General features: G+C 62.7%; 48 protein-coding genes (1 of these 48 running past the window's edge). 26 read left to right on the top strand and 22 right to left on the bottom strand.

The features are described 5' to 3' along the window. Positions 1–257 precede the first annotated feature (257 nt). Complete coding sequence (locus AC50X5_RS15010) at positions 258–983, top strand: hemerythrin domain-containing protein (RefSeq protein ID WP_494976871.1); 726 nt, start codon at positions 258–260, stop codon at positions 981–983. 228 nt (positions 984–1,211) lie between these two features. Here AC50X5_RS15010 and AC50X5_RS15005 read toward each other — a convergent pair whose 3' ends face one another. Further along, positions 1,212–1,421 carry a DUF4177 domain-containing protein gene (locus AC50X5_RS15005; RefSeq protein ID WP_494976870.1) on the bottom strand — a complete coding sequence of 70 codons (210 nt, stop codon included), beginning with the start codon at positions 1,419–1,421 and terminating at the stop codon, positions 1,212–1,214. Between the two features lie 198 nt (positions 1,422–1,619). Here AC50X5_RS15005 and AC50X5_RS15000 point away from each other — a divergent pair, with 198 nt between their 5' ends. From AC50X5_RS15000 to AC50X5_RS14975, 6 genes are all read left to right on the top strand, one after another. Further along, positions 1,620–3,224 (top strand): sugar ABC transporter ATP-binding protein, encoded by a 1,605-nt coding sequence (locus AC50X5_RS15000; protein WP_494976869.1) that lies wholly within the window; start codon positions 1,620–1,622, stop codon positions 3,222–3,224. After that, entirely contained in the window at positions 3,221–4,258 is a 1,038-nt protein-coding gene (locus AC50X5_RS14995; RefSeq protein WP_494976868.1) for an ABC transporter permease, read from the top strand. Before AC50X5_RS15000 ends, AC50X5_RS14995 begins: the two co-directional genes overlap by 4 nt. Then, positions 4,255–5,367: an ABC transporter permease gene (locus AC50X5_RS14990; protein ID WP_494976867.1), complete on the top strand. Its 1,113-nt coding sequence runs from the start codon at positions 4,255–4,257 to the stop codon at positions 5,365–5,367. Before AC50X5_RS14995 ends, AC50X5_RS14990 begins: the two co-directional genes overlap by 4 nt. Next, entirely contained in the window at positions 5,367–6,590 is a 1,224-nt protein-coding gene (locus tag AC50X5_RS14985; protein ID WP_494976866.1) for a substrate-binding domain-containing protein, read from the top strand. The genes AC50X5_RS14990 and AC50X5_RS14985 overlap by 1 nt, the downstream gene beginning before the upstream one ends. A gap of 33 nt (positions 6,591–6,623) precedes the next feature. After that, positions 6,624–7,472, top strand: a complete 849-nt coding sequence (locus AC50X5_RS14980; RefSeq protein ID WP_494976865.1) for a sugar phosphate isomerase/epimerase family protein — start codon at positions 6,624–6,626, stop codon at positions 7,470–7,472. 81 nt (positions 7,473–7,553) lie between these two features. After that, entirely contained in the window at positions 7,554–7,712 is a 159-nt protein-coding gene (locus AC50X5_RS14975) for a hypothetical protein (protein WP_494976864.1), read from the top strand. Between the two features lie 48 nt (positions 7,713–7,760). Here the strand turns inward: AC50X5_RS14975 and AC50X5_RS14970 are convergent, their stop codons facing one another. Both AC50X5_RS14970 and AC50X5_RS14965 read right to left on the bottom strand, forming a co-directional pair. Next, positions 7,761–10,292: a DUF4268 domain-containing protein gene (locus AC50X5_RS14970; RefSeq protein WP_494976863.1), complete on the bottom strand. Its 2,532-nt coding sequence runs from the start codon at positions 10,290–10,292 to the stop codon at positions 7,761–7,763. A 329-nt stretch (positions 10,293–10,621) separates the two neighbouring features. After that, positions 10,622–10,996, bottom strand: coding sequence for a VOC family protein (locus AC50X5_RS14965; protein ID WP_494976862.1), 375 nt, complete (start codon positions 10,994–10,996; stop codon positions 10,622–10,624). Between the two features lie 38 nt (positions 10,997–11,034). Between AC50X5_RS14965 and AC50X5_RS14960 the strand changes: the two genes are divergently transcribed. Then, complete coding sequence (locus AC50X5_RS14960) at positions 11,035–11,478, top strand: alanine:cation symporter family protein (protein ID WP_494976861.1); 444 nt, start codon at positions 11,035–11,037, stop codon at positions 11,476–11,478. 294 nt (positions 11,479–11,772) lie between these two features. On the opposite strand, the gene AC50X5_RS14955 is transcribed toward AC50X5_RS14960, so the two are convergent. The 5 genes from AC50X5_RS14955 to AC50X5_RS14935 all read right to left on the bottom strand — a co-directional run bounded on the left by AC50X5_RS14955 (position 11,773) and on the right by AC50X5_RS14935 (position 18,442). Continuing rightward, positions 11,773–13,059: a hypothetical protein gene (locus AC50X5_RS14955; RefSeq protein WP_494976860.1), complete on the bottom strand. Its 1,287-nt coding sequence runs from the start codon at positions 13,057–13,059 to the stop codon at positions 11,773–11,775. A 758-nt stretch (positions 13,060–13,817) separates the two neighbouring features. Continuing rightward, on the bottom strand, positions 13,818–15,023 hold the full coding sequence (locus AC50X5_RS14950; RefSeq protein WP_494976859.1) for an AAA family ATPase: 1,206 nt from the start codon (positions 15,021–15,023) through the stop codon (positions 13,818–13,820). Further along, positions 15,024–15,767: a hypothetical protein gene (locus AC50X5_RS14945; RefSeq protein ID WP_494976858.1), complete on the bottom strand. Its 744-nt coding sequence runs from the start codon at positions 15,765–15,767 to the stop codon at positions 15,024–15,026. Then, positions 15,721–17,046 (bottom strand): DNA adenine methylase, encoded by a 1,326-nt coding sequence (locus tag AC50X5_RS14940; RefSeq protein WP_494976857.1) that lies wholly within the window; start codon positions 17,044–17,046, stop codon positions 15,721–15,723. Before AC50X5_RS14940 ends, AC50X5_RS14945 begins: the two co-directional genes overlap by 47 nt. After that, the gene (locus AC50X5_RS14935) at positions 17,036–18,442 is read right to left on the bottom strand and encodes a DNA adenine methylase (RefSeq protein ID WP_494976856.1); all 1,407 of its coding nucleotides are present in this window, start codon (positions 18,440–18,442) and stop codon (positions 17,036–17,038) included. Before AC50X5_RS14935 ends, AC50X5_RS14940 begins: the two co-directional genes overlap by 11 nt. A 452-nt stretch (positions 18,443–18,894) precedes the next feature. Between AC50X5_RS14935 and AC50X5_RS14930 the strand changes: the two genes are divergently transcribed. Beyond that, positions 18,895–19,020: a hypothetical protein gene (locus AC50X5_RS14930; protein ID WP_494976855.1), complete on the top strand. Its 126-nt coding sequence runs from the start codon at positions 18,895–18,897 to the stop codon at positions 19,018–19,020. A gap of 1,077 nt (positions 19,021–20,097) precedes the next feature. Here AC50X5_RS14930 and AC50X5_RS14925 read toward each other — a convergent pair. The 6 genes from AC50X5_RS14925 to AC50X5_RS14900 all read right to left on the bottom strand — a co-directional run bounded on the left by AC50X5_RS14925 (position 20,098) and on the right by AC50X5_RS14900 (position 28,511). Continuing rightward, entirely contained in the window at positions 20,098–22,203 is a 2,106-nt protein-coding gene (locus tag AC50X5_RS14925) for a hypothetical protein (RefSeq protein ID WP_494976854.1), read from the bottom strand. 605 nt (positions 22,204–22,808) lie between these two features. Then, positions 22,809–23,477: a nitrilase-related carbon-nitrogen hydrolase gene (locus AC50X5_RS14920; RefSeq protein ID WP_494976853.1), complete on the bottom strand. Its 669-nt coding sequence runs from the start codon at positions 23,475–23,477 to the stop codon at positions 22,809–22,811. Positions 23,478–23,496: 19 nt separating this feature from the next. Then, positions 23,497–23,757 (bottom strand): hypothetical protein, encoded by a 261-nt coding sequence (locus AC50X5_RS14915; RefSeq protein ID WP_494976852.1) that lies wholly within the window; start codon positions 23,755–23,757, stop codon positions 23,497–23,499. 46 nt (positions 23,758–23,803) lie between these two features. Beyond that, positions 23,804–24,772 (bottom strand): NAD-dependent epimerase/dehydratase family protein, encoded by a 969-nt coding sequence (locus tag AC50X5_RS14910; RefSeq protein WP_494976851.1) that lies wholly within the window; start codon positions 24,770–24,772, stop codon positions 23,804–23,806. Further along, on the bottom strand, positions 24,769–27,495 hold the full coding sequence (locus AC50X5_RS14905) for an alpha/beta fold hydrolase (RefSeq protein ID WP_494976850.1): 2,727 nt from the start codon (positions 27,493–27,495) through the stop codon (positions 24,769–24,771). Before AC50X5_RS14905 ends, AC50X5_RS14910 begins: the two co-directional genes overlap by 4 nt. Next, positions 27,489–28,511, bottom strand: coding sequence for a 3-oxoacyl-ACP synthase III (locus AC50X5_RS14900; protein WP_494976849.1), 1,023 nt, complete (start codon positions 28,509–28,511; stop codon positions 27,489–27,491). Before AC50X5_RS14900 ends, AC50X5_RS14905 begins: the two co-directional genes overlap by 7 nt. Before the next feature lie 202 nt (positions 28,512–28,713). On the opposite strand from AC50X5_RS14900, the gene AC50X5_RS14895 reads away from it, so the two are divergent. Both AC50X5_RS14895 and AC50X5_RS14890 read left to right on the top strand, forming a co-directional pair. Next, on the top strand, positions 28,714–29,781 hold the full coding sequence (locus AC50X5_RS14895) for a glycerophosphodiester phosphodiesterase family protein (RefSeq protein WP_494976848.1): 1,068 nt from the start codon (positions 28,714–28,716) through the stop codon (positions 29,779–29,781). Between the two features lie 102 nt (positions 29,782–29,883). Then, positions 29,884–30,852, top strand: a complete 969-nt coding sequence (locus tag AC50X5_RS14890; protein WP_494976847.1) for a lipid kinase — start codon at positions 29,884–29,886, stop codon at positions 30,850–30,852. A gap of 231 nt (positions 30,853–31,083) precedes the next feature. On the opposite strand, the gene AC50X5_RS14885 is transcribed toward AC50X5_RS14890, so the two are convergent. After that, positions 31,084–31,296 carry a hypothetical protein gene (locus AC50X5_RS14885; RefSeq protein WP_494976846.1) on the bottom strand — a complete coding sequence of 71 codons (213 nt, stop codon included), beginning with the start codon at positions 31,294–31,296 and terminating at the stop codon, positions 31,084–31,086. Positions 31,297–31,549: 253 nt separating this feature from the next. Here AC50X5_RS14885 and AC50X5_RS14880 point away from each other — a divergent pair, with 253 nt between their 5' ends. The 8 genes from AC50X5_RS14880 to AC50X5_RS14845 are packed head-to-tail and all read left to right on the top strand — an operon-like array spanning position 31,550 to position 38,278. Beyond that, a complete protein-coding gene (locus AC50X5_RS14880; RefSeq protein WP_494976845.1) occupies positions 31,550–32,395 on the top strand; it encodes a tripartite tricarboxylate transporter substrate binding protein in 846 nt (281 codons plus the stop codon). A gap of 11 nt (positions 32,396–32,406) precedes the next feature. Further along, positions 32,407–32,928, top strand: a complete 522-nt coding sequence (locus tag AC50X5_RS14875; protein ID WP_494976844.1) for a tripartite tricarboxylate transporter TctB family protein — start codon at positions 32,407–32,409, stop codon at positions 32,926–32,928. Next, positions 32,925–34,430: a tripartite tricarboxylate transporter permease gene (locus tag AC50X5_RS14870; protein WP_494976843.1), complete on the top strand. Its 1,506-nt coding sequence runs from the start codon at positions 32,925–32,927 to the stop codon at positions 34,428–34,430. The genes AC50X5_RS14875 and AC50X5_RS14870 overlap by 4 nt, the downstream gene beginning before the upstream one ends. Next, positions 34,402–35,313, top strand: a complete 912-nt coding sequence (locus AC50X5_RS14865; RefSeq protein ID WP_494976842.1) for a sugar kinase — start codon at positions 34,402–34,404, stop codon at positions 35,311–35,313. The genes AC50X5_RS14870 and AC50X5_RS14865 overlap by 29 nt, the downstream gene beginning before the upstream one ends. Positions 35,314–35,320: 7 nt before the next feature. Continuing rightward, on the top strand, positions 35,321–36,064 hold the full coding sequence (locus AC50X5_RS14860; RefSeq protein ID WP_494976841.1) for an IclR family transcriptional regulator: 744 nt from the start codon (positions 35,321–35,323) through the stop codon (positions 36,062–36,064). After that, entirely contained in the window at positions 36,052–36,678 is a 627-nt protein-coding gene (locus AC50X5_RS14855) for a bifunctional 4-hydroxy-2-oxoglutarate aldolase/2-dehydro-3-deoxy-phosphogluconate aldolase (RefSeq protein ID WP_494976840.1), read from the top strand. Before AC50X5_RS14860 ends, AC50X5_RS14855 begins: the two co-directional genes overlap by 13 nt. A gap of 55 nt (positions 36,679–36,733) precedes the next feature. After that, positions 36,734–37,783, top strand: a complete 1,050-nt coding sequence (gene mgrA / locus AC50X5_RS14850; RefSeq protein ID WP_494976839.1) for an L-glyceraldehyde 3-phosphate reductase — start codon at positions 36,734–36,736, stop codon at positions 37,781–37,783. Next, the gene (locus AC50X5_RS14845; RefSeq protein ID WP_494976838.1) at positions 37,784–38,278 is read left to right on the top strand and encodes a heme-degrading domain-containing protein; all 495 of its coding nucleotides are present in this window, start codon (positions 37,784–37,786) and stop codon (positions 38,276–38,278) included. It begins immediately after the preceding gene. A 126-nt stretch (positions 38,279–38,404) separates the two neighbouring features. On the opposite strand, the gene AC50X5_RS14840 is transcribed toward AC50X5_RS14845, so the two are convergent. From AC50X5_RS14840 to AC50X5_RS14815, 6 genes are all read right to left on the bottom strand, one after another. Further along, positions 38,405–38,665, bottom strand: a complete 261-nt coding sequence (locus AC50X5_RS14840; protein WP_494976837.1) for a hypothetical protein — start codon at positions 38,663–38,665, stop codon at positions 38,405–38,407. A gap of 264 nt (positions 38,666–38,929) precedes the next feature. Next, on the bottom strand, positions 38,930–40,054 hold the full coding sequence (locus AC50X5_RS14835; protein ID WP_494976836.1) for an NAD(P)/FAD-dependent oxidoreductase: 1,125 nt from the start codon (positions 40,052–40,054) through the stop codon (positions 38,930–38,932). A 46-nt stretch (positions 40,055–40,100) separates the two neighbouring features. Continuing rightward, positions 40,101–41,144, bottom strand: a complete 1,044-nt coding sequence (locus AC50X5_RS14830) for a Gfo/Idh/MocA family protein (RefSeq protein ID WP_494976835.1) — start codon at positions 41,142–41,144, stop codon at positions 40,101–40,103. Further along, complete coding sequence (locus tag AC50X5_RS14825; protein ID WP_494976834.1) at positions 41,144–41,953, bottom strand: amino acid ABC transporter ATP-binding protein; 810 nt, start codon at positions 41,951–41,953, stop codon at positions 41,144–41,146. Before AC50X5_RS14825 ends, AC50X5_RS14830 begins: the two co-directional genes overlap by 1 nt. Continuing rightward, positions 41,950–42,738 carry an amino acid ABC transporter permease gene (locus AC50X5_RS14820; RefSeq protein ID WP_494976833.1) on the bottom strand — a complete coding sequence of 263 codons (789 nt, stop codon included), beginning with the start codon at positions 42,736–42,738 and terminating at the stop codon, positions 41,950–41,952. The genes AC50X5_RS14825 and AC50X5_RS14820 overlap by 4 nt, the downstream gene beginning before the upstream one ends. 89 nt (positions 42,739–42,827) lie before the next feature. Next, the gene (locus AC50X5_RS14815; RefSeq protein ID WP_494976832.1) at positions 42,828–43,691 is read right to left on the bottom strand and encodes an ABC transporter substrate-binding protein; all 864 of its coding nucleotides are present in this window, start codon (positions 43,689–43,691) and stop codon (positions 42,828–42,830) included. Between the two features lie 184 nt (positions 43,692–43,875). Between AC50X5_RS14815 and AC50X5_RS14810 the strand changes: the two genes are divergently transcribed. Together AC50X5_RS14810 and AC50X5_RS14805 are read left to right on the top strand one after the other, a co-directional pair. After that, on the top strand, positions 43,876–44,946 hold the full coding sequence (locus AC50X5_RS14810; RefSeq protein WP_494976831.1) for a LacI family DNA-binding transcriptional regulator: 1,071 nt from the start codon (positions 43,876–43,878) through the stop codon (positions 44,944–44,946). A 63-nt stretch (positions 44,947–45,009) separates the two neighbouring features. After that, positions 45,010–45,762: an ArsR/SmtB family transcription factor gene (locus tag AC50X5_RS14805; RefSeq protein ID WP_494976830.1), complete on the top strand. Its 753-nt coding sequence runs from the start codon at positions 45,010–45,012 to the stop codon at positions 45,760–45,762. A gap of 36 nt (positions 45,763–45,798) precedes the next feature. On the opposite strand, the gene AC50X5_RS14800 is transcribed toward AC50X5_RS14805, so the two are convergent. Continuing rightward, on the bottom strand, positions 45,799–46,416 hold the full coding sequence (locus AC50X5_RS14800) for a hypothetical protein (RefSeq protein ID WP_494976829.1): 618 nt from the start codon (positions 46,414–46,416) through the stop codon (positions 45,799–45,801). 572 nt (positions 46,417–46,988) lie between these two features. On the opposite strand from AC50X5_RS14800, the gene AC50X5_RS14795 reads away from it, so the two are divergent. The 5 genes from AC50X5_RS14795 to AC50X5_RS14775 all read left to right on the top strand — a co-directional run. Next, a complete protein-coding gene (locus tag AC50X5_RS14795) occupies positions 46,989–47,300 on the top strand; it encodes a hypothetical protein (RefSeq protein ID WP_494976828.1) in 312 nt (103 codons plus the stop codon). A 67-nt stretch (positions 47,301–47,367) separates the two neighbouring features. Next, positions 47,368–48,978 (top strand): serine hydrolase domain-containing protein, encoded by a 1,611-nt coding sequence (locus AC50X5_RS14790; protein WP_494976827.1) that lies wholly within the window; start codon positions 47,368–47,370, stop codon positions 48,976–48,978. A 57-nt stretch (positions 48,979–49,035) separates the two neighbouring features. Beyond that, entirely contained in the window at positions 49,036–49,851 is an 816-nt protein-coding gene (locus AC50X5_RS14785; RefSeq protein ID WP_494976826.1) for an alpha/beta fold hydrolase, read from the top strand. A 38-nt stretch (positions 49,852–49,889) separates the two neighbouring features. Continuing rightward, positions 49,890–50,318, top strand: a complete 429-nt coding sequence (locus tag AC50X5_RS14780) for a VOC family protein (RefSeq protein WP_494976825.1) — start codon at positions 49,890–49,892, stop codon at positions 50,316–50,318. Positions 50,319–50,381: 63 nt separating this feature from the next. Beyond that, a protein-coding gene (locus AC50X5_RS14775) for a bile acid:sodium symporter family protein (protein WP_494976824.1) crosses the window boundary here: on the top strand, positions 50,382–50,893 show its 5' portion. 493 nt of this gene lie beyond the right edge of the window; 512 of the gene's 1,005 nt are visible here — the first part of the coding sequence; its start codon is at positions 50,382–50,384; the stop codon falls past the right edge of the window.

Genomic DNA, 50,893 nt, shown 5'->3' with positions numbered 1-50,893 from the left:
TCCCCCCCAAACCCCCGAACCACACCGCAGGTCGGGGTTTCCTCTCCCCCCCCCCCCCCCCCCACCGCTGTTGCGTTAAGGCGCGATAAGTGGCAGCCGACGACGGCGCGGCGGCCGGCTCTTCCACTGTCCGACCCGCCGCTGTTGTCCAATCAGCCGTGGCTGGCCAACCGGCCATTGTGCGGCATGAGGGCCAGGGATACGATGCTGCCGGGGGTAGGTCCTGGTCTCGCATGTCGACCGTTAGGGGCAATTCAATGACTGATTTCTTCACGATGCAGCCCGGCGAGACCGCAGCGCCTTTGCCCCCGGGACCCGTTCTGTGTGCGGGAACGGCTGGCATGAGGCGCATCCACCGGTTTTTCCTGTGGGCGTACGACGAGGCGCCGGGGCTGGTGCGTTCCGCCGCGCCTGGCGACACCGCCCGCGCCGCGTACGTCGGTGAAGTGTTGGGCAACTTCGACAAGACGCTCCACTTACACCACGAGGGCGAGGACCAGACTATGTACCCGCAGCTCGCTGAGCGGGCGCCGGCGTGTGCGTTGCACGTAGCTCAGATGCTTGAGCAGCACCGGCAGGTGACGAACCGGCTGGAGAGCATCGAGCCGGTCCGCCTTCGCTGGATGGAGACGGCAGACGCAGAAGTTGGCCGGGAACTCGCTGAACGCTACGAGGACCTGAAGGCTGTCCTGAACGTTCACCTGCGCCGCGAAGTCACCGAGGTGATGCCCGTCGTGGACAGGGTGCTGACCGAGAAGGAATTGCAGGCGGGCGCAAAGCACGGGATCGATCAGCTCGACAAGAAGTTCCTGATCGGCTACCTCGGGATGGTGCTGGCTTCAAATCCGCTCCAGGACCAGAAGGAGATGTTCAAGGAGATTCCTCCGCCGGTCCGCCTTGGCTACCGGCTCGTGGGCCGCAGGATGTTTCGGAAACAGTACGCGACACTCTTCCCGGGGCGCGAGGTTCCCGAAACCCTCTAGCGTGGGCGCCGCCGGGCCAATCGCTGGCCGGAACGGGAGTCAACGGCAAAGTGCGGGACCTCCGTTCGGCTGTAAACGACTCTCCCGTGTGCGTCCGCCGGTTGACGGGGCAGCATCGGGTTCGCCTTTCCGCGGTCAGCAGCAGTTCACGGTCTTACAGAGTCTCGTGGTCTGCCAACTCGCGTCTTCGTATATCTTGCGTGCCTCAACATTGGTTTCGCGGTGCGATTAGGCGAGGCTCTCGAACACCAGCGTTGCCTGGATGCGGTCACCGCCGCCGATCATTCCCTTGCTCCCGCTGCTCGCGGTGGTGATGGTGTGGAGCCGATACCCCTTCGCGGCCTGATCGTTGATCGTCTTCTCCAGGGAGGTCAGGTTGCCCGAACCGGTACCCCACAATTTCTCTTTAAGAATCACTTGCAGGACGACATAGCGCATAACACGGCTTCCTTCCATCGCTGGTCGATTGGGAGCAATGCTAGTTGACGCGCCGCGCTCCTCCGGTGCGTTGGCGACGGCGCGCCGGGACGCCGTGCATGGCCGCAGCTCCCGGTCCAAACAGCCTTGGTGGTAAGCAATCGCTTATCCCTTGACGGGACAGAACCCGCCCTGTAACAGTTAGGCGTGGGCGAACCGATGGAGAACCACCCAGGGAATGGCGCGGCGTCAATCCCCGGTGGGCCCCCTCAAGGTTCCGCGGCCCCAACGCCACTCCTGGAAGTCCGAGGACTGACCAAGAGTTTCTTCGGGATTCCCGTGCTGGAAGACGCCGACCTTACCCTTCACCGGGGCCAGGTTCACGGACTCGTCGGGGAAAACGGCGCCGGAAAGTCCACCCTGATGAAAGTGCTTGCAGGGGTCTACCAGCCGGACGCGGGAACGGTGCTTTTGGATGGCCGGGAAGCCAGTTTCAGCCATCCCACGAAGGCCCACGAAGCCGGGCTGTCGTCGGTATTCCAGGAGTTCAATCTCCTTCCCGACCGGACGGTGGCGGAGAACATCTACTTGGGGCGGGAGCCCCGCCGCGGAGTCCTGGTGAACAAGGCGCTGATGAACGCGAAGACGGCGGAGCTGCTGCAGTCGCTCGGGATCACCGCCATCCGGCCCACCGCGCAGGTGCGGAGCCTGACCGTAGCTGAGCAGCAGGTAGTGGAGATCGCTAAGGCGGTCAGCTATGACGCCCGGATCGTCTCCATGGACGAGCCCACCGCCGCGCTGGCCGGCGCCGAAGTTGAACTCCTCTACCAAATCGTGTCCCGCCTTCAGGAACGCGGAACGGCCATCCTCTACGTCTCCCACCGGCTTCGGGAGCTCTTCGATCTGTGCGACGTCATCACCGTCCTGAAGGACGGCCGCGTGGTCAGCACCGGCCCCGCCTCAGAACTCGACGATACACAGCTGGTCCGGCTGATGGTGGGCCGGCCTATGTCAGCCTTCTTCCCGGACAAGCTGCCCCGGACAGACACCGACGCCGACGGCAAAAGCGCTGAAGGTGCCGACGTCCCCACTAAACCGATCCTCGAACTGCAGGGTGCCGGAAACGGACAACTGGACGGGATCAGCTTCAGCGTTCAGGCGGGTGAGATTGTGGGGCTGGCCGGCCTCCAAGGCTCCGGCCGGACCGAACTGCTTCACGCCATTTTCGGCGCCGCCCCCTTTAACCGCGGCACCATGAAGGTGGAGGGCCGGGAACTTCTGCCCAAGTCACCCCGGGAGGGCGTCCGGGCGCGCATGGCCCTCATCACCGAAGACCGCAAGGCTGAGGGCCTAAGCCTGAACCAGTCCATCGTAAACAACGCGCTGAGCGTCATCAGATCAGTTTTCCCGCGCCGCACAAGAGCGGTTAAAACCGAAGTCCCCGGCGTGTTCTCCTCCCTGGAGGTCGTAGCCCGGGACTTGGATCAGGAAGTGCAGTATCTCTCCGGCGGGAACCAGCAGAAGGTGGTCCTTGCCAAGTGGCTGGCCATCCGCCCCCGTCTGGTCCTGCTGGATGAACCTACCCGCGGGATAGATGTGGGTGCCAAAGTGGCCGTATACCGGTTGATGCGGAAGCTGGCGGCCGAAGGCAAAGCCATTCTGATGGTCTCCAGCGAATTGCCGGAGGTCATCGGCATGTCCGACCGGATCCTGGTCATGCGCGACGGACGCCTCGCCGGTGAGCTTCCGGCCGGAACGTCCGAAGAAGCCGTACTGCAGCTGGGAACGGGCGCCAGAACCGCCTCGGGAGGAGGAGAGACATGAAACAGCGTGGCAGCTTCATCGATCGCCTGTCCTCCACACAGATCGTCTACCTGGTGGCGCTGCTGACGCTGATCGTTGGCGCTGTGCTCATCAGCACCATTGGGCGGAATTTCTTCAGCCAGGGCAATATCTCCAGCATCCTGACCGGAACAAGCGTCCTGGGTTTCATCGCAATCGGACAGACGCTGGTCATCCTGGCCGGCAGCCTTGATCTCTCGGTTCCCTACGTCACCAGCCTGGCCAGCCTTATTGCCGCCGGGGTGATGGCCAACAACCCGAACAACGTCCTGCCTGGCGTCCTGCTCACGTTAGGCGCAGCGGCGGTCATCGGCCTGGCGAACGGTCTGATCGTGGCCCGCCTTAATGTGCACGGGTTCATCGCCACGCTGGGCATGGGCCTGATCATCAGCGGCTACCTCGCCACTAATTTTAAGGGCAGCTTCGGCCAAACACCCCTCTCGTTCCGGCTGATCGGGGCGACTGGCCTGGGGCCTGTTCCCATCTCGACCATCATCATGCTGGCCTGCGCGGGCCTGGCCATGCTGCTGCTCCACCGCACCCGCATGGGCCACCACCTTTACGCCGTCGGCGGTGACATTTCCGTGGCCCGGACCTCAGGAATCCGCGTCGACTTGCCGGTCATCACGGCCCATGTGATCTGTTCGGTGCTGGCAGGAATGGCGGGGCTGCTCCTGGCAAGCCGGCTGGGCGTTGGCAGCCCTACGGTAGGGTCCCAGGGCGGCTACGATCTGCTCTCCATCGCCGCAGTCGTCCTCGGCGGCACCCTGCTGGCCGGCGGCAAAGGGACCATTACCGGCACCCTCGGCGGCGTCCTCATCTTCGCCATGCTGGACAACATCATGTCCGTCATGCAGATCAACCCCTTCCTCAAGGACGTGGTCAGGGGCGTGGTGATTGTGGTCGCCGTCGCCGTGTATGCCCGCCGTCGAATCGTCAGCAGGCCGGAGCGGTTCAGCTCGAAAGGTTCCGCGGAAACTCCTGCCGCACAGGCTGCACCCCCGGAGGGGCCATGAGCACGGTACTGCCCACCGGGCGCAGCGCAGTCCTGCGGCAGAACCGCGCCAGCCGTTCGCAGCGGCTCCTCCGGGCTGCGCGCACCCCCGGCGGCGCCGTTTTCATCCTGTTGATCAGCCTTTTGGCGGCCATCATTGTGCTGAACCCCTCCTTTGGGGAACCTGGCTCCCTCATCCGGTTCATCGGCAGGACGGCGCCGATCGCGGTTGCCGCCGTCGGCCAGTACTTCGTCATTGTCAGCGGCGAGTTCGACTTGTCGATGGGATCGGTGGTGACCATGCAGGTCATCGCTGCCGGCAACCTCATCGGGCAGGATGATTCCCGGGTGGTTCCGGTCCTGATCCTGATGTTTGTGCTCGGTGCCTTCATCGGGCTCGTGAACGGACTGATCACAACGCTGCTGAAGGTGCCCAGCTTCATTGTGACGCTGGGCATGATGCTGGCCTTGCTCGGACTGGTCCTGTACTGGACCGGCGGCGCCGCCCAAGGAAACCCGGCGGACAGCTTCCGCCAGATAGGGCGCGGCGGGATCCAGGACGTCCCGGTCCTGGGCATCATTCCCTACCCTGTTCTCATCCTGGCGGGGATAGCCACCCTGGCGGTCGTCCTGATGCGCCGCCCCTACGGCCGCACCCTCATCGCCGTCGGTGACAATCCACGGGCTGCAGAGCTGGCCGGCTCCCGCGTCTGGTGGGTGCGGACGCGGGCGTTCATCCTCTCGTCGCTGTCGGCCACCGTCGCCGGCATCCTGCTCGTGGGCTACGCCGGAGTGCATCCATCGGTGGGGCGGGGTTACGAGTTCACGGCGATCACCGCCGTCGTCCTCGGTGGCGTAGTGCTTGGAGGCGGACGCGGCTGGGTCCTGTCCGCGGCGGCAGGCGCGTTCGCACTCGAGGCGCTGTTCACCCTCCTGAACTTCATGGGTGTCCAGGCAACCTGGCGGGACACGGTCCAGGGGGCAATCATCATCATCGCTGTGGCAGCAGCATCCAAGTCTTGGCAGCGGAAACGCAAGGGAGCCACTTCGGCTGCCCATGACGAACGGCACCGGCTAAGCGCAGCACCCATGCCCCACGAGGGCACCGAACAAGAAGGAGATCGAGCCTGATGCGAAATCACTCTATTCGCGCCATCGCACTTGGGGCAGCAGTGCCGCTGTTAGTGCTGACCGCCTGTACCACCACGGATCCGTCGGTTACCGAAACGACGGCACCGGCTGACGGGTCACCGGCGCAAACCAGTCCGGCGAGCCAGGAATGGTTCGACCAGGCCCTCTATGACACGCAGTTTGAGCAACGTACGGCCACCTTTGAAGGGGACGCGGAGCAGCCCTACCTGCAATACATAGCCGGCGACATGACGGACACCGCAGAGTTCGCCTCACCCGGGGCGAAAAAGGTCTGCTTCGCCAATGCCTCCATCTCCAACCCGTGGCGCCAGACCGGCTGGATCACCATGAACCAGCAGCTCAAGGTCCTGCAGGACTCGGGGGTCATTTCCGAGATGGAAACCCGGGATGCCAAGGACAACGACAACACGCAGATCGCGGATATTGACTACTTCATCGGCGAGGGAAACTGCGATGCGTTCGTCATCTCGCCCAACTCCACAGCTGCCCTGACTCAAGCCGTGGAACGTGCCTGCGAGACGGGCAAGCCTGTGGTGGTGTTTGACCGCGGCGTGGAAACCGACTGCGCCACGACGTTCATCCACCCGATCGGCGGCTTCGCTTGGGGCATAGACACGGCCACGTTCCTTACCGACAGGCTGAGCTCCGGCGACAAGGTGGTGGCCCTGCGCATCCTTCCCGGCGTGGACGTGCTGGAACACCGCTGGGCGGCGGCAAAGAAGATCTTTGAGGAGAAGGGAATCGAGGCCAAGGACTACTTCACCGGAGCGGACCCCACCGAGATCAAGAAAATCATCTCCGATGAACTGGCCACCGGTGACGTCCAGGGCGTCTGGATGGACGCCGGAGACGGTGCGGTGGCTGCCCTCGAGGCTTTCGAGGATGCCGGCAAGGACCTGCCGGTGATGACGGGCGAGGATGAGATGAGCTTCCTGACCAAGTGGAAGGAAACCGGAATCGATGCCATGGCTCCCGTCTACTCCAACTTCCAGTGGCGGACCCCGCTGCTGGCACTGGAAAAGATCTTCAAGGGTGAGGAGATCCCGGCCGAATGGGTGCTCCCGCAGGAGCCCATCCTCGCGGACGAACTGGACGACTGGCTGCAGCGCAATGAAGGGATGCCCGGGGGTCACTACGCCAAGTTCGGCGGAGAAGACCTCCCCGGCTACCCGGATGTCTGGCAAAGCCGGCAAATGCCCTGACGGTACCCTGCGGGCGGCATTGAAGGGAGCAGCGTGAAGCGTCTCATCGGGATCAGCACGTGGGTCTGGGACTCTCCGTTGACCGACGCCAACCTGGGCGGACAACTGGAGAGGATCGCCGCGCTGGGGTTTGACGCCGTCGAACTGCCGCTGGAAAACGTTGGCGACTTCACGCCCGCCGCGGTGCGCGATTCTCTGGAGTCCACGGGGCTTACCCCGTTTCTTGTCGGTGCCATGGCACCGGGCCGGGACCTCGTGGCCGCGGCCCCGGCCGCCGTGGAAAGGACGCAGGCCTACCTTATGGCCTGCGTCACCATGGCCGGCAGCATCGGTTCGCCCACTGTTTGCGGTCCTTTCTACGCCCAGACCGGCCGGGTCTGGCGGATGTCGGCCGAGCAACGGTGGGAGGCCTACGCCGAGCTGCGCCAGAATCTGCAGCCGGTGGCGGCCCGGGCCCAGGAAGCGGGTGTGGTCCTGGGCATCGAACCGCTGAACCGGTACGAGACGTCCCTGATTAACACGGTAGAGCAGGCTCTGGAGGCGCTGGAGCCGTTGCTGGGCAACGGCGTCGGGCTGGCTCTGGACAGCTACCACCTTCACATTGAGGAGCGTTCGCTGGCCGCCGCGGTCCGGGCGGCCGGCGAACACGTGGTTCACGTGCAGGTTTCCGGGAACGACCGCGGCGCCCCGGGCGGGGACCAGACCGACTGGGAGGGCTTCCTGCAGGCCCTGGACGAGGTGGGTTACAGCGGCCCGTTGAACATCGAAAGTTTCACTGCGGATAATGCCGCGATTGCCGTTGCGGCCTCAATCTGGCGGCCGCTGGCCCCGAGCCAGGACGAGTTGGCTGCCAGAGGCCTGGCTTTCCTGCGCGGCGTATAGCCGGGCTGCGGCGGGAGTACCTCGAAGCGCTGCGGCTGTGCCTCCAGGTGGCAATCCTTAATCGCCGTCGCCTACGGCTGCGTGAACACGGCCACGGACGCCTGGGCGATGGGTGTCACTGGCGTGGGCTTCATGGCCTGGCTGAACATCATCGGCATCCTGATCCCTCAGATGCCCGCGTTCAAGGCGCTCAAGGACTCCGAGCGGGAGCAGAAGCTATTCACCCAGCCTATTGGGTGAGCGGCGACCAGCCGCTGAGAGCGTACGCCAGCCTACGTGCTGGCAACGTCAAAGATACTTCGGCAAAACCCGTGCGAACGCATCACCCATGCTCACGAGCCACTCGACCAGATCCTGCGCCTCGGCCTCATCCAAGAAATTACCTGCCCGGCTAATTACGAGCTTGGATGCTTTGTTGTTGGGCATAGCCTCCCATTCCAAGCCAAAGCCGAGATCGGCTTCAATGGCCTCGCGCTGAGCCAGCATTTTCGAAAAAAGGTTCTTGTCATCGGTAATCCAGAAGAGTGCGGTAACGAGTTTCTTCTGGGTGGTGGCCTGCAGTGAGATATTTCCCCGAGGATCTCCAATACTGACGTCATACCAATACCGGGCGGCCGGGTTGCGCCACGCCCGAATGCTCGTTGCATTGGCTAAGCCGTAAGCTTGTACCCGTTGGAAGAAGACAAGCTGGGCGTCCTTCAGTGACACCTTACGGCCCGCATTGGCTTGGAGCCGGACGTTGTTACGGCGGGCAGCTATAGCCTCATCATCGACGTCGAGGCCAGCGGCCTCTGCTAGTTCTTCGGCACCGATGAACTGCTCGGGGTCCGCGCGCCCATCCACACCGAACCTAAGCCCTTCCTCCTCAAGAACTGCCTGCAGGTCATCATTGCGGCCCGGTTCGATCCAGCGGAAACCAGGCGAGATCGTGCCGCCGCTCTGCAAGACCCGCCACGCATTCGCCAACGGGTACTTAGCTATCATGGCAGCCAATGGCTGGGCCCATGTGCCTGCCACGATGGCGACGTCCCCGTATGATGTCCAGCGCCCCGAGGGGATTTCAGCGAGGATGGCAGCAACTTGGCTTCGGAGTGCGGACGGCTCGTCACCTGCAGCTGTGAGGCTTTCGTCAGGACCCGGCCACAACTCAATGATCTTCTCTGCCAGTTCAGTGCTGCGGGCATTGATCTCGGCCGCGCCCCAGGCGGCATGGGCCGCAATCGCGTAATTCATCGATACACCGCTCTTTGCTAGCAGCTCGCGCTTCTCGGCGAAGGGCTTGTTGCTAAGCTCGCTGTTGTATCCGCTAAGCGTGAGATTTCCGAGGGTGTGCACAACGCGCTCATGTTCGTAGTCGATATCAGCGTCGGGGCTGAAACCCTCTGCGAACGCATCACGTACCGGCTCATTCATCGTTTGAGGCAGGACATGCTCTATGGTCAGGTGCTTTGGGTCCAGGCCGATAATTTCCTTCGGACGGTAGGCCTCTTCAAGCCACTGAAGGATGAGCTTTTTCTGCGTTCCACGGCCCTGCCAGTAAAAGGCAACCGTCTGAGCGGCCTCGCGGACCTGCTGGTCAGTAGCGAAGTATTTACGTCCACGCGACAAGTAATCCCGAAGTGCGACGTCGATTCGCGCCCCATCACTAATGGCACCTACGGCTTGAAGCAGCGTCCTGTTCAGGTTGGCGGTGGCACGCCCGATCACCATCCGCCGTACGAAGTAGGACTCCAAATATTTCAGGGCGCGCACGGCCTCGTCGTCAGCAGCGGTGCCGGCAGCACGTCGGGCGAGGATTTGCATCACCACTGGATATGCGGTCGTCGAGCCCCAGTCCCTGATTCTGCGAAGACGGTGGCTTATCTCGGAATGCTTCTCCTCCGTAGGCTTTAGAATCGTCGCGAGTACGTCGCCTAGTCTGGCGATACGAATCACTTCAGCCTCGACCTCGTCGACCGTTTTGAGCCTTTCCAGCCGGCGCTGCTGTCCGACGTAAGTGTCGGACTGCTTCGCTCGTTCATCGCGCTGCGCAAGGTCCAGCCAGAACAACAACTCAAGATTCTCCGAATTGAGTTTCTGCTCCAGCGGAAGCCAGATGTTGTTATAGACAGTCTCAGCTCGCTCCCCGAGCCGCATGAACAAATAGTTCTTGAGTAGATCGCTTTGTGTCAGGCGAAGGCCAGTGTTGTTCAGTGACTCAAAAATGCGGTGAGCATTGTCCGAAGGTTCGGCCGTAACGACGACGAGCGCCAGTCCGCGTACGACGGCGGCCTCGAGAAGCTCCAAATCGTGTGGGTCATCAGGGTCGCCGGAAGCTGCGATCTTCGCCCGGAAGAATCGATACGCTGCTCCGATGGTGTCTTCGCCGCCGGCATGCGCGGCACGATTAAGCACCGCCATGTAAGCGGGGCGATCTGCCTGGGTCGGCATGATCTTGAGCGGTTTACCATTGTCGTAGATGTTGATTAGGTACTGAGCATCGATACCGCTGGCCCGATCAGGTTCCCCCGTTTCATGCAAGTGGTCCCGGAGAGCTGCCAGTAGAAGTGTCAGTGTGGTCAGTCGCTGCTGGCCGTCCACGACCAGAAACTTGTTTATTCCGATGGCACCGAAGTCAGGGCTGGTGGCCAAAACAAGTGAGCCAATGAAATGCGAGGCCTTCGGGTCATCACCAAGGGACCGCTCCAACTCCACGACATCCGACCACAACTGGTCGAGTTGCTTTTTCCCCCACGAGTACACACGTTGGTACAAAGGAATTTGGTACTGCTTTTTGCCTTCTAGAACGCCAGCCAGCGTCCCGTTCTCCGCCCGAACCAAAAGTGCCTCCCTAGGCTTTGTGCCATTGGAATGAGACTACCGGGAGAGCCGGCAGATTCCTCAGTGCCGAACACGATCAGTCGAGAACAGTGGCAACCAAAGGCGCCAGCACAGTCGACCATTTTCAGTAATCGCTAGATGCCTAGGCGGACGGCTTTTCGACTGAGCCGCTCCCCTCATTAGGTGGTCCCAAGGTCGGGCTGCCTCTCGCAAGGCTCAGCGCCCTTCGCTACCAGCTGACCATGCGGGGTGGGCAGCTCTTTTCCGCCAAGGTAGAGGCATCCGGCTCTTCCCGGAAGCCCGCGGACGGGTGTCGGCACCTCCTCGGATCAGTGCCCGAGCCGCTTGCGCAGGAGGCAGAACTCGTTGCCTTCGGGATCGGCAAGGACGTGCCACTGCTCGTTGCCGGTTTGCCCGACGTCCGCCGGACTGGCTCCCAGGGCAAGCAAGCGTTCCAGCTCGGCGTCCTGGTCCCGGTCCACGGGGTTAACGTCGATGTGCAGGGGAAGCCGTCCGCTCCGAGGGTTGGTGCTGGGGCTCAGGTTGGTTGGCTGCAGGCCGCCGAACCCGGTACCGGGCGGGCCGATCTCAATCGCACCGTCCTCCCGGTCGAGCTCAACATAGCCGAGGACGCCGCACCAAAACCGGGCGAGCAGCTCAGGGTCGGCGCAATTGAGAACCAGTTCGCTGATACGGGAAACCATGAGACCCAGCGTACGAAGAGCGGACGGAGTCCAGAGCTTTGCTGCTGTTTGTGCTCGGCCACCGGGTTCCTGATCCTCTCCACCCCGGCGCCTACCGCGTCTTCTCCGGAGGTACCGAGGACGGCGGAATCCTGGTGGAGGGCGGCCTGCTCTCGGCCACGGCCGTCGTGGGCCCGCAGTACGTGCAGACCGGGTTCGACTCCGTCTTCCCCGGCTTCGGCGCCTCATTCATCGCAATCACGCTGATCTTCTTCTGCCTGACCACGGTCATCGCCTACTACTACATGGCCGAAACCAACCTGCGCTTCCTGGTGGGCACCTCGTCCAAGAAGCTGATCCCCGGAATCGGCGCCAGCGTGGGCCGCGTGACCACCATGGCCCTGCAGGTGGCGATCCTCACCGCCGTCGCCCACGGCTGCGTCAACACCGCCGACGACGCCTGGGCCATAGGCGACATTGGCGTGGCCTCATGGCCTGGCTGAACATCATCGGCATCCTTATCCAGCATAAGTCCGCCCTGAAAGCGCTCGCGGACTTCGAGCGGCACAGAAGCTGGGCCTGGACCCGGTCTTCGACCCCAAGCCCCGGGCATCACCGGGGCCACCTTTTGAGAGGCCTAAAGATGGCTGATCGCGAGAAGGAATCCGCGCGGACCGGAACATTAGAAGAAACAGGTGCCAATCCAGCGCCAGCCTATGAGGTGAGCTGGCAGTAGCGCGCTGACTGCTCTTTCCAGCGGGATAGGAGCAACCCTCCCCCGTGATCCTGGCTTAGTCCTATTTGGTCTGAAGAAGCACCAAAGCGTCAGCAAGTTTTTTGTATAGTTGCCCCTCGCCCAGCATGTCCCGCCAAGCGGAGCGCCACACTGCCTTACTCAAAGAGCTTTTGTGGGCTGCCGGATTGCGGTACTCCATGTTCACCCGTCGCAAAGGGTCGATTAAAGCAGCCCAAGCACTGGCGTCCAACCCCAACTCTTCAATTCGTCTATTTAGAGCTTGAGCGAAAGCATCACCCTTTCCCTGCAACCCCACCTCCAGTGCGCTAACAACCTGGCCAAACGTGTAGTTGTCCCGCAGCCCTGTTGTTGTGGTTTTTACGGGAACAACAATCGCATCGTGAAGAAGTGCCTCTAGCCCAGCGCAGAGACCAACAACAGCCGCTGAGAAGTCACCGTCCGACGCCATAGTGAACCCTACGTGTTCCGACGTCGCTAACATGACTTGTATATCCTCGCTCAGCGCCTCCCAGTATGAATCACCTAGGATCATCTCCATGCGGTCTCTTGAAGACTTGAGGCTCATACCCAAAACTGCTGAAAATTGCTTCAGCTCGCTAATACGCGCTCGTATGACCTGTTCTTCGGCGTCCGTAGTACTTTCCATCTCGCTTGACGTTTCACACGGCGGGTCAGTGATACCGAGCAGCCCCAGCAGGAGATCTACAACCGGGCGGAGCGCCAGGTTGCTTGCGTCCGTAGCCGCCGGATTGAGTGCTACAGCCATGAGTGCACCATCCTCATCACCTAAACCGTAGTGATAGACAGGTTGCGCGGACGTTAAAGTAGTGTAATTGAGAATCACACCTCGCGGGTTCCTGCTCAGCCCGTAATTATCAAAGTAGCCCAGCAATTTGTACAGCTCTTCTGTGGGCGCTCCAATTCGTTGCCTGAGCTTTGGATCTATGATCAACAATTGCTCAGTACCGTCTGCGAGCACGGACCTGGCCGTGATGTCGGGAATGCCGCCAAGCGCAATTCTGCCCTCGCCCTTTAATTTTGGACGTGTCCAGCGTGGTCTGTGGACTCCGTTGGTTATTAGTTGAAGAGACTGCTGGAATCTCAATTCCAACAATCCTGCTGGGCGCCGCCAAGAGTAAGTAGCCCCGCCTGCTCTCCAACCCTGTCGCACTGCGGGAGGATGCAGTGTGAGCCGCTCGGCGACCGCTGATGCTAGGAAACTCAAGCTCCAAAGTTCAAATAGCGTGGTATCGAAAGCATCCCCGTAGAACGACCAGTCGATGTCACCGACCTCCGCGACGGGCTGGCCACTCAGAATCTCCCCCACCCACACAGTTAAGTCCTTGTAGGGGCCTGGGTTACCGACGTGTCCTGCTGCTACCCGCCTTCGAACTAGCGCGTTGAGGCGGGATAGGGCATTGAACCGAAGCGTTTCTTGGGCAGCGATCTTGCAGGCGGCGAATGTCGGCGTGCGTAGGTTGCGCCTCAGCAGACTTGCTGCACCTCTAGCCTCGCGATGCTCGGGACCTCCCTTAGGGAAGATGTCAAGCAGTTCCGACGACGTCAACTCACGCAGTATCAGGAGGCCCGCCGCATAAGCCAGAGTGTTCTCCGGGGTTTCGAGACCTCGGTTGATGTCGATGACGGGGTATGTTGGCGGACTAGATATGCGGGAGACCTGACGGCTGTATCTAAGGACGTCCAACCGTCCAGCGATTCGCCCCACACTCTCAGACTTCACTGTGGAGTAACGAAAGTTGGGTCGCCGGCTAATCCTGTCCAGCAGAAGCGTCAGCTTTCGACTGGCAGCAATAGCGGTTCGGAGGCGGAGCGCTGCCAACAAGATGCTTGTCTCGGTGCCGAGTTCCTCAGAGCGGGTCACCGCGCTACGGTCTTCGAGGCCGGATACTTCCCCTGCGGAAAAGTAGACCCCGACGAGCGGTAGTGCGGCTGCTATGGCAGCATGTCGCCCCTCCGCAGAAAGCTTCCCTCCTTCGGCTTTGGCTTTGAGCTGAGAAGCATCGTGGTCGCTATGACCGGAAAGGAGATTAGCATCTTCCGCCCCCGATGCCGCCTCACCCTCTGTCATATGGTCGAACGGGTATCACGCAGGTGGCTTACTGCGCTGGAACTTGTGCCGAAGTTATTGTCCTTTAGCCAACTTCCAAGTGAAGCCAGTTGCTCGTCGTCAAGAGTCCCCGCCTGAGGTATCACTCTGTCCGCCAGTGCTTCATCCAACATGACGCTTGCAGTTCTGGAGGATTCGTTTCCCTCAACCAAGAGCGCCAGTAGCAGCGATCTCCATACATCTGTGACTTGCGCCGTGCCCAGTGGCCAACGAACGTCGCCCAGGGGGTCTCTTACAAAATGGATCAAGGATTCGATGGCGGAGCTGGCGGCCTGGAGTTGCGGCTCTCGTGCGGCGATGGAATTCGCTAGGACCTCCTGAAGATCCTCGAACTGAGCCTTCACCCAACCCTCACTCTGTTCACGACAGGACTGATTTTCAAGGCTTATGTCCTCGCCACGAAGGGGCACCCCGACGTACACGAACTGAAAACGTCTAGTCAACCCTTGGCTTATAGTGTTCACAAAGGAAGTGTCAACATCGTTCATAGTGGCCAGAATACGGTAGCGGGCAGGCACCCAAATCTTGTTCCCGTGGCCAAGCTCAAACCACAGTTCCAGGGGCGTCGTTTGCAGATGCGAGGGAGACGTAGAGGACAGGACTGTATAAAGAGGCCCCACCGCTTTATCGATATCTGCACGATTAATTTCGTCGATCAACAGCCAAAGCGCCTGCGTCGGTTGGTCACTTGATCCGTCGTCCCCTGAAGTTTGCGCGGTGTCTCTCACGTATTCTGCACACCGCAAGACCGTGGAGCTGACAGCACCAAGGGTGGGCATGAGGGCGGACGTCTCCGTGGGCCTCAGACCACCCAGAACGTCATAAGTGCTCCACTCGGCAGTGGCAGTAGTGATCTCTAGCTGCGCTCGAAAGGCCTCCGCCAAAATGCGAGCGAAGGTGGTTTTCCCAGTGCCAGGGGGGCCCTGCAACACGAGATGGCCAGCCAATAACCCAATTACCGATCTCTTTACGAGAAGATCCGCATCCGGAAATACGAGCTTCACTTTTTCGACCCGCTCATGGACACTGGCGACGATTTTTTGTACGTCTTTGACGTCCAAGGCGACGCCCGCTACGTCTTGTGTCCAACGATAGTCCGCAGGCGGCTGGTAGCCCACTGCGGCGGCCAATTTGACGCCGTTTCCAGACAACTCTACTGTCACTTAAATCCCCCATGCTGAAAGTGTCGATGCAAACCTGGTCGGTTTCTGTCTGCTGATTCTGTAGGCTTCCATCGCCTTCATGAAATTTTTGCGTCCTCCTGGTCGGTTACCTGACACTCGCTTGATGAATTTGTCCAGGAGTACCGGAGAATCAGATTCCGCAGCCCACCCTTGCCATTGTTCCAAGGTACCCAAACCGTTTCCCAATGCACGAAGTACGACGTAAGGGTTGTACCCCCGCTCGTCCGCGCCGTTCAGGTAAGACGGAAGGTACATGTCCCAAACTTGTCCAGAGAACCAGTATTCGGCGGGTTTCAGCTCCACCAAGTCGCACCAGAAGCCGTACTGCGACACGTATCGCGTCACGTGGGTTGAAAGCGCAGCGGTGATTAAGACTCCGGATCGAATCACCTCGTGACTCGGATATGCCTCCGCGTCGTCGCTTGCCACTCCGAGGTCTAACCACCCCTGCAACACCAGTTCACCCAGTTGTGTTAGTCGAACATCTTCGCCGATGCGCTTTACCAGTTCCATGCCTTGCAAGTCCGTCACGGCTTGCCTCCGATCGGAAACGCTCAGGGGCTCGCTACCCGCGATCTGGCGCAACCAGGGTGCTGTCCGCCCGCAGTTCCTTGCCGACGTGGCGAACGAATCTAAAGGCGAGAGTTGAGAAACGCGCGCACCGGATGCCACTTCCTCAAGCCACAGAGTGAAACCATTCATTAGCGCGTTGCGTGGATTCATGAGGCTCGGTCCTCCTAAGTTTGGCTGTTAAGATCAACTCGTTTACGGATCTCGCCTTGAACCCGCCGTAACTGGCATAGTTCAATCTCGGAACGCTCTTCACTGCCAAGCTCGACGGCTCGAATATGTCTTCGCTCAGCAGTTGTTCAAGCAACGTCTGACCGATATCGTTCGGCCCGGAGTCGAATTTGCTCCAGTGGTTAGCGCCATTGAAGTAGCTGATCATGACGGTCTCGCAGCGCGCGCGGCTAATCATCGTGCGGAGATCGTCTATGAACTTGGATGGTTTGCAGAAACTCGAAGTGAAGTCGTCATCAGGATTTTGTCCACGCACATACGCCAAGTTGTCGAAGTATTCGTCCAGATCATCGATGTCGGCGTACCGGCATATGACGTTCGGCAAGAAGTAATAGGCGGTGTACTGGCGGAAGTTATAGGGGGGATCCAAATACAGGAGGGAATGATTCCCTACCGACTTGATGTATTCCAAGGAGTCTTGCTCCTTCCCGGCGGCGTGCCCTCCGACACCAACCACTAAATCGTCAAGAGCCGGGGCGGCAAGTCTCAGCTCATTCAGTGCCCGTGAATCCCACTTATCCCTCGGAAAATCATGGTAAGTGCCTTGAGTATTAGACACTTTCTCAACCGCACGGATCAGAGTAGAGAGCAGCAGAGCGTAGGTGTGGTTGTCCACAAGTTCCGATCGTTTCCACAAACGGAGCTGGTTAACCACAAGGTCAATGCGGCGAGCATTCGCTGGTGAAAAAAACCGACGTTTGCCGACTGTTCCTCGCGTACTTATGAACGAGGATCGACTCCCCTCTTCGCAGTACGCATCGAAAAAATCCTGCCGCCTGTAGCTCTGGGGAAGGTCCTCGTACGTGATGTGTTGCAAGTGTTGCTGGAGGGCTACAAAACCCTCATACCTGAGTCGCCATTCGGGGTTTAGCAGAAACGCGTACCCCTCTCTACCGACAAGCTCTGATGTTATTGCCTTCGCCTCTTGCAACCTAGCGTCTACCGACGCCATTGGGAGCGCGTCGTAAAGATGAACAACAGGCGGTTCAGAGGGCAGCAAATACGCTTCAGCAATGACAGAAGAGAACAGGTTGATGTCGTTGGCACTGACGCGATATCCGGCCCTCTTGAGCCCCATGGAGACGGCTAAGCTGCCAGAGAAGATGTCCACCACGTGGTCTCCGGGTTGGCAGTATTCAGAAATAGTGTGAAGAAGCGGGGTCATTATGGATTGTTTGTTACCCAAATATCTAGCAAGCATTGACGTCTCCTACGATCACGTACTCAGGGTCGTCGCGGCCAGCAACCTCCGCCGAGGAATGGTTGAACTGTTTATATTTAACGTTGACTCGCTCCACGCTGACATTAGGCGCACCGTACGACTCACGAACAAGCTCAACGAGCCAATCCATGCTTACAGTCCTGGCGTTACCGGTGGTCCCTGATGAATTGCCCGAGTAGCTAAGAACCAGGCGTGCCCCGGCGGAAGCCGACGTGCTAACTAAGTGAGCGAAGGAAGCAGGTGCCTGGACTCTAGAGCAGAATGAAGACTTGAATCGGGCTTCGGGGTAAAGCCCTGCGGTCACAGCGCCGTTCACGAGTTGAAGCTTGGGTGGGACCGCCGATATGAGAGTTTCCAAAAGGTGGTAGAAGCGGGAGTACTGCTGTGCTGTGTAGGGCGGGTCCGCATACACAGTCCGAACGTCACGCTGGCGAAGTCCATCTACGGTAGCTTCGTCAGTCGCCATAACGAGTGCCCGGTGCCCCTCTCCGCTCGGGCGTGAGCTTGCTACGACATTAGCGAAGGCAGATTCAAAAGCTGAATCTACATCCACGCCTCGATCCGCAAGCACTCGGCGAGAGTGGAAGGAGAGATCTTTTCCGGCCCGTATCTGGTGGGGCTGCGCGAAGTGTTTGCCTGCCGAGAACACCGCCTTGGAAGCAGCCGTACAAAGGGCAGTCAGCGCAACGTGCGTTACCCATGGGCTAATTTGCTCCGTGAGGGAAAGCTCGTTGATTGCTGCGCGAATTGATTCCAGTCTCAGCGATTGCCGGAGGCCAAAGTACGTCCCGGCGTACGTCGCTGAGAGTAAACCAGTGCATGACACGATCCGATGCTCTGCTGCCCGTTCTACGTCGGTGAACGAATCTGCCAGATCTGACGGTACGCTGCCATCGAGCAGGCCAGTCCGCCACCGCTGGGGAAGCGACCGGTCGGCTTCAAGAAGTGCAATGCCGTTTCCGGAATTGAGGTGCTGTTCCTCCAGTTCCAAAAACGGCCGCCAGCCGAGGGGAAAGTGATCGAGTTGGGACAGACTGAGGATGAGACGCAACTGTGCATCTTCACGTTCGTCGCTGCATCTGTCGATACCCAGGGAAGCCTTCGCGAACGTAACACTGCTGGTCAGCATGTCGGACGCAAACACAGGGTTCCCCGCACCAGCAACAGCTTGAGCAACAACCGAGGAACCAGTGAAGGCGTCCCAGACCACTCCTGTGTCTTGTCCCGCGAGACCGATAACCTCCTGCAACAGAGGCAGAATTCTCATCTTACTGCCGAGGTACTGCACCGGACGGTTGACGGTCTTGCTGCTGATGACTGGCTTCTCGTTGCGAGTTTCGATGAGCCCCAAAACCGGACTTGTTTTCTGCGCCATTTAATTCCTATCTAAGTGCCAGTTGACTATATCCGTCCCGGCAAAATACTTCGCTTCGCCTCTATCCATGATGACTGGGACGGCTGACATTCAGCAGAGGGCCGCTAACACCAGGCTGCGCCATATATGCCTCAGGAGCAGCAAACTAGCGGGAACCCTACCGTCGAAGTCCCGTTTCAGGCCCGCGGTGAGAACGCTTTGACGGCGTGGGTGTTTCAGAGATCACTTTCAATGCGACCACCCCGACCAACACTGGCACGTCACGCCTCCGTGCAGGGGATCACGACTCCGCACGCTTCTGAAATCTTTGGTGGAACCGCTAACCCGTGCTCACGAGTCGCCCAGCGCTCGCCTAACAGTGCTTTCTACTCCAAGTCATCGACAATGCTCATGCATAGTTGTCCTACTGTGACCTGAGGTATCGGTAAATCGTGGCAGGGCCGACCCATTTCTTGAGCAATAGCACCCACCGGCACCCGTTGGGATCGGCGTTGATTGATGAGAAGCGCCTCCGCATCGTTGATACCCCTAAGCTTTCCGCCGATTCGACCTCGGGCGCGGGCAGCCGCTGGGCCTAACCACTTCTGCAAAGTACGGCGCAATCTCCGCATCGTTGTTTAGCAACTCACAGAGCATGTTGGCGCTGAGCAGTTCGTATAGGCCCTCTGGCAGCTGCTCAACTGCCCCTCCCCCGATGAAAAAGTTACTCACTGAGCCCGGCTATGTGTTGTCAAGCCCGAAGGCCAACGGCAACAAGCATGGACGAGGGTGACTCGCATTCTGTTCGCTCGAGCATAAGGTCCAGTTTGCTGTCTGCTGACTTACCCAGGGGCTAACACTGATGCTTCCGGTCGGTTCAGGACTCTGCACTACTGCTTCTTGAGAATTTGGACGACGGGGGCCTTGCGCCGAAGCTTTAGCCATGGCCGCCGCGACTCCTCGGACTTGGAGTTTTCAAGCTCCCGTCTTAGCGCCTCCTCGTAAAAGGCTAGCGAGTAGCTGATTGGGCATATTTGCGCTGCCCAGACATTACTTGTCCTGTTAGGTACAACCCAGTAATGAGTAGAACTGAGCCGATGAGCACAGAGAGAGGCACAGCCGGACCCTTGTCATCCTGGACAGATAGCAATGCGACCAATGGCAGTGAGACCGTAAGGGCTGCGAACTAGAGACCAGCCATTGGTCCAAGGCCGCCGCCTGAAAGGAGCGATGCCTCATGACGAAGCGTCCGCAGGACCTCGAACCGCTCCGCCGACGTATGGCATAGGAACGCCTCTATATCCTTTAATTCAACAGCGTTGCTCTTGTCGGGCTTGCCCTTACGACTTTTCATGGAATAAGCGTACCCGTCGCCATAACCTAACGTAGACATACTCCTACTCCAGAACCTCGAGGTCTAGGGCTCGATTGCCGCCGTACTATTATGTCTATATTCAAGTGACATGGCTCCCGCGGGACGGATGACTGGGGTAGTTTTTCAGGACCTCATTTCAGAAAAAATTCCCTCATGAAGTTTTAAACTTTTTGCTCTCCTGGGTTTGCGCAGCTTAGTAGAATAACAGAGACTTTTGGCAATCAGGATAACCTCGGCGGACGGCTCCGGATGGACTTTACCGCAATAGAAACTTCCGCAGCGAACGAACTACGAATTCCTGCTAGACATCAGTATATACCTGAATTTCTAGGTTTCTTGAGTACTTATCAGCATCACGGAGCGTGTTGATAACCTCCAAATCAGTAGGATTCCATGCGCTCAGGTTCGTCGACAGAATCAACTTATCAGCACGAAATCTCTTAGCCGCCAACAGCTTCTTTTGGGCCACTCGCCGCCGATTGGAAGAATTCGAATCAAGCATCGCATTTGTTTTGGCTTCCACAACGACAACCTGGTCATCAACTATCGCAAGCAAATCTATTTCAACTTCGGGTCGACTCGTCCCCGCAGGAATAAGTTCAATTTCACTAAGATCCATGTAGGTTCCCGCATCAGTCTGAAGTCTGGCAGCTGTTCGAAGGCATAGGTCACCGTTTTGGTCCCATAGGCTTCGCATCGATGCATGAAGGTCATAGAACCAAGGGGGCCCATCCTGTGAACCACGCCATCTTGCTGATTCAAAAATATTGCTGGCGCTACAGCGAGGACAACTGTAGGTTGTCCCCGCATCGGCCAATGGAACGAAAGAAACGTGTGGACAATCGCTGCAATCGAGTACAAAGCCTCGCCTCATCAGGCCTGCAACACACAATTTGTCGACTAGGCCCACCAAAGCGGCCTCATCCAGAACAAGCCTCTTCATCGCCGGCCACATCAAGTAAGGTTCTCCACTGAGTACAACGCCATCTTGCTCCGGAAATTGCTTCGCAGAAGTCACATCTCGGCGCACAGTTCTATAAGACTCGAGTAGCGGACGGCCTGGTCCGGTCGCCAGCTTACGAAGATGATCCCTGCCCCCGGCCCGGCTCGCTATGAGGTTGGCTGTCCTCCCTGCAGCAGAAGGCTGCACCTGGAGGTTGGCAGAAGATACTCGCGCTTCAGCCCATTCCAACAGCGACGGCACCCTCAGTATTGGCTTCACGACACGGTCCCGGAAGAGTGCTCCTGCCACTACGAAACCCATAGTCTGCGCCTGCCATGACAAGCCGGACCGACTGCGGCGAGGAAGATCCCAGATCTGTGCTCTGCCAGAAATGGTAAACAATCCCGGGCTAACGCCAACCCCAGGTGGAATGGGCCGGTTAATTTCCGAATCCACTATCCAGCGGGCATTCGAAAGTTGCAGGACGTCGGGAGGCAACGGGGTCGTCAGTGGATGCTCGGCGACAATTTGTCCTGACTCCATAAGTCTGGTCGGGACAACATGCTCGACGTTGATGCATTCGTCCACATACAAGTCTGTGCTGCCTTCGCGCTTGGCTGGAGGTCCCGTACCGAGCGTAAAGTCGGGTCGCAGGGGCCGGGCCGTTCCGTTAATATCTACTCGGACGTTACCCAAGGGGTTGCGCTGCAGCGCACCAGCAGCGGCCTCGAGTTGTTCAGCGGATAAGGAAATTGAAGTGCAGCTAGTCTTGCCGCCTGCCCTGCCTATGTCACCGAGGTGCCTCCACAAGGAATACTTCGTTAATCGCTCTCCCTGCAAATGCTCGAGCAATTGCGGTGTAAACCATAAGGCAAAGCCATACACTCTCTGGCTTAGGTAGAAAAGGCAAAAGTCGTTAGCGGTGTCACCTATGACAATCGGTCCTTTATACCGGGAGTAGCCCCGATTCATGCGGACCAGAGTCGGGGATTCAGCGTTCCAGCCGGAAGCAATGGGGCCGGACGTCCCAGGAACAAGAAAGTTATTGCTGCCTGCCTTGCCTAAAACTAGGTCCAAGAGCTCACTAACGCTGGGCTCCGGCCTAAACACTCCATCCGAAGCCTCCGGCGCTATCATCCCCTTGATTGCGCCTACGGCCAATGACAAGTCGGACTTCCACTGTGCCTGGCCGACCAAGATCCGCTTCTCAGCGGAGGCCAAGGCCAAAACTTGCGAATAATCTGTTGCCGCGATGTCGAGCTCAAGAAAGCTTTGGCTTGCTAGCCCCAATGGTTCATCAACTGTGACTAAGTGTCGGAACACGGCTAGCTTGTCCGCAAGCGTGTCGGCCACACGCGCTGAAGTCGGATCTTCAAAAGTTTGACCGGATTCGTCAAAGTCGCTCATCATCGACTGCAGCTTGTCTCCGGATAGCTCCACGTTGTTTTCGTCAACAAAGGACATAGCACCGGGAAATAACCGTAGAAGATCTGCGAGAGGATACTGCGGAGCAACGATGTGATCGGGATCAAAGTCCCGCAGCGCACTCCATATTTCGGAACAAATTTCTCCATCGTCATCATGTGGAATCAGGACATAGCCCTCCGAGCCCCATAGGGGCGTGATACCACACAATATATGGCGGACGGTTTCTCGCCAGTTGCTTGTCGATCGAAACACAAGAGCCACTCGAGGGCCCCGTAGGGACAAGCTGATCTTCTCATGCACGAGCTCTCCGCGCGTTACCATCTCATCCTCTCTCAATAATCTTCAAGCATCGCTAACAATATCCGTCTTGCGCCCTACCCATTTTGGCAACACTCCGGTTCACCAAAAAACGACCGGACGGCTTCGGTTCTGTACGTTCTCGATGTTTGTAACATCGATATCAAAATCTGAAACGTAGACTGCTGCTTTACGAATTTGAAAGGTCTTGTTTTCGCACAAGGATCACTTAGACTACAGCCGCCGCTGCCGCAACATCGGGAACGACTCCCGCACCCGGTCCACCGTCTTCAGTGGCACGTCCACCGTCCGCACCCCGGCCCCCAGCCCGAGGTCAGCTTCCACTACCCCATCGGGTCCACCAGCACGCTCCGCCCCACGGACACGGGCGGCGCCTGGCATATCCCTGCCACGTACACGCTGTTCTCAATCGCCCGCGCCGCATTCAGTGCCGGCCACTGTTCCGTCTTGTGCTCCCCCGGCACCCAGGAGGAGCAGACCAGCAGGACCTGCGCTCCGGCGTCGGTCAGTGACCTGGCCAGCTCCGGGAACCGCAGGTCGTAGCAGGTCATCAGCCCGAACCGCACTCCCCCGTACTCGAACACCACCGGGTCCGTGGACGGGCCCGGCTTGATGAACCTGGACTCCCCAAAGCCCTGCGCGTCAAAAAGGTGGATCTTCCGGTAAAAAGCCAGCCGGCCGCCGTCGGGCCCGTAAGCCACCAGCGTGTTGTACGCCCTGCCCGGCTCGTCCGGGGTCTCCACCACGCCCGTCACCAGCGCGATGCGGTGGCGGCGGATAATGGCGGCGGGCTCCCGGCAGACGGGTCCGTCCAGCGGCACGGCCACCGCAAGGAAGGTCGCATCCACCTTCGTCTTCTCGTAGAGGGCGTGCTCCGGAAAGGCGACCAGCGCGACGCCGCCGCGCGCTGCCTCGGCGGCGAAGCGGTCAATCGCGGTGAGGTTGGCTTGAATGTCGGCGCCCGACTCCAGCTGCCCCAGCGCAATCCTCACAAAAATTCCTTCCCTCGGCCTAACGGCTACCCACAAACAAACGGGTTCTGGCAGCTGCCTCGACCGTCGCCTTCGCCGCGGCCGTCATCTCGGGTGGCGAGGCCTTGAAGCCGCGGGTGATCAGGGCCAGGACCAGCGCTTCCAGCCAGCCAGGACACCCCCAGCGTAATGGCGTTGCTGTCCAGCCGGGAGAGCAGGTAGCGCAGATGTTGGCGCCGATCACCGGCACCACCACGTAGGACAGCGGGTTCAGCTGCTGCCCCGCCCGGCGCTGGTGCACATGGAGGGAACCTAACGGTCAGGACCGGAAAGACCCGCACTGCCGTCTAAGAACGGTAGTGCTCACCCAGCCTCGCCAGTCCCTCATCGATCGAAACAGCCGGGGCCCAGTCGAGGAGCTCCCGGGTTTCGCGCTGATCGAACCAGTGGGCCGTGGAGAGCTGCTCGGCAAGGAAGCGGGTCATCGGCGGCTCCTCCCGTCGCCCGGCCAGAATCCACAGTTTCTCCACCACTGCTCCCGCCGCCCGAGCGACCGCACCGGGCACGGACCACGTCGGTGCGGGGACGCATCCCGCAGCGCAGATGCCCGCCAGCAACTCGCCCACCGGCCGCGGCTCGCCGTTGCTTACCACCAGGGCCTTGCCATGTACGTGGTCCATGCGGTGCAGCGCAGCGACGATGGCTGCAGCGGCATTGTCCACGTAGGTGGTGTCGATCAGGGCCGCACCGGCGTCAAGCAGCGGCAGGCGGCCGCGTCCGGCGCGGGCCAGGACCCGCTCCACCAGTTGGGTATCTCCCGGGCCCCACACAATATGGGGACGCACCGCTGCAACCCGGAAGTCCGGACCGTCCGTTGTCAATGCCAACAGCTCCGCCTCGGCCTTGGTGCGTGAATAATCGCCGTGGGCGCGCTTCGGGTCCGCCGGCTCCGCGCCGAGCCCGGCGATGGCGGCGCCGGAATTGGCCACGGACGGCGAGGACACAAACACCATGTCCCGCACCCCGGCCACCCGGGCACAACGCAGCAGGCGGCGGGTCCCTTCGACATTTACCTCGTCGAACTCGGCCGCGCGGCCCGTGAAGGAAACCTTCGCGGCGAGGTGGATGACTCCTTCGGCGCCGTCGACTGCTGCCCGCAGCGCATCTTCGTCAGTGACGGACCCGCGGACGTCCGTGGCGCCGTCGACCCCTGAGGGACGGCGCTGGAAGGTGGTGACGTCATGGCCCTGGCGCACCAGCAGCCGGGCCACCTCTCCCCCAAGCAGGCCGCTGGCACCGGTGACGAGGACCCTCATGGCTTACCCGGCCTGCCGCCGGCCAGTACCCCCGCAGCCCAACGGGCCAGCCGCGTCCTGTCGATCTTGGCGTTGTGCCGGATGTCCATGGGCTGGGCGGGAACAACGAGCACAGCAGAAACCTGGACCCCTGCATCGAGGGCCGCCGCTCGGACACGTCCGGCAAGCTGCGGCTCGGCAGGACCGGCCTTCCGGGCGGGAGGAACGGTTTCGACGACGGCGACCACGGCCTGGGTGCCTGCCGGTCCGACGCCGGTGATCGCGGCCAGCCCGACGATGTCCAGGCGTTCGATGGCCTGTTCGGCGCCGACCGGCGTCACCACAGCACCGGGAGCCGTGACCACATGCGCGAGGCGTCCTTCCAGCCAGAGCCGGCCGGCGGCGTCGAAGTGCCCCACGTCGCCGGTGCGGTGCCAGCCGGGCACGCTCGAGCTCTCCCGTTGGGTCAGCCAGAGCCTGGAATACGCTTCCTTGACGTGCGGGGCGCTGACCAGGATCTCGCCCGTCAGGCCGGGCTCGGTCACCGGTTCCGTTCCGGGTGCGGTGCCGTCGGCCGCCAGCGGGATGACGGCCACCCGGGCGCCGTGCACCGGCCACCCCACGCACACGCCGTTGCCCGCTCCCGCCACGGCGCCGGGAGTCTCAGTGCCCGCGGCAGCGTCGGCGTCGGCGGCCTGGATCTGCTCGAGGCTGATATTGGTGACCGGCAGCGCCTCGGTCATCCCGTACGGGGTATGCAGCGAGGCCTGGGGCAACAACCGCTGCACCTCGGCCAGCAGCGGCTCGGGAACGGGCGCACCGGCAGACAGCAGCACCTCAACACGCCCCAAGGCTTCCTGCCCCGCGGCGCTCAGCCCGTCCCGGGTGGCAAGAACATTGCGCAGCGCGGCCGGCGAGGCGAAAACCACCGTGGCGTCAATCGCCGCGGCGGCGTCAGCCAGTGCGCTGGCCGTCAGGGTGCGGGGCGCGGTGACGTCCATGGCCGGCGTCACCGACACCGCCCCAAGCGCCGGTCCCAGCAGGGCAAACGGGGCGAAGCCCGCCACCAGCCGGGCACCGGAACGGATTCCGAAGGTGGCCGCCACCGTGTCCCGCATCGCCGCCAGCTGCCGGTGCGTGTACAGCACGCCCTTGGCGGGGCCGGTGGAACCGGAGGTGAAGAGCACGGCGGCCGGGGCATCCGGACCGATGCTCTCCCCGGGCTGCGATGCATCGGGGCCGGCACCGGAACGCCCCAGGGCGTCGAGGGAATGTTCGACGCCGAGCACCCGACGGCGGGCGGCCGGAAGGTCCCGCACGCTGATCCGCCGTCCCGGCCAGCCGAGCACCGAGGCGGCCGCGAGCGCCTTGTCGATACCGATGAGAAAATCCGGGGTTGCGCCTTTCACGGCGCGGCTAAGGCCTTTGGTTCCCAGTCCGGCGTCGGCCACCACCACCACGGCGCCCAACCGGAGGCAGGCGTAGAGGGCTACGGTCAGGTCCACTCCGGGCGGAACCATCAGGCTCACCCGGCTGCCGGTTCCGACGCCGGCGTCCAGCAGCCCCGCGGCGAGGTCCAGGATGTCCCGGTCCAACTGCTGCCAGCTGAGCGAGCGGGCCACGGTACCGTCCGGCGCCATCTCGGCGACGGCGGTTTCTGCTCCCGCCGGACCTTCGGCCTGCTGAGCGAGCGAGTCCCACAGCGGCCGGAAGGCTGGCGGCTCCGGCTCGGCTGTACCGCCCAACTCCCGGCCGCCGGATAGTGCGCCTTCTCCGGCTGCGGATCCGCCGTCGCCGGCACCGCCCGCGCCAACGTTCCCGGCAAGCCACTGGAAAATCGGCGCGGCAATGTTCCGGTCCTCCGCCACGAGATGGCCGGCGCCTTCGAAGCGGTGCACATCGGCATGCGGAAGCCTGGTGAGAAGGTCCTTGAGGTACCGGTCGGAAAAGATGGGGTCCCGGGGGCCCCAAAGCATCAGCGCCGGAACCGTCAACCCGTGCAGCCCTTCCGCCACTGCAGTGAGCCTCGAAAAGCTGGGGTGGCCGGCGTCCACGGGAATGTCCGCCACAAAGTTTCCGACCCCTGCCCGGCGGGAGGCTCCGCGGTAGGGCGCCATGTAGGCCTCGCGGACGTCCGCGGCCAGCGGCGGGTGGGCCAGTGAGTGCGTCACCCGCAGGAACGCGTCCGACGTCGTGGTTCCCCACCCGTGAACCGCCGGGTGCAGGGCAAGCCGCAGGGCCGGCGGGATAGCGGCGTCGGTGGGTTGGTGGACTGCGGTGTTGGTCAGGACGACGCCGGCGAGGTGCTGCCGGTGCGCCAGCGCCCAGCCCAGGCTGATCGCGCCGCCCCAGTCGTGGCCGACAGTGACCACGGGCCCGGTCAAACCGAGGGCCTCTGTGAGGTCGCCCAGATCGTTGATGCGGTCAGCGAGGCGCCGGAGGGTGCCGGTGCGTTCCGAGTAGCCCATGTCCAGCTGGTCCACCGCCACCACCCGCCACGGATGGGCGGGATCCGAGCCGGCGGCCAGCAGCGTCCGCCACAGGTAGGACCAGGTGGGGTTGCCGTGCACGCACAGCAGGGTACCGGCCGGAGTGAGGCCCAGGCGGGCGAGCTGGGCGCCGTTGTCCAGCAGATGCCAGCGGCGCACTGTCTGGCCTCGGGATGCATCGGCGTCGGACGTTGACGGCACCTCAATCTCGCGCGACCATTCCGGGTCCACGCCGGGCCAGTTGGCGGTTACCAAATGATCTCCATCATGGCGGTGTTCAGCCCGGAGCCGACGCCCATACACAGGACCCGGTCCCCCGCTTCGAGGGATTGCGCCTCGGCGGCGAGGGTCATGGGAAGGGAAGCCGGGCCCACGTTGCCCCAGTACGGGAACGTGATGGGCACCCTGGCGGGGTCCAGGCTGATGGCGTCGATGATGGCCTGCGTGTACGCATTGCTCACCTGGTGCGTGACGTAGCGGTCCATGCTGGTCCAGTCCCACTCCGCCCCGGCTTCAGTCCAGGCATCGACCACCAGCTGCAGGCCGCCGTCGAGCAGGCCCTTCGTGTCCGTGGTCATGCCGTCCAGGCCGCCCACGCACAACTCGTGGTGTTCGGTGCCGGCACGCATCACACCGCCCACGATTCGGTGCGCCCCGGGGTGCTGGTCCGCCGGACCCAGGACGGCGGCAGCAGCTCCGGAGCCCAGGGTGAGCGTGGCAAACTCCCGGTTGAAGTCTTCCCGCGTGGTTTCGGGCCGCAGAAGGCGGGCGAGCGTGGCTTCCTGCGTGGCCTCGGCGTCCTCGGCGTTGACGATCACCGCGTATTTGATCTGCCCCGAGTCGATCATGCTGGCCGCCAGGGTCATTCCGTTCACGAAGCCCAGGCAGGCGTTGGCCAGGTCAAAATTCATGGCCGACGACGGCAGGTTCAGTCCGTGATGGATCTTTACCGCGACGGAGGGTTCCAGGTTGCGCCGCGTCACCGAGGTGTTGATCAACAGGCCGACGTCGGCCGCTTCAACGCCCGCCTCGGCCAGGGCTTTCGCACCGACTTCGGTGGCAGCATCATCAAAGGAGGTCCCGGCCGCCCACCAGCGGCGGTGCGTGACGCCGGCAACGCGTTCAAGCAGCCGGGGCGGGAAGTTCAGGCGGCGCAGGGTCGGAGCCAACCTCTGGTCGAAATCCGCAGAACTCACGATCCTGGGGGCCTCGATACTGCTGACCGAGAGCAGCGCGGTGTTGCTGTGCCGGAAGGTTGCATTCCCTGCCAATGAAAGGCCCCTGTTCGTTTCGTTCTACCTGCGATGCGGGAACTTTACCCGTTAGTAGGCGTTCGATAAGCATACTGAGGAGACCGGCGTCAGCGTTAACCTGCACTCCAACTCCCCGTCCCCTGCCTGCCATCTGCCCTCACTAGCGTTGACGGGTCACCGGCCTCACCGGCCGCCCCGATGTTCCCTGGAGGAAACACGCATGCGCACCATCCTGACTGCAGCGGCAGCCGCCGCCCTTCTCGCCACTATGGCGGGTCCCGCCGTCGCGGCGCCGAACGCCGAGGCCGGAACGCCGTCGTCGAACGCTGCCGGAACCGCCACATCCGCCATCAAGACGAACGAACGCAACGGGTCCTTTGACCTGCAGAGCCACCGCGGGGGCCGCGGCGAGTGGACCGAGGAATCCCTGGCCGCGTTCGCCAACTCGCTGGCCCTGGGCGTGACCACCCTGGAACTGGACACCCACCCGACCGAAGACGGCAAGGTGATCGTCTGGCACGACGACACCATCCAGACCGCCAAGTGCGTGGACACCGCCCCGGCCACCGCCAGCGACCCCGAGTTCCCTTACGTGGGCGACCGGGTGGCCAACCTGTCCCTGGCGCAGATCAAGACGCTCAACTGCGGCTACGTGCAGCTGCCCGGCTACCCGGAGCAGGACGTCATCGAGGGCAACCGGATTGCCGAACTCAAGGACGTCTACCAGTTGGTCCGCGACGCCGGTGCCGCCAAGGTCCGCTTCAACGTCGAAACCAAGGTAGAAAGCAGCGAGATCGGCGGCGCCGGCATGGAGTCCCTCACCCGCGCAGTCGTTGCCGAGATCCAGGCCTCAGGCATGGTCTCCCGCACCACGCTGCAGTCCTTCGACTGGTCCTCCCTGAACCTCACCAAGGAGATCGCCCCGGAACTGCCGCTGGTAGCCCTCTCCAGTGGAGACGCCTGGATGGGAGTGGGGCAGCCCGGCGCCAGCCCCAACCTGGGCGGCATCGACATTGACGACTACGACGGTTCCCTCGCCAAGGCGGCAGCAGCACAGGGATACGACGTCGTCTCCCCCACGTTCCGTTCGGTCACCCCACAGATGATCGCCGAAGCGCACGAACTGGGCCTGCCCGTCATCCCGTGGACCGTCAACACCACCGCAGACATGGCCCGCCTGATGAACCTGGGCGTGGACGGCGTCATCACCGACTACCCCACCCGGCTGCGGACGCTCATGGAAGAACGCGGACTGAAGCTGCCGAAGGCGTACGAGGTGCGGGGGTAGAGCCCGCGTTCGCCGGGTCTGGCGGCCTTCTCCAGACCCGGCGCCGCCGTCGTGCGCTTCCGCCATAGGAAATGCACAGCTCCGCCGCCTACCATGGCCCACATGGAAGCTGCCCGGGATGCCCGCTCTGCCGCCGTTGTGATCAACGCCGGTTCACGCCGGGGAAGGGCACACGAACGTGCGGTGGGCACCATGCGCCAGGCAGGTGTGCCCATCTCTGCCGTGCACCACGTGCAGTCCGGGGCAGACCTTGCCGGGACGCTTGACCGGGTGCTTGCTGACGGGCACGACCTGGTGGTTGTGGGCGGCGGCGACGGGACGGTGTCCTACGCCGCCGGTCGCGTTGCCGGCACCGACGTGATGCTCGGTGTCCTGCCGCTGGGAACTGCCAACGACTTCGCCCGCACGCTGGAAATCCCGAACAGCCTTGCCGAGGCATGCGCCACCGTCGCGGAAGGGAAAGTGGTGGACATCGACCTCGGCCGGGCCAACGGAGAGCCGTTCCTCAACGTCGCCTCCGTGGGCCTCTCCGTGGCTGTGACGGAGGCACTCAGCCCCCGCCTGAAGCGGTACATCGGGCCGTTGGCATACAGCGTCGCCACGCTGGGAGCTTATGCCCGGCACAAGCCGTTCCGGGCCCGCCTCGAGTTCCCGGACGGGGACCACGAGCCGATGGAGCTCGAGGACCTGCTGCAGGTGGCGGTCGGCAACGGCCGGCATTACGGCGGCGGCAACACCGTCTCCCCCACGGCCGGGATCGACGACCACACCCTGGACATCTACGCGATCCTGGCCGGGCCGCTCCGTGAGCACGTGAACATTGCACGGTTGCTCAAGGACGGAAGCTTCATCGAACACGACAGGGTGCGCCACCTCACCAGCCGGAGCGTCCGGCTGGTCACCGACGCGCCGCTGCCGGTAAACCTCGACGGCGAGATCGCCACCACCACGCCCACCGACTTCACCGTCCAGCGCAACGCCGTCCACGTGGTGGTGCCCCAGAGCAGCACCGGCGCGTTGTTCGACCGGACCGGGAGCCGAGAACCGGCCGCCTGTTTGAGGGCCAGTTAGCCCCCTGGTCCCGCTGCTGCCCCGGACTACCGGGGAACAAGCCGCCACAGGAGGTGACCTCGGCCGCGCGCCCCTGGAACAAAGGATCAGCACGGTCCGCCGCCTTCGGATGCGTTGGCTTGGTGTCGAGCCGTTCCGTCACTTTCAGCCCGGCCGCAACGATGGCGGCCAGCAGATGATCACGCGACCGCAGGCCTAGGTGCTCGGCCTGCGGAGAGGACAAGCCAGCCCTCATGCGGCCTTGGAGGGCATCGACGTCGACGCCGATCCGCCGCCATTCGTGGGCAACGATCGCCCCGACAAGCTCATGCAGAGACACCACTTTTCGGCCGGAGCTCCAGCGACCTTCTCCCCGGCGCCCACCCGACGGTCCAGGGCATCGAGGATCTGCCGTGTGTTGTGGAAGTCACCGTTCCAGAGCATCGCGGTCCCCTGTGACGCCATCCGGTTCGCATCTGATGGGTGACCCTTGTCACGAACGCCGACGGACAGCTATGCTTGTGCAACATACACAGCGTTGTTGCAACATATGCAACATAGGAGAAAGAGGACGAAGATGTCCCCAGCATTGACCCGTCGATGGAGCCCTCTTGCAGGCGCCGCCGCCCTTACCGTTCTGCTAGGCCTCACAGGATGCGCAGACCGCAATGGAGCAGCAGCGGCAGGAGGTGACTTTCCTTCGAAGACGATCACCTTCATGACACCAACCTCGGCCGGAGGAGCGACTGACCTCACCGCCCGTACCCTGGCCAAGGAGATGGAAAAGGACCTGGGCGTTTCCATCGTTGTGGAGAACCGCCCCGGCGGTTCCGGGAGTGTTGGCATGGAGCACCTCGCCGGGCAGGCCGCGGATGGCTACACCATCGCTGTCCTGCCCGTCGAAGTAAGTCTCCTGGGCCACCAGAACTACGAGATCGACCCCTCCGACTACACCTTCCTGGGGCAGGCGAATACCCAGCCGGGAACCATCGCAGTCCCCGCCAGCAGCCCGTTCCAAACCCTTGACGACCTGATCAACGCGGCCAAGGACCGTCCGGGCGGCGTTTCCATTTCCAACGCCGGGCCTGGTTCCATCTGGGAGCTGGGGGCTACTGAGCTGGGCAACGTCGCGAAGGTAGAGTTCAAAAACGTCCCCTTCGATGGTGGGGCTCCGGCAGTGACGGCCGCGACAGGCAGCCAGGTTGATGCAGTCGTAGCGGGCATCGGCGAGACCGGTCCCGCCCACAAGGACGGCCGGCTGCGGGTCCTGGCCGTCTTCACGGAAGAACGCGCTCCGGCCCTCCCTGATGTGCCTACTGCGGCCGAGCAGGGACACGACGTCGTCATCGGCAGCTGGGCAGCAGTAGCCGGCCCGGCCGGCGTCCCGTCCGACGTCAAGCAGCGTCTGGAGGAGTCTTTGGAGAAGGCCGTTGCGTCCGAGGCCTACACCTCATTCATCGAGAAGGCCGGCAACCTGCCGCTCTACCGCTCCGCGGACGAGACAACGGAGTTTGTTGACGCCGAGAGCAACCGCTTCGCCACATTGCTCGGTGGTGCTTCGTGAAGGGCGTGCCCGTGCTGAGAACAGTAGAGGGGCTGCCCAATGACGCATCCACTGTCACCGCCGGTCACCGCATCACGAATGCGGAACAGAGCAACGGAAGCAACGTGAGGGGCCTTCTCGTGGCCCTCGCTGTAGCACTTGTCGGAGGCGTGTTGATGCTGCCCGTACACGGCCTGGACCTGTCCGCTTCGGATGGGTCCATGGGACCGGGATGGTGGCCAACAGTGCTGGGAGGCACCTTGGTGGCAGGTGCTCTGGCCATCGCTGTGGTTTCTTTCAGGCAACCCGATCCAATGCCCGAGGAACGCGTCAGCTCACACGGCCTCACGCGCCTGGGGTCCGTGCTGATTGCCATAGTTCTCTACGGCGTTGCCTGGCAGTACCTCCACTTCCTTCCGGTCACCGTGGTGTTCCTCAGCGCCCTGATGTTCGTCACCGGCGCGCGGGGAGTCAAGGCCCTGCTGGTCTTTCCGGCGCTTACCGCAATGGTGCTATACGGACTGTTCAAGATGCTGCTGCAGGTGCCGCTATGAACGAGGTTCTTGAGGGCGTTGGCGCCCTGCTGGATCCCACTATTGGATTGTGTCTGCTGGCCGGCGTACTTTTGGGCACCCTTGTGGGTGCTGTCCCCGGAATCACAGCGACGATGGCCGTCGCTCTGGCAGCAGGTTTCACCCTGACCCTGGAACCGCTACAGGGCCTTGCCGTCATGCTGTCCATCTATGTGGCAGCACAGTTCGGGGACCGCGTCCCTGCCATCCTCGTCAACACTCCGGGTACGCCCGCTTCCATCGCCTCCACCTTCGACGGCTACCCGCTGGCTAAACAGGGCAAAGCAGGTATCGCGCTCACCAGTTCCGCCCTGGTCTCCGCCGTGGGTTCCCTGGCCGGAATCCTGATCCTGGTGTTTGCCGCCCAGCCGCTCGCCTCAGTTGCCCTCCAGTTCGGTCCTCCGGAACTCTTTGCCCTGGTTGTCTTCGGACTCACCATGATGGTTGGCGTCTCCGGCGGGAACGTTCTGCGTGGGCTGGTAGCCGGGGCGGCCGGCCTCCTGCTTGGCACGATCGGACGGGACCCCATCACCGGGGACCAGCGCTTTACCCTTGGCTTCCCGGAATTGAGCTCCGGAGTCCCCTTCATCGCGGCGATCATCGGGCTGTTCGGCATCGCGGAGCTCTTCAACCAACTGGCCGAGACCCGAACCAAAAGCATGCCTGCGCCCATCACCCAACTGGGCGAGTGGTGGCCGAACAAATCCCAGCGGCGTGAGCTGATCAAGCCGTCAGCCATCGGAACGGGAGTCGGCGCCGTCGTCGGTGTGGTCCCGGCAGCCGGTGGAGACATCGCCGGCGTCATCGCCTGGGCACAGGCGAAGCGCGCCTCCAAGCGTCCGGAAAAGTTCGGGCAGGGATCCCTTGAAGGCCTTGCAGCAGCTGACAGCGCCAGCACCGCAACCATGGGCGGCGCCGTCACCACCACGCTCGCCCTCGGAGTACCCAGCGATTCCGTAATGGCCGTGATGATCGGCTCGATGATCATCTGGGGGCTGCAGCCCGGCCCGGCCCTGTTTGTAGAGTCGCCCGACCTCGTTTACAGCCTGGCAACGATCATGGTGGTGGCGACGTTCCTGGCCCTGGCCCTGGCCCTGGTACGGATGCAGGGCGTGGTCAAGCTGTTGGCCCTGCCCCAGCAGTATCTGACGACAATCATCATCGCCTTCTGCATCGTAGGCACCTACGCGGTGCAGAGCAGCGTTTTCGATGTGGTCCTCATGCTGGTCTTCGGCGTCATCGGTTTGCTCATGCGCAGGTTCGGCTTCCCTGCAGGGCCCATGGTGCTGGGTCTCATCCTCGGCCCCCTGGCGGAAAGCAATCTGCGCCGTTCGCTCGTCATTGACGGTTCCGGCGCAATCTTCACCAGTCCGATCGCCGTCGGGCTCATTGTCCTTAGTCTCGGCGCTGTACTGCTGCCTTGGCTTCGTTCCACGTCAAAATCTAGGAAGCTCCGTGCTCAAGCTGATGAAGTCCTCCGGTAACGCCCCCTCCGTCCTGTGCCTGGGCGAGACCATGGCCCTCGTGGCACCTGCCGGCGCCGAGCCCCTGGAAACCGCCGACCGTTTTATCGTCTCGGCCGGCGGCGCGGAATCCACCGTGGCCCTCTACCTCGCCGGCGAAGGCCACCGGACAGCCTGGCTAAGCCGGGTGGGCGATGACCCGCTGGGCAGGCGCCTGCTGCGGCAACTGAGCGCCAATGGAGTGGACACCACACTGGTCGAGACTGACCCCACCGCACCGACGGGGGTGTACTTCAAAGACCCCGGAAGCGCCTCCACCACCGTCTACTACTACCGCTCGGGCTCCGCCGCCTCGGCCATGGGTCCTGCCATCCTGCAGAAAATCGACTGGCCGGCACTGCCGCTGCTGCATCTGTCCGGAATCACCGCCGGACTGTCCTCCAGCTGCCACGGCCTGGTTGACGCAGCGTTCACGGCAGCTAAAGCCCACGGCACCCTCGTATCCTTCGATGTCAACCACAGGCCAGGCCTGTGGGACGCGAAAGAAGCCGGCCCCGTCCTGGCCGAATGCGCCCGGCGGGCCGACATCGTGTTCGTAGGCAGGGACGAGGCCGAAACACTGTGGGGCACCGGGGATCCCGACGAGCTGTATGCCGCCTTCAGGCCGCAGCACCTGGTGGTCAAGGACGGAGCTGTGGGTGCCACGGACGTTTCGGCGTCGGGGTCGGTGTTCATCCCGGCTCAGGTTGTTGACGTTGTGGAGGTGGTGGGAGCCGGTGATGCTTTCGCTGCCGGATACCTCTCAGGCCTTCTCGCCGGAAACCCAGCCAGCGAGCGGTTATCCCTGGGCCACACCTTTGCAGCACGGGCGCTGTCCAGCGTCCACGACTTCGATCTGGTGTAGTTGGGCTATGTCACAAAGCATTCAGCGCGCCATTGAGATCCTCGAATACGTCAGCGTCCAGCCCCGCACGCCCAGTGATGTTGGCGCGCACTTCGCCATTCACCGGTCCACCGCCCTGCGCACCCTGCAGACTCTCACCGAGAGTGGCCTGACCCGGCGGAGGGAAGACGGCCGCTATGGCGTGGGATACCGGCTCGCGGGGCTGGCCAACGTCGCCTTGGAGCAGTTCGACCTGGCCAACATCGCGCATCCACACTTGCAGGCCCTCGGAGCCAGTTGCGGGCACACCGTGCACCTGGCCGCCGTCGAGGGTCAGTCCATTGTGTACGCGGACAAAATTGAACAGGCTGGCATGGTGCGGTTGTACTCGCAGATCGGCCACCCGGTAACGATCCACACCTCCGGTGTCGGCAAAGCAATTCTTGCCTACAGGGAACCCGACTTCGTGGAGCACCTTCTGGAGAGCACCGACTTCGCTACCTACACCCCCACGACAATCAGCTCACGCGAAGAATTCCTCAAGCAACTGGCCGACGTCCGGAAACAGGGCTACGCGGTGGACGACGGCGAGTACGAGGACTTCGTGAACTGCGTCGCCATGCCGCTGAGGGACGCTACCGGTCAGGTCACCGGAGCAGTGTCCATCACAGCACTCAAAGCACGGGCAACCATGCCCGACCTGGTGCAGCTACTGCCAGCACTTGAAGCAACGACAACTACGATCTCCGAGGAGTTGGGATGGCGTCGATAGACGACTTCTTTGACCACACTTTCACCGGCACATCCGTCATGGCCATCCTCCGCGGCTACACGCCAGAGCGGACAGTCGAATTGGCCAACCGGGCATGGGAGCTCGGTATTGACTGTGTGGAAGTTCCGATTCAGTCCCCGTCCGCAGTCGAGGCCCTGGCTGCAGCTGTCACCGAGGGACGGGCCAAAGGCCGGGTCGTGGGAGCGGGAACGGTCACCACGCTGGAACGCCTGGAACACGCAGTTGCAGCCGGCGCCGGCTTCACCGTGGCACCCGGTCTCGATCTCACTGTCGCAGCGGCCAGCATCAAGGCCGGCCTGGCGCACCTGCCCGGCGTCGCAACCGCCTCAGAAGTCCAGCTCGCCGCCAACCATGGAATGTCCTGGGTCAAGGCCTTCCCCGCTACTACCCTCGGTATCTCGTGGTTCCAGGGCATGCGCGGGCCCTTCCCCGACATCCGGATTGTCGCCACCGGCGGCATCAACGGGCACAACGCCCCCGACTATCTGGCAGCGGGCGCCAATGTGGTTGCCGTTGGTTCCGCGCTCGAGGACCCGGCCCAGTTCGAACTGCTGGCCAAACTTATGCCGCTGGCATCCACGCAGACGCTTTGAGCAGTCGAATTTATCCGTAGCAATCAGTACAACCAACCAGTACAAGGACATATCTGTGCAGAACACAACAGGGCAATACGTCCCGGCCCCCGACCGCTACGACACGATGCAGTACCGCAAAGTGGGCAATAGTGGCCTCAAACTGCCCGCCATTTCGCTGGGCATGTGGCACAACTTCGGCGATGACACCCCTATGGAACGGCAACGAGCCATTGTCCGGCGTGCGTTCGATCTGGGTATCACCCACTTCGACCTCGCAGACGGATACGGGCCTCCCGCAGGTGCTGCAGAGCGGAACGTGGGCCGGATTCTGTCCGAGGACTTCGCCGGCCTTCGCGACGAGATCGTCGTGTCAACGAAGGCCGGTTATTCCTTCTCCCCCGGCCCCTATGGTGGCGGCAGCTCCCGCAAGCACCTGTTGGCCGCGCTGGACCGGTCCCTGGACAACCTCGGGCTGGATTACGTAGACATCTACTACAGCCACCGCTTCGACCCGGAGACACCGGTCGAGGAGACGGCCTCGGCCCTGGACACCGCAGTCCGTCAAGGCAAGGCGCTTTATGCCGGAGTCTCTTCCTACTCCCCGGCGCGCACCCTGGAGATCGCGGCCGCCTTGAGGGAGTTGGGTACGCCCCTGCTGATCCATCAGCCTTCCTACTCGCTCCTGAACAGGTGGGTCGAAGAGGGAAGCCCGAGCCTCCTCGAGGTCCTGGCCGACGAAGGTGTCGGGTGCATCGCCTTCTCAGTACTGGCCCAGGGTCTGCTGACCGGCAAGTACCTCAACGGCGTGCCCTCCGGGTCCCGGGCTACCCAGGGCAAGACCTTGAAGGACGGCATGCTGTCCCAGCAGAATCTCGACCTTTCCCGCGAGCTGGCCGCCATAGCCGAGGAACGGGGGCAGTCGCTGGCGCACATGGCCGTTGCCTGGGTCCTGAAGGATCCCCGGATCTCATCCGTGCTGGTGGGCGCAAGCCGGCCCGAGCAACTGGAAGATACGGTGAAGGCCCTGCAGAGCCCGCCCTTCACCGACGAAGAGCTCGCGCGCATCGAAGAATACGCGCGCGACGGCGGGCTCAACCTGTGGACAGTCTCGAGCGAGGCCTGAATGACAGGCAACGCCTACCTCGAGCAAATCGAAGCGGACGAGCACGACCTGCAGTTCGCTCACTTTGACCGTCACGAAGCCTGGCGTCTGGGCTGTGAACTGCGGGCCGCCGCGGTGGAAAGGAATCTGCCCCTGGTCATCGGGATCACCCTGGGCGAGCAAAGGGTCTTCCACACTGCATTACCAGGAGCTACCCCTGACAACGACGCATGGCTTGAACGCAAGGCCGCAGTCGTCACGCACTTTGAGCGCAGTTCAATGGGCGTCGGTGAACACTTCCGCGCGCTCGGCCGTGTGTTCGAAGAAGATTCGCGGCTGCCGTTGCACCGCTATGCGGCCAACGGCGGTGTGTTTCCTGTCAGACTCAGGGACTCGGGACTGGTAGTCGGTTTTGTCGGAGTCTCCGGATTGCCGCAAAAGGACGATCACGCTTTTCTGGTGGAGCAACTCAGGGCATTTTTGTCTGGAGGATCTGCGACGGCGGTTGTTGCGTAAGCGCCAGGCTGCAGGCTCTGGAAAGTCCGCAAACCCTGGACGCAAAAAGGAGGCCGACGGCGACACTCAGTGCCGCCGTCGGCCTCCTTTTACTTACGCCCTTTTAGGCGTTACGTGACTCTGGCTCTAGGCCGCGGCCGGGAGCGTGACGTAGCTGCCTTCAATCGCCGAGGCATCAACACCAGGGGCACCGGCTACGGTGACATAGCTGCCACGGGTGCGGGAGGCGGCGTTCCGGTTGCCGGCAACCGTGACGTAACTGCCCTCGGTCCCGGTTGAGACGCCGTCACCGGGAAGGGTGACGTAGCTGCCGCCGCGCGGGGTTGCGGTGGTGGCAGGCACGGAGGTGATGGTTGGGGTTGCGGGGCGTTCGATCAGCAAAGTCATGTGGTTCTCCTAGGGGGCTACAGGATGAGGGGCCATGTCCGGTTGTTGTGCCGCCCATGCAGGAGGATCAGGGATTCTGTCGCCAGCCTGCTGGCCCGGGGGATGCTCACCCGGTGCGGCACTCAAGGTCTTCGGCGGCCTGTAACCAATCTACCGACTTATTCTGAGCTACTCATAATAAAGTGGGGAGACTCACGCTTGCCACCTTGAGTGCAGAACCTTCTAACGGGCCACCTCCCCCCACCCCGCTGCAACCGCCGGCCGCTAGGAGAACCGGCCGGGCCGGAACGTCTCCAGCATCGGGTGCCGGGCGCCGGTCAAAATCTCCCCGGCCAGGAGCTCACCGGCGATGAGACCCAGCGTGGCTCCGGAGTGCGTGAACGCGACGAAGCAACCCGGAACAGTGTCCAGTTCGCCGAATACGGGCTCGCCATCACCCGGGATGGGTTTGTAACCGATCTTCCACGAAGCCGGCTTGAGCTCCGGGTTGCCCTCCAGCAGCTTTGACGCCTCGTCCGCCAGTTCCTGGACCACCTCATCCGGGATGCTGAAACTGCCGTCGGCGTGCTCGGTGATGCTGTGCTCGTACCAGTCGTGGTCCAGTGCCAGGGTGTTGCCGGGGTTGGGCCGGACGGCGGCCCGGGGCGTATTCAGCACAGCGGCGAGGCTGTGCTCTCCAGCCTTGGTGGTCACCAGCATGGACACAGGCGAGCCGTTGGGGATGGTCACGCCCAGCGGGGCCACCACGGCGGGAGTGGCGGCGCCGCACGCCACCAGCACCGCATCGGCGTCGTGCACGGCACCGGAGGCGAGTTGCACACCCACGGCCCGGCCGCCGTCCACCAGCACCGCGGCCTTGCCGGCGTTGAGGACCAGTTCGCCGCCGAGTTCGTGGAAGTCCTCCATCAGGAAGTCCACCAGGTGCGGCAGGCTGACCCAGCCCTCGCCCGGATTGAAGATGGCGTTGTCCGGAACAGCTGAGGCATCAACACCTGGAACCGTTGTGGCGACCTCCGCAGAATCCAGCAGCTTCGAGTCGTACCCGATGGAGCGTTCAAAGGCGTGGCGTTCGGCGGTGGCCTTTGCCTCGCCGGCCGGGTTCCACATCAGGCCGCCGCCGCCGAACTGCAGCCACTCGCGGGATGGATCGGCAGCGAACAGGGTGCGGTACCGGTCGATGCCGGCCATCCGGAGCTGATGGTACGGGGTGCTGCGTTCGCCGGCGGAATTCAGCCAGGACAGCGAGCGGCCGGAGGCTTCACTGGCCAGGCCACTTTCGGTCAGCAGGACCACGTCCGCGCCTTCGCGCAGGAGGTGGACGGCGGTGGATACACCAAGGATTCCGCCACCGATGACAGCGATTTTTTGGGCGGAGCGTGCGGAGGGCATGTTGGCTCTCTTTCGGGAGTTGTTCGGAGTGCCATGACGGGATGCGTCAGGCGAAGGCATGGATTTCTTCGATAATTGTCAGAACGACGACGGCGTCTGCCGGGTCCACGGGAAGGGCTGCTCCGTGCAGGATGGCCCCGGCCAGGAGCCGGTAAAACTGCGGGTAGCTGCCCCGCTCGGCGGGGACGGGGGCGGTGGAGCCCTCGATCCCCAGCGCGCCCCAGACTGACGGAGGTTCGACGCCGTACTGCGGGTCGGTGGGGACGGTACCGGCGTCGAGGGCCGGTTCCTGGCCGTCAAGGCCCCGCTTGCTGTAACCGGCCGAGGTGCCCAGCACATGGAACCGGGGGCCGGTCAGCGCTGCTGCTCCGTTCATCCACAGCCGGGAGCGGACGCCCGACTCATGCAGCAACGAGACGAAGGCTTCCTGATCCGCGGCGAACCGGCCCGGGTCCTGCCCCGCTGTTTCACCATAGCTGCGCGCCACGGGCCCGAACAGCTGGATGGCCTGGTCAATCAGGTGGGCGCCCAGGTCGTGCAGGATCCCACCGCCCTCTGCCGTGGTGGCGGCGTCGCGCCAATTGCCAAACCCTTCCGGTCGCCACCATTCAAAGCGGGACTCGAAGCTGCGCACCTGCCCGAGGGCACCGCCGTCGATCACCTTCTGCAGTGTCAGGAAGTCGGCGTCCCAGCGGCGGTTCTGGAAGACGGTCAGCTGCACTCCGGCGGCGTCGGCCAGCGCGATCAACTCCCGGCCCTGCGCCGAGGTGGGAACAAACGGCTTATCCACCACCACATGCAGCCCGTGTCCGATGGCCGCCGACGCCAGGTCGAAGTGAGTGGCTGGCGGCGTGCCCAGGACCACCAGGTCCAGGTCGCCGGCCAGCGCAAACAGGGCCTCCGGCGTCGGAACAATGCGCGCCTTGGGGTACCGCTCCAACGCGGCTGCAGCCCGCTCCGGATCGGCCGTAACAATCACGTCCAGGGAGAAGGCGGGGTCGGCCTCAATCAGTGGGGCGTGGAACACCCGCCCGGAAACGCCGTAACCGACGACGGCGGTCCTGATCGGAGCCTGCCCTGCGGCGCCCATCAGAGAACCTCGGAGAGGAAACGCTGGAGGCGCTCGCTCTTGGGGTTGTCGAACAGGTCGGCGGGGGTGCCGGCCTCAACCACTTCGCCCTCATCCATGAAAACCACCTGGTCCGCCACTTTCCGGGCAAAGCCCATCTCGTGGGTGACCACCACCATGGTCATTCCCCGCTTAGCCAGCGAGGCCATGAGTGTCAGTACGCCTTTGACCAGTTCCGGGTCCAGTGCGCTGGTGGCTTCATCGAAGAGCATTACCTCCGGTTCCATGGCCAGTGCCCGGGCAATGGCAACGCGCTGCTGCTGGCCGCCGGAAAGGTCCCGAGGCCGGTGGTCAGCGCGTTCCGCGAGGCCTACTTCCGCCAGCCGGCGGCGGGCGCGTTCCACGGCTTCTGCTTTGGGCATCTTCTTGACGCTCCACAAGGCCAAAGCGACGTTTTCCAGCGCAGTATGGTCCGGGAACAGGTTGAAGTGCTGGAACACCATGCCGATGCGGCTGCGCAGGATATCCGGGTTGACCTTCAGGGCGCTTTCGCCGGCAAGAATCACGTCGCCGCTCTTGGGTTCGTGGAGCCGGTTAACGCCGCGGAGCAGCGTGGACTTGCCGGAACCGGACGGACCGATGATGCACGTAGTGGTGCCCGGCGCCACCGTGAGGCTGACGTTACGCAGCACCTCGATGTCGCCGTACGCCATAGTCAGGTTCTTCAGTTCCAGGCTGGAGCCGTGGAAGGTCTGGATGTCCTGGTTGTCCTGGGCGGCCCGCCTGCCCGGGGCCGTGTTGCCGGTGTTGGTGCTGGCGGTGGTGATCATGTATTGCTCCCGGTGGTCAGCGGCGATACCGCGTCGAGTTCCTTGACTTCGTTCAGGCCGCTGGTGGGTGCGGAGGGGCGGCGTTTTCCTGCCCGGAACCTGTTGTCGAAGTAGTTCACCAAGTGCGTGAGCGGCACGGTGATGATGAGGTAGAAGATGCCGGCCATGACCAGCGGGGACAGGTTTCCGGAGAGGACTGCTGCGTCCTGGCCCACCCGGAAAAGCTCGCGCTCGCTGACCAGCAGGCCCAGGAAGTACACCAGCGAGGAGTCCTTCACGATTGCGATGAACTGGTTCACCAGCGCGGGAAGTACCCGACGGATGCCCTGGGGAATCACCACCAGGGCCATGGACTTGCCGTAGCTCATGCCCAGGGCCCGGCACGCCTCTCCCTGGCCCTTGTCCACACTTTGGATGCCGGCTCGGAAGATCTCGCCAATGTAGGCGCTGGCGATCAGACTAAGCGCGATGATGCCCAGCGGGTAGGGCGACGGGCCGAAAATGGACTGGCTCAGCCTGGCGAACCCCTGCCCAATAAGGAGGATGGTAAGGATGGCTGGCAGGCCGCGGAAGAGGTCGGTGTAAATACGTGCCGGGATGCGAAGCCACTTGGACGGTGAGATGCCCATGACGGCTACCACCATGCCGAGCGCGACGCCGATGATGGTGGCGGCGATGGAGATGATCAGGGTGTTGAGGAGACCTACCGCCAGCAGTTGGGGCAGGACTTCAATCATTGCTTCGAAGTCGAAGAAGGTGCGGATGATGGTGTCGAACCAGTCCATGGTTGCTCTCAGACGTAGTGTGCTGGTGGACGGGGCGGCAGCACAGGCCGGTTGCACGCCGGCGCTGCTGCCCCGCTACCCGGGAAGGTTTATTTGGCAGCGGCGGTGCCGGCTGTCTGCTCTGCCTTGGGCAGGTACTGTTCAGGCATCGGGGAGCCCGGGAACCACTTCTGGTACAGCTCCTTCCAGGTGCCGTCCTCCATGGCTTCGGCCAGACCCTTGTTCAGGGCTTCCTTGAGGGCGGTCTTGTCCTTAGCGATGGCGAAGCCGGCAGGTGCGTCAAAGGAAGGAATGTCGGCAGCGCTCACCAGCCCGTACTGCTCCTGGTAAGACTTGGCGGCCTCGTAGTCCAGGAAGTGCGCGTCCACCGAGCCGCTGTTGAGGGCGGAGACGGCGGTGTTGTTGTCCGGGAAGCGCACCAGGCTGGCGGAGGTGAAGTTCTTGACCGCGTAGGCCTCCTGCAGCGTGCCCTGGACAACGCCCAGGCGCTTGTCGCCAAGCCCGTCGGGGCTGGTGATACCGGATTCTTTGGTGGTCATGACCGTCAGGTAGCCGGCCAGGTAGCCGTCGGAGAAGTCGACGGTTTCCTTTCGCTTGTCCGTGATGCCGATCGCCGCAACACCGGCATCAAACTGCCCGTTGGCGACGGCGGCAAGCAGGCCGGAGAAGTCCTGCCCGGTGAAGACCACGTTGTCCACACCGGCACGCTTGGCCACATCGGTAAACAGTTCAACATCGAAGCCGGTGAACTTACCCTCGGCGTCGGTGAAAGTGTAGGGCTTGGAATCGCCCAGGCTGGCGACGCGGATGGTGCCCGCTTCGATCAGTCCGTAAGGGTTGTCGGCCGGTGAGGATGAGGCAGAGGAGGATCCTCCGCAGCCGGAGAGTGCCAGGACGGCGGCGACTGCCGCCGCGACGAGCGCCGCTGGGCGCAGGGCGGTGCGAGTAATCACAGAGTGTTTCCAATCAGGAGGAGCGGGAAGTCGACGGACGTTAATCCACCGCTGGGATGAGCTTTGCCGGGAACCCTTGCTGAGTCCGGTCTCAGTCCCTAGGATTGAGACCGGACTCACATCGATGGATAGAAATGTAATCGAAGCCACAACGGGCGTCAAGAGCCCACCGCGAAAGGCCGACATGAAGTCAGACGTTCCACGGCGAAGAGACGTAACGGTCTCCGACGTCGCCAAAGCCGCGCAGGTTTCGAAAGCGCAGGCTGCCCGGGCACTGGGAAATTACGGCGCCGTCAGCGAAGACGTACGCGAACGGGTCCTGGCCGCCGCGGAGGAGCTGAACTACCGGCCCAATGAGCTGGCCCGCAGCATGAATACGGGAAAATCCAACACCATCGGAGTGGTGGTGGGAGATATAGAAAACCCACATTTTGGCCTGGCAACCCGGGGGATAACAGACATCACCAAGAAGAGCGGCTTCAATGTCATCCTGGTCAACACCGACGAGGACACAGCCGCCGAAATGGAGGCTGTGCGGGTGCTGTTGGACAAGCGCGTCGACGGCCTGATTATCGCCCCCGCCTCCTCCGTGGCTACGGAACATTTACGCGATGTTTTCACGTCGGGGCGGCCGCTGGTGTTGCTGGACCGCAAAGCCGAGGGCCTGGACGCGGAGACAGTCGCCGTGGAAATGGAGGGCATCGCCCACGAGTCCACCCGCTACCTGCTGGAGGCCGGTCACCGCCGCATCGCGTTCATTTCCACACTCCGCATCAATGAGCCCTACTCCCCCGGAGTTCTCCTGGACTCGTCGCAGATCTCCGAGCGCCGGGACGGAATGCAGCGGGCCTTCGAGCAGGCGGGCCTAACCCAGCCCGCTGATCTGGTCCGCCTCAACGCCGGGGACCCGGAGTCCATCAAGGCGATCACCCGGGAACTGCTCCAGCAACCTGATGCCGCGACGGCGATCATCGCCTCCGACGGCCTGATCGGGCTTAGCGTGATGGAGGCCATCCAGGATTTGGGGCTCTCCATCCCGAATGACGTCTCTTTCCTGATGTACGACAATTTCCCCTGGACGCGCCTGACCTCTCCGCCCCTAACGGTCATTGCGCAGCCTGCCTACGAGATGGGCGTGGCCGCCGCCGAAGCCCTTATCCGCCAGATCGAAGGCAGGACGCCTGTGTCCCCGGCTCCGCAACTCACGGCAACGCTGGTGCGGCGTGGTTCGGTAGGTCCGCCGCGGATCGCTTGACCTTGTTCCTTGCCTCCTGCTGACCCCTAGACAGGTGACCAAACAGTCACCTATTCTTGGACTGTGGACGCCCTGTTTAGAGCTCTTGCCGATCCCACCCGCCGGGACCTGCTCGATGAGCTGTTCCGGGAGGACGGGCAAACGCTCCACGCGCTCGAAGCCCATTTCGAGATGACCCGCTACGGGGTGATGAAGCACCTCAAGCTGCTGGAGGAAGCCGGCCTGGTGGTTACCCGCCGTCGTGGCCGGGAGAAGCTGCACTTCCTGAATCCGGTACCCATCCGCCTGGTCCATGACCGCTGGGTCAGCAAATACGCAGAACCCTGGGCCGCTGGACTCAGCGACCTCAAAACCAGATTGGAAAGTCCCATGGAAAAGATCTTCGAAATCTATATCAAGACCACCCCGGAGCGGCTCTGGGAGGCCATCACGGACAGCGACATCCGCAGCAAGTACCAGTTCGGCAACACCCTCAAATCGGACTGGACGCCGGGCTCACGCTTTGAAATGAGCAACCCCAATGCCGGCGGACTCCTGGGTGACGGCGAAAACCTCGAAGTGGACCCGCCGCGGAAGCTCGTCCAGACCATGCGCGCGCTCTGGGGTGATGATGTCAAGGCTGAAGGCACCAGCCGGATCACGTGGGAGATCGAACCGGTGGGCGACTCCTGCCGGCTTACCGTCACCCATGACCAGCTCCGCGAAGGCGCCAACGAGCAGCTCTACGGTGGCTGGCCGATGATCCTCTCCGGCCTGAAAACCTGGCTCGAAACCGGCGAGAAGCTGACCACGCCCGGCTCGCTGATGTACACGTAAGGCGCGTATCAGCGACCTAGGTGGAGAAATAGATCCTCACTGTATCGCCCAATAGATCCGGGCCTTGTCCTGGAAGGAGAACTGATCCTCCAGGAAAATCTTGCCGCCCTCGATGGCTGCAGGGGGAACGTCCATACAGACCTGGTACGACGCGCTCCCGCCATTTTCCAACGTCGGAATCTGCATTGCACCCTGCTCCACAACGGCCCTGCAATCGCTGGCATCGTATTGGCGCGCATCGGAGCCTACGAACGTCGGTGCTAGATCAATCCAAGGAGTTCCTTCTTCGGCGCCAACATAGGTCGTGCTGAGTTGCACCAGCACATATTGGCCAGCTGGTGGCTCGTTGAAAGAATTTGCTGCCGCGATCTGATCGTTGGCGTTCAGAGTCACGCCCGTCACGGCAACCTGGTACTCCTTGCCGAGCGGTGCGACGGTGCCTATAGCAAGCGGCTGCTCGGCAGTGCCCGTTGCTGCTGGCGACGGTTCGCCCCCTCCGCCAGCGTCGGCGTCTTCCTGTTCGGGTTGGACACCCTCGACCGTCTCACCGCCGACTGCGTCTGAAATGCCGCTTAGCATGGACGAGTAGATGGCTTGGGTAGCGAGGACCCCAACAATGGACAAGACTCCGATAACCAATGAGGCTATGGCCATTCCTCGATAAGTCGACCTGCCGCGTACCGTCTGGACAATTGCAATGACGCCAAGAATGACAGCGATGGCTCCGAGGAAGAAAACTGCATTGTTGACAATAGGAATCCAACAAAGGAGGAGCGCAACTCCAGCCAAGATCAGCGCCGTGATTGTTACGGCCTTGCCACGCTGGGTGGGTGGCTCATTAGCTTCACTATCATCGATCCAGAGTTGGTGGCCTGGAGGTGGAGGACCCCAAGACGGATCGGGCTGCCAGTCAGGTCCCGGCCGCCATCCGCTAGGCGGCGTCGGCCAATTGCTGGGCGGGTTATAGCGCTTCATTCGTGCCCCCTATTCGATTGAAATCGCATCAATCCAGCGTTGTCAGTCCGGGAACAAGTGCATGTCCCAAAAATCGCGATGACTGAAAAGCACAGATAGATTCCACTCCGTCTCCAAGAATCCGAAACTGCCTCTTGGACGCCCCCTTGTGTAAATTCGAGCTTAATTGCAATTATGGACCTGAAATCCACCAACTGGAATAGGCAGATTCCATGGAGGTCAGAGGTCCCGTTCCGCGGGATAATTAACCAATGACCGATCAGGACCGGGATCTCTGGGATGAGTTCGACCGGCTCAAGTCGGCAGCCCCCGACCGCGTCGCAGGCCTGCCCGGCGGCGAGCCGCAGGGCTTCGGCTTCCGGACCGGGGTGCGCAGCGCCAGCGTGGCCCTTGGCTTTGCCCTCTATGCGTTGATCCTCGGCAGCGCTCTGACGGTCACCGGAGCAGTCATCTTTATCGCGCAGCGTCAGTGGCTGCTGTTCGGGTTGATGTTGCTGATCGAGGCGATCTTCGTGCTCGGCTTCCTCCGGCTTGCCAGGCTGGCCCGGAACCGCAAGTGCTGAGATGCATTGTGTTCCACCTGCCCGCGCCCTACCGTGAAGGGACGGTCGGCCGAAGTGCAGGGGTGGCATGCAAACTATTTCCCGGTCAGCGCGCTGCCTCCTGATCTGCCTCATAGCCGGCGGCATCTTCGGCGGCGCCACCCCACCTGCGCCCGACCCCGCCAATCCCCCGCCCGCCCCGGCGAGCGCCCAGCAGACCTACGAAACCCTAGACTCCTTCCTCCGGGAGCAGATCGACGCCCTCGGGATTCCGGGAGCTGCCGTCGCCGTCGTCCATAACGGCACACAGATGCACTCCGCCGCCTTCGGCCGCGCCGACGATACCGGACGGCCGATGACCACCCGGACACCCGTCCTGCTGGCCTCCACCAGCAAGTCCCTTACGGCGATCGCCGTAATGCAGCAGGTGGAAGCCGGCCGGCTGCGGCTGGATGAGCCGGTGCAGACCTACCTGCCCTGGTTCACGCTGGACAGCGGCCGCTCGTCCGCCATCACGGTCCGCCAGCTGCTGCACCAGTCCAGCGGCATGGCATCCAGGGACACGGCCTTCGAAGCCTCCGACGCGCAGGGCCCGGAAGCCCTGGAACAGGGGGTCCGCGCCTTGTCAGATGCCGCGCTGGCCGGCGAACCGGGCAGGGCCTTCCACTATGCCAGCGCCAACTTCAACATCCTGGGCCTCTTGGTGCAGACGGTATCCGGCCAGCCGTTCGGTCAGTACCTGGAGCAGCACGTCTTTGGGCCGCTGCAAATGACGCACAGCCACTCGACGCGGGCCGAGGCACGCGCGGATGACGTAGCCGCGGGTTACTCGCTGTGGTTCGGCCGGTTCTGGCGCCATACCGACGTCCCCGCACCAACCACCGGCATGCCGTCCTCCACCCTGTATGCCTCGGCCGAGGACCTGGGCCATGAACTCACTGCACTGCTCGACGGCGGCCGGTACCGCGGGGCACGGATCCTCCGGCCGGAGAGCGTGGCGGCGATGCTGGAACCGGCTGTGCAGGTGGACGGGTCCAAGCGGTACGCCATGGGCTGGTTCACCCGGCCGCTGGTGGAGTCCACAGATCCCGAGGCACCTGCCGTCCCGGACGAGGAGTTGCCGCTGCTCGTGGAGCATCAGGGCGAGTGGGGTAACAGCCACACCTACCTGGCGATGGTTCCGGAATCCGGCCTGGGTGTTGCCCTGGTGATCAACGGCAACGACACAGCCGCCCCATCGCGGCTGAAGGCTATCGACACCAACCTCCTGCGCATCCTCCACGGCCAGGCCCCCATTCCCACGGTCATCCAGGAGGACTGGCTGCAGCGCTACAGCTGGGCCGTCGCCCTGGGGCTCCTGCTCGCGGAGCTGCTGAGCCTGTGGTTGTCGCTGAAGTTCCTGCTCCGGCGGCGGGAGTCATCCCGAAAGCGGTGGTCTCCCCTGGCGTGGACTGCCGCGGCCCTGGGCCTCGACGGGTTCGCCCTGTGGCTCTGCTTCATCTATGCCCCAGTGCAGTTCGACACCCACCTGTTGGTGATCATCCGGCAGTTCCCCGACGTCGGCATCTCGCTGGTGCCGGTACTCGTGCTGGCCGTTCTCTGGCCTATCCCGCGGACCATTTGGCTGCTCAGCCGCCTCCGGGCAGGCACCGGCACTGGCCCCACGACACGGCAAACGGCTAAGCCTGCCGCACTCTAAGGTGACCCGAACCGGCAAGCCGGGGTGCCGCCGTCGTTCCCGGCGTACCCTGAGGCTATGGACTCCGAAGTCCGGTACCTCAGGCTCCGCACCGGCATCACTGTGCCGTGTTCCATCCACGGCGACGCCGGCAAGAAGCCGGTGCTGCTCCTGCACGCCTGGGGTGAATCCAGCGGCAGCTTTGACCGCCTCATACCGCTGCTGACCGGCTTCACCGTGTATGCACCGGACCTCCGCGGGCAGGGCGAGGCGGACAAACCGGAGGGCGGTTATTCCCTGGCACAGCAGGCCCAGGACGCCGCAGCCATCCTGGATGCCCTCAGCGTGCCGAGCGCCTACGTCGTCGGCTCCTCCAGCGGTGGCTACGTCGCCCAGCAACTCGCGGTTGCGCATCCGGATCAGGTCGCTGCACTGGTTTTGGTGGGCACGCCCTTAAGCCTTCAGGGACGCCCGCCGTTCGCTGACGAAGTGGACAAGCTCATGGACCCGCTCGATGGACCCTGGGTCAGGGACACACTGGCCTGGTTTCCGCTGCTGCACGAGGTCCCGCACTGGTTCATCGAAGACCGCGTGCGCGACGGCCTCAGGATGCCCGCCCACGCCTGGAAAGGAATCCTCAACGGGCTCTGCGAGGCCACCCCTCCCACGGAAGCCGGAACCATCCACGCGCCCGCGCTAATCCTCTGGGGCGCGAAGGACGGCCTTCTGCCCCGCAGGGACCAGGAATCCCTGGCGCGCCGGATCGCCGACTCTGTGTTGACGGTCTATCCCGGCGTCGGGCACCTGGTGCTCTGGGAGTGCCCGGACCAGGTGGCAAAAGATACGACGGCGTTCCTCACCGCACTGAGGCAGGTTACTCCCGCCGCGGAGTAGGTACAGGCGGGGCCGGAGCCAGGCCTACCATTTCCCCTATGGACCAGAAACTGCACTTCATCACCTTCGCCACCGAGGACCTCGACCGCGCCCGCCAGTTCTACAGCGTGGGACTGGGCTGGGACCCGCTGATGGATGTCCCGGGCGAAATCCTCTTCTTCCAGGTGGCGCCCGGGATGGTTCTCGGCCTGTTCGACGCCGCGAAATTCCGACAGGACCTCAACAGCCCGGACACCGCCGGAGTCAGCGGAGTGACCCTTTCGCACAACGTCGGCAGCGCGGCCGAGGTCTCCAGCACCATTGAGAAGCTCGCCGCGGCGGGCGGCACCATCCTGAAGCCGACGCAGGCCGGCGAGTTCGGCGGCATCTTCCACGGCCACGTCAAGGACCCCAACGGCATCATCTGGGAAATCGCCCACAACCCCGGCTGGCACATCAAGGACGACGGTACGGTCGTTCTCGGCTGAGTTGAGCGTCATCAACCCGCTCTAATTCAGAAACCAAACGCCCACTGTGATAATCCGTTAGCTATGTCTTCTTCATCCAGTTCTTCCGCGACGGCGTCCGCCGCCGAAGAACGCAGCGCCCGCATCGCCGTCACTCTTTTCCCCGTGCTGATCCTGGCCGGTGGTGCCGTGGCGCTTACCGCTCCCTCAGCCTTCACAGGGCTGGCCCCTTGGATCACCCCACTGCTGGGTATCATCATGTTCGGCATGGGCCTGACGCTTACGCCCCCTGACTTCGCCGTCATCGCCAGGCGCCCTATTCCGGTGGTCATTGGCGTTGTGGCACAGTACGTGATCATGCCGCTGTTGGGCTGGGCGATCGCGGCCGCATTGGGGCTGCCGCCGGCGCTGGCTGCCGGCGTTATCCTGGTGGGTTGCTGCCCGGGTGGAACGGCCTCCAACGTGGTGTCCTACCTGGCCAGGGGCGATGTGGCGCTGTCCGTCGCCATGACCACCGTGTCAACCTTGCTTGCTCCGCTGCTGACCCCGGCGTTGGCGCTGTGGCTGGCCGGCCAGTACATGCCGGTCGACGCCGG

Source organism: Pseudarthrobacter sp. MDT1-40-2 (assembly GCF_059383595.1).
This window is presented reverse-complemented; position numbering and strand designations above follow the sequence as displayed.

Bases quoted from the DNA above. Each gene is read 5' to 3' on its own strand.
- AC50X5_RS15010 (WP_494976871.1), top strand. From the start codon at position 258: ATGACTGATTTCTTCACGATGCAGCCCGGCGAGACCGCAGCGCCTTTG.
- AC50X5_RS15005 (WP_494976870.1), bottom strand. From the start codon at position 1,421: ATGCGCTATGTCGTCCTGCAAGTGATTCTTAAAGAGAAATTGTGGGGT.
- AC50X5_RS15000 (WP_494976869.1), top strand. From the start codon at position 1,620: ATGGAGAACCACCCAGGGAATGGCGCGGCGTCAATCCCCGGTGGGCCC.
- AC50X5_RS14995 (WP_494976868.1), top strand. From the start codon at position 3,221: ATGAAACAGCGTGGCAGCTTCATCGATCGCCTGTCCTCCACACAGATC.
- AC50X5_RS14990 (WP_494976867.1), top strand. From the start codon at position 4,255: ATGAGCACGGTACTGCCCACCGGGCGCAGCGCAGTCCTGCGGCAGAAC.
- AC50X5_RS14985 (WP_494976866.1), top strand. From the start codon at position 5,367: ATGCGAAATCACTCTATTCGCGCCATCGCACTTGGGGCAGCAGTGCCG.
- AC50X5_RS14965 (WP_494976862.1), bottom strand. From the start codon at position 10,996: ATGGTTTCCCGTATCAGCGAACTGGTTCTCAATTGCGCCGACCCTGAG.
- AC50X5_RS14945 (WP_494976858.1), bottom strand. From the start codon at position 15,767: ATGAATCCACGCAACGCGCTAATGAATGGTTTCACTCTGTGGCTTGAG.
- AC50X5_RS14940 (WP_494976857.1), bottom strand. From the start codon at position 17,046: ATGCTTGCTAGATATTTGGGTAACAAACAATCCATAATGACCCCGCTT.
- AC50X5_RS14935 (WP_494976856.1), bottom strand. From the start codon at position 18,442: ATGGCGCAGAAAACAAGTCCGGTTTTGGGGCTCATCGAAACTCGCAAC.
- AC50X5_RS14925 (WP_494976854.1), bottom strand. From the start codon at position 22,203: ATGTCCTTTGTTGACGAAAACAACGTGGAGCTATCCGGAGACAAGCTG.
- AC50X5_RS14910 (WP_494976851.1), bottom strand. From the start codon at position 24,772: ATGAGGGTCCTCGTCACCGGTGCCAGCGGCCTGCTTGGGGGAGAGGTG.
- AC50X5_RS14895 (WP_494976848.1), top strand. From the start codon at position 28,714: ATGCGCACCATCCTGACTGCAGCGGCAGCCGCCGCCCTTCTCGCCACT.
- AC50X5_RS14890 (WP_494976847.1), top strand. From the start codon at position 29,884: ATGGAAGCTGCCCGGGATGCCCGCTCTGCCGCCGTTGTGATCAACGCC.
- AC50X5_RS14885 (WP_494976846.1), bottom strand. From the start codon at position 31,296: ATGGCGTCACAGGGGACCGCGATGCTCTGGAACGGTGACTTCCACAAC.
- AC50X5_RS14880 (WP_494976845.1), top strand. From the start codon at position 31,550: ATGACACCAACCTCGGCCGGAGGAGCGACTGACCTCACCGCCCGTACC.
- AC50X5_RS14870 (WP_494976843.1), top strand. From the start codon at position 32,925: ATGAACGAGGTTCTTGAGGGCGTTGGCGCCCTGCTGGATCCCACTATT.
- AC50X5_RS14860 (WP_494976841.1), top strand. From the start codon at position 35,321: ATGTCACAAAGCATTCAGCGCGCCATTGAGATCCTCGAATACGTCAGC.
- AC50X5_RS14855 (WP_494976840.1), top strand. From the start codon at position 36,052: ATGGCGTCGATAGACGACTTCTTTGACCACACTTTCACCGGCACATCC.
- AC50X5_RS14845 (WP_494976838.1), top strand. From the start codon at position 37,784: ATGACAGGCAACGCCTACCTCGAGCAAATCGAAGCGGACGAGCACGAC.
- AC50X5_RS14840 (WP_494976837.1), bottom strand. From the start codon at position 38,665: ATGACTTTGCTGATCGAACGCCCCGCAACCCCAACCATCACCTCCGTG.
- AC50X5_RS14835 (WP_494976836.1), bottom strand. From the start codon at position 40,054: ATGCCCTCCGCACGCTCCGCCCAAAAAATCGCTGTCATCGGTGGCGGA.
- AC50X5_RS14830 (WP_494976835.1), bottom strand. From the start codon at position 41,144: ATGGGCGCCGCAGGGCAGGCTCCGATCAGGACCGCCGTCGTCGGTTAC.
- AC50X5_RS14825 (WP_494976834.1), bottom strand. From the start codon at position 41,953: ATGATCACCACCGCCAGCACCAACACCGGCAACACGGCCCCGGGCAGG.
- AC50X5_RS14820 (WP_494976833.1), bottom strand. From the start codon at position 42,738: ATGGACTGGTTCGACACCATCATCCGCACCTTCTTCGACTTCGAAGCA.
- AC50X5_RS14810 (WP_494976831.1), top strand. From the start codon at position 43,876: ATGAAGTCAGACGTTCCACGGCGAAGAGACGTAACGGTCTCCGACGTC.
- AC50X5_RS14800 (WP_494976829.1), bottom strand. From the start codon at position 46,416: ATGGCCATAGCCTCATTGGTTATCGGAGTCTTGTCCATTGTTGGGGTC.
- AC50X5_RS14795 (WP_494976828.1), top strand. From the start codon at position 46,989: ATGACCGATCAGGACCGGGATCTCTGGGATGAGTTCGACCGGCTCAAG.
- AC50X5_RS14790 (WP_494976827.1), top strand. From the start codon at position 47,368: ATGCAAACTATTTCCCGGTCAGCGCGCTGCCTCCTGATCTGCCTCATA.
- AC50X5_RS14785 (WP_494976826.1), top strand. From the start codon at position 49,036: ATGGACTCCGAAGTCCGGTACCTCAGGCTCCGCACCGGCATCACTGTG.
- AC50X5_RS14780 (WP_494976825.1), top strand. From the start codon at position 49,890: ATGGACCAGAAACTGCACTTCATCACCTTCGCCACCGAGGACCTCGAC.